Annotated in this window: 49 protein-coding genes (2 of these 49 only partly in view); 15 read left to right on the forward strand and 34 right to left on the reverse strand. The window is 58.1% G+C overall.

What is annotated here, in order from left to right:
* From HX824_RS02835 to mtnA, 22 genes are all read right to left on the reverse strand, one after another.
* Positions 1-1,396: the 5' portion of a heparinase II/III-family protein gene (locus tag HX824_RS02835; protein WP_371136004.1), read on the reverse strand. 149 nt of this gene lie to the left of the window's left edge; only the first 1,396 of its 1,545 coding nucleotides appear in the window; it begins with the start codon at positions 1,394-1,396; its stop codon lies beyond the left edge, outside the window.
* Between the two features lie 281 nt (positions 1,397-1,677).
* Entirely contained in the window at positions 1,678-3,822 is a 2,145-nt protein-coding gene (locus HX824_RS02840) for a bi-domain-containing oxidoreductase (RefSeq protein WP_032899671.1), read from the reverse strand.
* A gap of 99 nt (positions 3,823-3,921) precedes the next feature.
* Complete coding sequence (gene asnB / locus HX824_RS02845) at positions 3,922-5,850, reverse strand: asparagine synthase (glutamine-hydrolyzing) (protein WP_008437710.1); 1,929 nt, start codon at positions 5,848-5,850, stop codon at positions 3,922-3,924.
* A 10-nt stretch (positions 5,851-5,860) separates the two neighbouring features.
* On the reverse strand, positions 5,861-7,192 hold the full coding sequence (locus tag HX824_RS02850) for an O-antigen polymerase (RefSeq protein WP_177028743.1): 1,332 nt from the start codon (positions 7,190-7,192) through the stop codon (positions 5,861-5,863).
* Entirely contained in the window at positions 7,189-8,436 is a 1,248-nt protein-coding gene (locus HX824_RS02855) for a hypothetical protein (protein ID WP_177019488.1), read from the reverse strand. Before HX824_RS02855 ends, HX824_RS02850 begins: the two co-directional genes overlap by 4 nt.
* Positions 8,437-8,483: 47 nt before the next feature.
* Positions 8,484-9,464, reverse strand: coding sequence for a glycosyltransferase (locus tag HX824_RS32475; RefSeq protein ID WP_250884715.1), 981 nt, complete (start codon positions 9,462-9,464; stop codon positions 8,484-8,486).
* A gap of 81 nt (positions 9,465-9,545) precedes the next feature.
* A complete protein-coding gene (locus HX824_RS02865; protein WP_008437699.1) occupies positions 9,546-10,460 on the reverse strand; it encodes a GDP-mannose 4,6-dehydratase in 915 nt (304 codons plus the stop codon).
* Positions 10,444-11,481, reverse strand: a complete 1,038-nt coding sequence (gene gmd / locus HX824_RS02870; protein WP_008437698.1) for a GDP-mannose 4,6-dehydratase — start codon at positions 11,479-11,481, stop codon at positions 10,444-10,446. Before gmd ends, HX824_RS02865 begins: the two co-directional genes overlap by 17 nt.
* A gap of 26 nt (positions 11,482-11,507) precedes the next feature.
* Positions 11,508-12,956, reverse strand: a complete 1,449-nt coding sequence (locus HX824_RS02875) for a mannose-1-phosphate guanylyltransferase/mannose-6-phosphate isomerase (protein WP_008437697.1) — start codon at positions 12,954-12,956, stop codon at positions 11,508-11,510.
* On the reverse strand, positions 12,953-14,218 hold the full coding sequence (wecC, locus tag HX824_RS02880; RefSeq protein ID WP_008437696.1) for a UDP-N-acetyl-D-mannosamine dehydrogenase: 1,266 nt from the start codon (positions 14,216-14,218) through the stop codon (positions 12,953-12,955). The genes HX824_RS02875 and wecC overlap by 4 nt, the downstream gene beginning before the upstream one ends.
* Positions 14,219-14,227: 9 nt before the next feature.
* Positions 14,228-15,358, reverse strand: a complete 1,131-nt coding sequence (gene wecB, locus HX824_RS02885) for a non-hydrolyzing UDP-N-acetylglucosamine 2-epimerase (protein WP_177054113.1) — start codon at positions 15,356-15,358, stop codon at positions 14,228-14,230.
* Positions 15,359-16,145: 787 nt separating this feature from the next.
* Positions 16,146-17,516: a Wzz/FepE/Etk N-terminal domain-containing protein gene (locus tag HX824_RS02890; RefSeq protein WP_177008095.1), complete on the reverse strand. Its 1,371-nt coding sequence runs from the start codon at positions 17,514-17,516 to the stop codon at positions 16,146-16,148.
* A 387-nt stretch (positions 17,517-17,903) separates the two neighbouring features.
* Positions 17,904-18,149, reverse strand: coding sequence for a lipopolysaccharide assembly protein LapA domain-containing protein (locus HX824_RS02895; protein ID WP_008437692.1), 246 nt, complete (start codon positions 18,147-18,149; stop codon positions 17,904-17,906).
* 24 nt (positions 18,150-18,173) lie between these two features.
* Complete coding sequence (gene ihfB, locus HX824_RS02900; protein ID WP_008437689.1) at positions 18,174-18,470, reverse strand: integration host factor subunit beta; 297 nt, start codon at positions 18,468-18,470, stop codon at positions 18,174-18,176.
* Between the two features lie 339 nt (positions 18,471-18,809).
* The gene (rpsA, locus tag HX824_RS02905; protein ID WP_003218806.1) at positions 18,810-20,504 is read right to left on the reverse strand and encodes a 30S ribosomal protein S1; all 1,695 of its coding nucleotides are present in this window, start codon (positions 20,502-20,504) and stop codon (positions 18,810-18,812) included.
* 119 nt (positions 20,505-20,623) lie between these two features.
* Positions 20,624-21,313, reverse strand: a complete 690-nt coding sequence (gene cmk, locus HX824_RS02910; RefSeq protein ID WP_003172653.1) for a (d)CMP kinase — start codon at positions 21,311-21,313, stop codon at positions 20,624-20,626.
* Positions 21,310-23,520: a bifunctional prephenate dehydrogenase/3-phosphoshikimate 1-carboxyvinyltransferase gene (locus HX824_RS02915; RefSeq protein ID WP_256344545.1), complete on the reverse strand. Its 2,211-nt coding sequence runs from the start codon at positions 23,518-23,520 to the stop codon at positions 21,310-21,312. The genes cmk and HX824_RS02915 overlap by 4 nt, the downstream gene beginning before the upstream one ends.
* Positions 23,521-23,548: 28 nt before the next feature.
* Positions 23,549-24,661, reverse strand: a complete 1,113-nt coding sequence (gene hisC, locus HX824_RS02920; protein ID WP_177046055.1) for a histidinol-phosphate transaminase — start codon at positions 24,659-24,661, stop codon at positions 23,549-23,551.
* A 9-nt stretch (positions 24,662-24,670) separates the two neighbouring features.
* The gene (pheA, locus tag HX824_RS02925; RefSeq protein ID WP_177054115.1) at positions 24,671-25,765 is read right to left on the reverse strand and encodes a prephenate dehydratase; all 1,095 of its coding nucleotides are present in this window, start codon (positions 25,763-25,765) and stop codon (positions 24,671-24,673) included.
* Positions 25,765-26,850 (reverse strand): 3-phosphoserine/phosphohydroxythreonine transaminase, encoded by a 1,086-nt coding sequence (gene serC / locus HX824_RS02930; RefSeq protein ID WP_003218814.1) that lies wholly within the window; start codon positions 26,848-26,850, stop codon positions 25,765-25,767. The genes pheA and serC overlap by 1 nt, the downstream gene beginning before the upstream one ends.
* A 218-nt stretch (positions 26,851-27,068) precedes the next feature.
* Positions 27,069-29,732, reverse strand: coding sequence for a DNA gyrase subunit A (gene gyrA / locus HX824_RS02935; protein ID WP_003218817.1), 2,664 nt, complete (start codon positions 29,730-29,732; stop codon positions 27,069-27,071).
* Between the two features lie 302 nt (positions 29,733-30,034).
* Positions 30,035-31,111 (reverse strand): S-methyl-5-thioribose-1-phosphate isomerase, encoded by a 1,077-nt coding sequence (mtnA, locus tag HX824_RS02940; RefSeq protein ID WP_177054116.1) that lies wholly within the window; start codon positions 31,109-31,111, stop codon positions 30,035-30,037.
* A 108-nt stretch (positions 31,112-31,219) separates the two neighbouring features.
* Here mtnA and HX824_RS02945 point away from each other — a divergent pair, with 108 nt between their 5' ends.
* From HX824_RS02945 to HX824_RS02960, 4 genes are all read left to right on the forward strand, one after another.
* Positions 31,220-32,551 (forward strand): TRZ/ATZ family hydrolase, encoded by a 1,332-nt coding sequence (locus HX824_RS02945; protein ID WP_003218823.1) that lies wholly within the window; start codon positions 31,220-31,222, stop codon positions 32,549-32,551.
* Positions 32,552-32,614: 63 nt separating this feature from the next.
* Positions 32,615-33,313, forward strand: a complete 699-nt coding sequence (ubiG, locus tag HX824_RS02950; RefSeq protein ID WP_003218825.1) for a bifunctional 2-polyprenyl-6-hydroxyphenol methylase/3-demethylubiquinol 3-O-methyltransferase UbiG — start codon at positions 32,615-32,617, stop codon at positions 33,311-33,313.
* Positions 33,314-33,317: 4 nt separating this feature from the next.
* The gene (gene mupP, locus HX824_RS02955) at positions 33,318-33,989 is read left to right on the forward strand and encodes an N-acetylmuramic acid 6-phosphate phosphatase MupP (RefSeq protein ID WP_003218827.1); all 672 of its coding nucleotides are present in this window, start codon (positions 33,318-33,320) and stop codon (positions 33,987-33,989) included.
* 189 nt (positions 33,990-34,178) lie between these two features.
* Positions 34,179-34,919 carry a YciK family oxidoreductase gene (locus HX824_RS02960; protein ID WP_003218829.1) on the forward strand — a complete coding sequence of 247 codons (741 nt, stop codon included), beginning with the start codon at positions 34,179-34,181 and terminating at the stop codon, positions 34,917-34,919.
* Between the two features lie 140 nt (positions 34,920-35,059).
* Here the strand turns inward: HX824_RS02960 and HX824_RS02965 are convergent, their stop codons facing one another.
* Genes HX824_RS02965 through HX824_RS02990 form a run of 6 tightly spaced genes read right to left on the reverse strand, consistent with a single transcriptional unit; the run spans position 35,060 to position 41,239 of the window.
* The gene (locus HX824_RS02965) at positions 35,060-36,574 is read right to left on the reverse strand and encodes an ABC transporter substrate-binding protein (RefSeq protein ID WP_003218831.1); all 1,515 of its coding nucleotides are present in this window, start codon (positions 36,572-36,574) and stop codon (positions 35,060-35,062) included.
* 51 nt (positions 36,575-36,625) lie between these two features.
* Entirely contained in the window at positions 36,626-37,597 is a 972-nt protein-coding gene (locus tag HX824_RS02970) for an ABC transporter ATP-binding protein (RefSeq protein WP_177050898.1), read from the reverse strand.
* Positions 37,594-38,550 carry an ABC transporter ATP-binding protein gene (locus HX824_RS02975; protein ID WP_102368420.1) on the reverse strand — a complete coding sequence of 319 codons (957 nt, stop codon included), beginning with the start codon at positions 38,548-38,550 and terminating at the stop codon, positions 37,594-37,596. Before HX824_RS02975 ends, HX824_RS02970 begins: the two co-directional genes overlap by 4 nt.
* On the reverse strand, positions 38,547-39,404 hold the full coding sequence (locus tag HX824_RS02980; protein ID WP_177050895.1) for an ABC transporter permease: 858 nt from the start codon (positions 39,402-39,404) through the stop codon (positions 38,547-38,549). Before HX824_RS02980 ends, HX824_RS02975 begins: the two co-directional genes overlap by 4 nt.
* Positions 39,401-40,348, reverse strand: coding sequence for an ABC transporter permease (locus HX824_RS02985; RefSeq protein WP_177050893.1), 948 nt, complete (start codon positions 40,346-40,348; stop codon positions 39,401-39,403). The genes HX824_RS02980 and HX824_RS02985 overlap by 4 nt, the downstream gene beginning before the upstream one ends.
* Before the next feature lie 3 nt (positions 40,349-40,351).
* Positions 40,352-41,239 (reverse strand): proline iminopeptidase-family hydrolase, encoded by an 888-nt coding sequence (locus tag HX824_RS02990; protein WP_003218840.1) that lies wholly within the window; start codon positions 41,237-41,239, stop codon positions 40,352-40,354.
* A gap of 182 nt (positions 41,240-41,421) precedes the next feature.
* Here HX824_RS02990 and HX824_RS02995 point away from each other — a divergent pair, with 182 nt between their 5' ends.
* Together HX824_RS02995 and HX824_RS03000 are read left to right on the forward strand one after the other, a co-directional pair.
* Entirely contained in the window at positions 41,422-42,186 is a 765-nt protein-coding gene (locus tag HX824_RS02995; RefSeq protein ID WP_008437673.1) for a LuxR family transcriptional regulator, read from the forward strand.
* Positions 42,187-42,280: 94 nt separating this feature from the next.
* Complete coding sequence (locus tag HX824_RS03000) at positions 42,281-43,213, forward strand: proline iminopeptidase-family hydrolase (RefSeq protein ID WP_177050890.1); 933 nt, start codon at positions 42,281-42,283, stop codon at positions 43,211-43,213.
* A 116-nt stretch (positions 43,214-43,329) separates the two neighbouring features.
* Here HX824_RS03000 and HX824_RS03005 read toward each other — a convergent pair whose 3' ends face one another.
* On the reverse strand, positions 43,330-44,841 hold the full coding sequence (locus HX824_RS03005) for a nucleobase:cation symporter-2 family protein (protein ID WP_003218845.1): 1,512 nt from the start codon (positions 44,839-44,841) through the stop codon (positions 43,330-43,332).
* Positions 44,842-45,013: 172 nt separating this feature from the next.
* Between HX824_RS03005 and HX824_RS03010 the strand changes: the two genes are divergently transcribed.
* Positions 45,014-45,964, forward strand: a complete 951-nt coding sequence (locus tag HX824_RS03010; RefSeq protein WP_177040078.1) for a LysR family transcriptional regulator — start codon at positions 45,014-45,016, stop codon at positions 45,962-45,964.
* Between the two features lie 144 nt (positions 45,965-46,108).
* The gene (locus tag HX824_RS03015) at positions 46,109-46,942 is read left to right on the forward strand and encodes a nucleoside-binding protein (protein WP_177050888.1); all 834 of its coding nucleotides are present in this window, start codon (positions 46,109-46,111) and stop codon (positions 46,940-46,942) included.
* Here the strand turns inward: HX824_RS03015 and punC are convergent.
* Complete coding sequence (gene punC / locus HX824_RS03020) at positions 46,939-48,132, reverse strand: purine nucleoside transporter PunC (RefSeq protein WP_102368415.1); 1,194 nt, start codon at positions 48,130-48,132, stop codon at positions 46,939-46,941. The two genes, HX824_RS03015 and punC, sit on opposite strands and share 4 nt — an antisense overlap.
* A 122-nt stretch (positions 48,133-48,254) precedes the next feature.
* On the opposite strand from punC, the gene punR reads away from it, so the two are divergent.
* Complete coding sequence (punR, locus tag HX824_RS03025) at positions 48,255-49,187, forward strand: DNA-binding transcriptional activator PunR (protein WP_003218855.1); 933 nt, start codon at positions 48,255-48,257, stop codon at positions 49,185-49,187.
* A 65-nt stretch (positions 49,188-49,252) separates the two neighbouring features.
* Here punR and HX824_RS03030 read toward each other — a convergent pair whose 3' ends face one another.
* The gene (locus tag HX824_RS03030) at positions 49,253-50,422 is read right to left on the reverse strand and encodes an aspartate aminotransferase family protein (protein WP_177054117.1); all 1,170 of its coding nucleotides are present in this window, start codon (positions 50,420-50,422) and stop codon (positions 49,253-49,255) included.
* Between the two features lie 103 nt (positions 50,423-50,525).
* Between HX824_RS03030 and HX824_RS03035 the strand changes: the two genes are divergently transcribed.
* A complete protein-coding gene (locus HX824_RS03035) occupies positions 50,526-51,431 on the forward strand; it encodes a LysR family transcriptional regulator (protein ID WP_102368413.1) in 906 nt (301 codons plus the stop codon).
* Here HX824_RS03035 and HX824_RS03040 read toward each other — a convergent pair.
* Both HX824_RS03040 and fabV read right to left on the reverse strand, forming a co-directional pair.
* Entirely contained in the window at positions 51,428-52,051 is a 624-nt protein-coding gene (locus tag HX824_RS03040; RefSeq protein WP_177054118.1) for an HAD family phosphatase, read from the reverse strand. The genes HX824_RS03035 and HX824_RS03040 overlap by 4 nt on opposite strands.
* A 100-nt stretch (positions 52,052-52,151) precedes the next feature.
* On the reverse strand, positions 52,152-53,345 hold the full coding sequence (gene fabV / locus HX824_RS03045; protein WP_003218863.1) for an enoyl-ACP reductase FabV: 1,194 nt from the start codon (positions 53,343-53,345) through the stop codon (positions 52,152-52,154).
* Positions 53,346-53,729: 384 nt separating this feature from the next.
* Here fabV and HX824_RS03050 point away from each other — a divergent pair, with 384 nt between their 5' ends.
* Positions 53,730-54,554: an aspartyl/asparaginyl beta-hydroxylase domain-containing protein gene (locus HX824_RS03050; protein WP_102368412.1), complete on the forward strand. Its 825-nt coding sequence runs from the start codon at positions 53,730-53,732 to the stop codon at positions 54,552-54,554.
* 147 nt (positions 54,555-54,701) lie between these two features.
* Complete coding sequence (ppnN, locus tag HX824_RS03055) at positions 54,702-56,075, forward strand: nucleotide 5'-monophosphate nucleosidase PpnN (protein WP_088424477.1); 1,374 nt, start codon at positions 54,702-54,704, stop codon at positions 56,073-56,075.
* A gap of 1 nt (position 56,076) precedes the next feature.
* Here the strand turns inward: ppnN and HX824_RS03060 are convergent, their stop codons facing one another.
* Positions 56,077-56,469: a RidA family protein gene (locus tag HX824_RS03060; protein WP_003218870.1), complete on the reverse strand. Its 393-nt coding sequence runs from the start codon at positions 56,467-56,469 to the stop codon at positions 56,077-56,079.
* A 98-nt stretch (positions 56,470-56,567) separates the two neighbouring features.
* Here HX824_RS03060 and HX824_RS03065 point away from each other — a divergent pair, with 98 nt between their 5' ends.
* The 3 genes from HX824_RS03065 to HX824_RS03075 form a co-directional block, all read left to right on the forward strand.
* On the forward strand, positions 56,568-56,882 hold the full coding sequence (locus HX824_RS03065; protein WP_003218872.1) for an AbrB/MazE/SpoVT family DNA-binding domain-containing protein: 315 nt from the start codon (positions 56,568-56,570) through the stop codon (positions 56,880-56,882).
* Positions 56,879-57,274, forward strand: a complete 396-nt coding sequence (locus HX824_RS03070) for a PIN domain-containing protein (protein WP_003218874.1) — start codon at positions 56,879-56,881, stop codon at positions 57,272-57,274. The genes HX824_RS03065 and HX824_RS03070 overlap by 4 nt, the downstream gene beginning before the upstream one ends.
* A 74-nt stretch (positions 57,275-57,348) precedes the next feature.
* Positions 57,349-57,671, forward strand: the 5' portion of a protein-coding gene (locus HX824_RS03075) for a hypothetical protein (protein WP_032899669.1). The gene runs 52 nt beyond the window's last position; only the first 323 of its 375 coding nucleotides appear in the window; its start codon is at positions 57,349-57,351; its stop codon lies beyond the right edge, outside the window.

Consider the following 57,671-nt stretch of genomic DNA (forward strand, 5'->3'; position numbering starts at 1 on the left):
GATGGGAGCCGTTGGTCAGGACGTCGCCCTCAAGCCGCCAGTCCCCCGGCTGCAAACGCCAGCGTAGAACTGCACGATCCTTGAATCCGCTAAATTCATCCCTGACCAGCATGCCGGTGTCGCTCAGGCTCACATGCCGCTTATGACGGACGCCGTTACCGTCGATATACGTGGCGCCGCAGGCGCTTGTTCCAGCCTGCTCAACCAGGCTTTCGACCTGGCGCGTACGCAACCACTCCCCGAACAGAAACCGGCTGAGCCTCGGCATCTGGTCTCGCCCATCAAATTGAAGGGTGTTGTGGCTGGCGGTACCCGGAAAATAACTCAGCCACTGGGCAGAGGTGTTGTAACTGAAGGTACCTGCATCCCGGAGCAGGTTAATGCCTGCACGCCATAGATCCACATGCAGGGCATCGGCCTGGCTGGGGCGAAACCGGAAGCGCGGGTAGCGCAATACAGCGAAGGTTTGTTCACGCCGTAACAATGCATAACCACCCTGATCAAACAGCTGGCTACCTGGACGCTCCGCTACCGCCGATGGGCCGGGCAGCAGCAGCCATTGCAGTGGCAAATCCCATTCACCTGCCGCCTCATAGGCTCTCTTTCCGGCAAACAACGCCATGGACAACTGGACCGAAGGCCTGAAGTCGCGATAGTCCGTATCCGTCAGTGGCAGCAGCCGGGCACCATCATTTGCGCCAATGTTCGGAGCATCTCCAGTGTGCTCGTCGACCAACGAAAATAACCAATGCGCCGCTGTGCGAGCCCTGAGTTGGAACGTGGCGGAGAACGCCGGGAGCCCCAGCTTGTTTCTCCAGATTTCAACCATGGAAAATGTGTCGAGCATCACCCGATGATAATTGACGGAGTACTGGCTGAAACTGCCATCTTGCTCGATCAGCCGAGCGGCCCGGTTTTCAAGCCATTTGCGCCCCAATCGCTGCCAGCGTTCGCCCTCGGGGCAACCGCTTGAGGTCAACCAACTGCCGCCGACAAAAAGTGCAGCCGCCTCGGAAGTCCCGTGGTTATTGTCCTGAGCCATCGCATAGCTCAGCGTCGGCTCGATACGCTTGAGGTGCAGTCGGACCAGATCCACAAGCCCCGGCAACGGGTTGGCAAACTGTTCGACAATGACCGAACTCATCGCCAGGTGCAGGACACGAATGGACGCCTCCTGACCGCACTTCCAGTTCGGACCGCAATAGGGAGGATTGTTGACACACCAATCCGTCAACCAACCGTTTAACTGCGCCGTCCCTGAAGACCCGCCAACACAGGACTTCTGGGCAAAGACCAACGTCCAGTCAAATCGCGAAGCTTCCCAGATATTCTTGATATCACCGACAGCGGCATCAAAATCAGGAATCCGCCACCATTCCCGGCCGGGATCAGGCACTCGAACTCCATTCAGCGGATTCAAATGCCAGTCAGGGGGTGCGTCCGATACCGGGCACTCCCAGAACCCGAAATACCGGACCTGGGAATCCCATTGGGACGCACATGGCAACGAGCCGGCCTGCCTCGCACTTTCCGCAAAAAACGGGCCTTGAGGAATTTCAGCCCGAAGGCGTCGGACCGGGTTCAAGCCAGTCTTGACCCCGAGCCGATACGTCAATGCACGCGCCAGATTGCCAAAACCGAGAGCTATCGCAGTTTTGGCTTTAACAAGAAGAAGGCTCATTGCTCGCGCAGAATCCGGGCAACTTCAATGCTCACGCGCGCCACTTCGAAAATCTCATCGGAAGTGATCGGCGTGACCGCCCCGTTTTGCACCGCTGCCAGGAAAGCTGCAGCGCACTCGCTTTGCCCCTTGTTCTGTTTCCAGAGATTCAGCTTGCTGAAGCCCGGCCAGCCGAACCCCTTCAACTTGCGGAAGTTATCCAGTTGCAGGACGCGTCCGGCAGCGAAAACTTCAACTCGCTCTTTTGGAAAGCTTGAAGCGCCATTGGCCAGATAGAGGATGGTGCCGAAAGAGCCATCCTCAAACCCCAGGGTGATCGCCGCTTTGTCTTCCGTAATGGCAACAGCAGGCGTATCGCCCATTCTGCGGGCCTGGATCGAAACAATCTTGCTGCCCGCGAGAAAACGCATCAGGTCGATGAAATGACACGCTTCGCCAATAATGCGCCCGCCGCCGACTGACGGGTCCTGGGTCCAGTGATTTGCGGGAATCGCTCCGGCATTCATCGTCATGATGAAAGACTTGGGCTCTTTTACAGCCGAGAGCAACGCCTTCATCTTTTGCACCTGCGGCGAAAAGCGTCGATTGAACCCCACCATCAAATGTGGCTTGAGCCCTTGTTCGACAGCCTTTCGATAGGCCTCTTCAACCGTTGCCAGATCCTGGGCTTCAATTGCCAATGGCTTTTCGACGAACACATGTTTACCCGCCTCCAGCGCTTGCGCGACAAAACGGGCATGGCTGTCGTGCCGGGTGACAATTGCAACAGTGTTGATCGTGCTCTCGCCAAGCATCGCACTGATATCAGTCGAGGCTTGTGCAAATCCGGCCTTGCTGCCGTGTATTACACCGTTGATGCCACCGGCAGTCACAATCGTATGGAACTGAGCCCCTGCGGCCTTGAATGCCGGTATCAGCATTCTTGATGCATAGTTTCCTGCACCGATGAAGCCCACCACGGGTTTGACCGGGTCGAAACTGGCTACCGCACCAGGTGCCAGCACCACTTCCTTGATGTTTCGCTCGGTCTCTTCCGAGGTGTACTGAAGAATGATGCCCAGCGCCGAATTATCCGTCGTAAGCGTCTGATAGGCATCCGCGGCGTCTTCGAATGCAACCCGATGGGAGATCAACGAGTTGACCTCCAATTGGCCGCTGGCGAGCATGTCCAGGACGGCTTCGAAGTTGCGCTGCTCAGTCCAGCGAACGAAACCTATCGGGAAGTCGTTGCCTTGATCTTCGTAACTCGGATCGTAGCGCCCGGGCCCGTAAGAACATGAAACCTGGAATGTCAGTTCCTTCTCATAGAAGTCGGCTCGACTCAACTCAAGCCCGGTTACCCCTACCAGAACAATGCGCCCACGTTTACGGCACATGTGTGCCGCCTGGGTGACCGGGTCGGACGACTTGGTCGACGCCGTAATGATGACGCCATCCACCCCTCTTCCGCGGCTGAATGTCATTCCCGCCGAAACAACATCTTCGCCCTTGCCGGGGTTGCAGGTTTCGGCGCCATAACTGCGAGCCAATGCCAGCTTTTGCTCATCGAAGTCAACGGCAAGTACCCGGCAGCCTTGAGCCCGCAGGAGCTGGACCGTCATCAGTCCGATCAGGCCTACGCCGGTGACTACAAAGGTTTCACCCAATGTCGGCTGAGCCAGACGAATGCCCTGCAAGCCGATGCTGGCAAGCACGGTAAACGAAGCGGCTTCGTCGCTGACCGAGTCCGGAATCAAGGCACACAGATTCTTGGGAACAACAACGATATCGGCATGAGGACCATTGGAAACCACACGGTCGCCCGGCTTGAACCCGGACACATCATTGCCCACGGCACCCACAACACCCACGTTGCAGTATCCAAGCGGCAACGGCTGCGCAAGCTTCGAGCGAACGGCTTCCACCGTTGTCGCCAAGCCATCGGTCTGGACCTTTTGCAGAACCATGCGGACCTTGTCAGGTTGCTGGCGAGCTTTTTCCAACCAGTTAGCACGGCCAAACCCTACCAGCATGCGTTCCGTGCCAGCAGAAATCAGCGTATTGGTTGTATGGATCTTTAGCGTGCCACTACGAACGGCGGGAGCGGGTGCATTAACCAATGACGTCTCACCGCTAGCCATGTTCTGAACAACCTGCTTCATGCATTCACACCAATAAAGTTAAAAATTCACTCATCACTGAGAAACTTGTATAGAGCTATGTATCCTACCATCGGATAAGGCCGTGGCGTCGCCGCCCACTCAACCGTCGAGGGCGAAATCGCCGTCCAGATACTGTTTGCACCAGAGTTCCATGCAAACGATGCCGAACAACGTATAAGCAGCGTCTATCCGGCCTGAACGATCTGCTTCGATCAGATGCGCCACCGCCTTGGGATCGAATATCCCCCTTTTCAGCAGGGATGCAGGAGAAAGCACCTCATCGACCAAAGGCTTCAGGCGTCCTTGCAACCAGTTGCGAAGCGGTACGCCGAAGCCCGTCTTGGGCCGGTAGATGACGTCGTGAGGCAGATAGGGTTCCATGGCCTTCTTGAAAATCCATTTCCCTTCCCGGCCTTTTTGCTTGATATCCGATGGCAGTGAGCCAGCCAGGCGGACCAGGTCAAGATCCAGCAGCGGCACACGCACTTCAACGCCCGTCGCCATACCCATCTTGTCGGTGTAGTTGAGATTGTGATCGGTGAGAAAATGCTTGCACTCCAGGGTGAGCATTTTATCAAGGGGCGTGGCATCCGAAGGCAGCCGCGAAAGTGTTTCTCGCATCGGCGCAAACAGATCATCAGCCGCCAGCTGGCGTCGCAAGTCTGGCGCCAACAGGCCATACGCCTGTTCAGGTTCAAGCCAGAGGAAATAACTGATCAAGCGATCATCAGCAGGCAAGTCCGCATAGCGAAAAGCCTTCCCGAGACGACGAGACAGCGGAGAGGATGCAGGAAGCAGGTTTGAACTGCTGGCCAAAACCGAACGCAGCGGTCGAGGCATTCCGCCCCACCAACGCTCTTGCGCCAACGCGAAATGACGACGATAGCCCGTGAAAATGTCATCTCCCCCGGCACCCGACAGCAGAACCTTGATGCCGTTCTGGCTTGCCAGTTCCGAGATGAACAACGCATTCAGCGCCGCCGGATCCGGCGTAGGTTCATCGAGCAGATAAACCATTTCAGGCAGACGATCCATCATCTCATCGCCGACGCCTACGACATGCAGGTCGACATCCAGATGCTTGGCAACGCGCTGTGCGTACGGAAGGTCATCGGCGAACCCCTCGTTCGCAGTGGAGCCGTTGTCTACTCGGATACTGAAGCACTGCAACCGCCCCTTATCACGCATTTCCTGCGCTGCAAACGCGACGATGGCACTGGAGTCCAAGCCGCCTGACAAGAATGAGCCCAAGGGTACGTCGGACACCAACTGACGCTGGACGGCAGTCCTGACGGCATCGGCGACATCAACAGCGACATCAGCAACCGTTTTTGTCAGGGGTTTCTCGGAAATCGGCAGTTCGTAGTAAAACCAGCTCTTCTCGATACGCCCATTACGGACGCATAACGCTTGGCCAGGTAAAACCTTTTTGATATCCCGCACGATCGTCCGATCACCCGGCGACCAGAGAAAACCAAGGTGCGCGAGTACGGCTTGCGGGTCGATTTCAGTTTTACTGAAGCCGCCTCGGATCAAGCCCTTCATTTCACTTGAAAATGCAAAACAACCATCACTGGAATGGATATAGAGGGGTTTGACGCCCATCTGATCTCGAGCCACCCAAAGCGTTTCGGTGTCGCGTTCCCAGAATACGACCGCGAAAATCCCGTTCAAACGGTTTAAACACTCAATCCCATAACGACAGAACAGTGCGAGCAATACTTCGGAGTCGGACTGGCTGGAAAAATGATCCCCCGCCGCTTCGAGATGAGCCCTTAACTCCCGAAAGTTATAGATTTCACCGTTAAACACCATGACCACTCGCCCATCGGCAGAGACCATGGGTTGGTGACCGGCGGAAGTGGTATCGAGAATGGAAAGGCGCACCTGGCCCAACCATACACCAACGTCGGTATCGGCCCAGACGCCTTGATCATCAGGCCCACGACGTCGAATAAACGAAAGCGCTGAAGAGAAGTCAATAGATTCCCGCGTTCCGTTGTGAATGTAGCCCAAAATTCCGCACATATCAGTTTCTCTAGATTGGGTTATTGACTGGCTCTTCGCGCTTTGAGCTCAAGAATAAAAAAGGAAGCCATATAGACGCTATGAGAAGAGCGACCGACGCCAATTCCCCTCGAAAAAGGTGAAGCAGGGAGGCGATCGCCAATGCATAAAGACCTAACGCTCGGTCGCTTTGAGGGTTATAGACAACTGCGCCATAAAGCCGCCCACCTATAACGCCAAGAAGAAAACCGCCGAATAGTACGCCCAGCGTGCCAAAGTTCATATAAAGCTCACCAAAAATACCTGGCGGCAATGTCGTACCTTCCATGAGCCATTTATCTGGCCAAAAGGCACCTGTAAACACCCCGGCTGCGGTAAGTGGCTTATTCGGGAAAAGACCCGAAGGTATTAAAATCAATACAACCATCAGCAGCGTCGTGCCATTCTGCCATTCCAGCCTCTCGGGCATAGCATCTATGAGCACAGTCATGGTCTGCAACTGCATTAGATTACCCGTAAACTGAGTCGCCAAAAAATGAATGAACGACAGGAAAACACCTTGATCTTCGTTAATGAAAAAGAATCTACCTGTCGCGAGAAACTCCTGCTTAAACAGGTGATAGGTCATCAGCGAAACAAACATCACCACCCCAAGCACCGCTCCTTTTACAAGACTGACACGCTTAACGCGGTAATGCCGAACTATAATCAGCGACAATACGATAATAAAAATTGTCGATTTCTGACCCTGGAGAGCGCAAATAAACAAACCGCCCAAAAAATATAACCAGAAGCAAAACCGCTCGGAAAGTGACTTCTTCCCGGCACGGGTCAACCGTATATACCAGGCCAGCGAGACAGAGAGCAGCAAGTTCTCCAAGAGGAACAAGCCGTTCAAACCTGCAAACGCCCTTATCCTGTCACTGGCACCTTGAAGCAACCCCGAGACCCCGCCTAGGATTACAAGAATAGTTGTAAACGCCAGCAGCGCCACTAACGAAAAACCTAAGGCTCGTTGCGAAAAAATCCTTGGACTTACTATGTAGCGTATCCCGACGGGAAAATTAAAATGCGTTTTCCGTCCTAACCAACACCCCATCAAAACAAAAATCAAAGCCCCGGCATACAGCAAAATGGCATAGTCAATAGAACTCTGCTTATCGAAAAAGGCAAACTCCCAAAACTGACTAAACCCATCAAACCCCATGATAAAGGGATATAATGGGACAATAACGCCTGCAAACCAGATCACCAAAAAGAAAAAGCCAACGCCAAAACAATCAAACGCTTTTTTTTCAAGCGGGACTCGCAAGTGCTCAGGCCCTAAATATTTTTCTTCCAAGGTATCAACCTCTTGGGTCATAAATCAGCGAGGCGGACTCTCACCGCAATCAGAAGCAGCACGGCGGACAAAACAGCACCAACCACATACCCCAAAACGCCAGCCCAAGCATCCAAAACAGGGATACCGACGTATAGAATTAAAAGAACAAGCAAGCCCTCTACAATATTGGTTTTAAGGCTTAAACTAAAAACACGCAATGCGACCAGTATTGTACCGCAAGCAAGAGCCATAGCCTTCAGGGGCAAAGTCAACGCCAACACAATGATATACATGGCCGTCTGCTTATAAACACCGCCCACACACACCAACCATATACAAGAGCAAAGGATCAACAGCAAAGCAACCGTGGATGAGATCTTTAACATGCTTTTTGAGAATGCATGATACCTTTCGCGCAACTCGCTTTTATCATGGATGACCTCGACCAACTCAGGAAGGGCCCTTTGTGCAATGATTGCCAATGGCAGCAAGCCAAGAATAAGGCTCAATATAGCAATACCAAAAAAACCGATCTCGTCGGTTTTCACATGATAAGCAGTCAACATCAGGACAGGCAGACTATCCACCAACAGACGAACAAACAGGCTGGCATTGACAATGACACCGGACTTGGCCGTTGTCATTAATTCGCGCCCGTTCACCTGGCGAAAATCAAGCGCCAGAAAGATATGCGCTCGCAGTTTCCACCAAACGGCAGCGAGACAAAAGAACTCACCAAGATAACGAGCGGCCATCCAGCCCTGGATACCATACAACTTCGTCAATACAACATGCAGAATAACGCCCGCCCCGGTAACCAGCATCAGAACGAAGTAGATCTCGCGTATCGCCTTCGCCCCCTGAGCAAAGCCAGTCGTTACACGAAGCAAATTAGTCAACAGCACCAAGCCACAGGTTGTAAAAACATAAGAACTAATCGCAGAGGTCAGCACAAACTCATGCGCGACGTATATACCAGCAATCACGACACCTGAAGCGATCCCGACCAACAAAAACACTTGCCGAAGCACTTCACTTTGACGAGAAGTACCATGACTCGCCGCCGTATCGCGAATCGCGATGCTTTGCATGCCCAAACTTCCTGCCAGTACGACAAGAGCAATAATTGTTTCCAGCGAGCGCACCACACCGACGACCGACGGATCAACCCAAGGCGTGATCAAAAACTGACTTATTATTACCCCACCTTGAATACAGGCAGTAATAACAATCAGCTGTAACAGCTTCGAACTTTCAAACATGCTGATCAGACGATTCAACACACGCTACCACCATGAATCTTTATAAACACTATCAACGAAGCTCTCCTTTATTTCACCAGCGACAAGGAATCCAGGACATTTTTAAGCGCCACACGACGAGCTGCGATGGAATAATTGGAAGAAATCCACTGATGCCTGGCTTTGGCATCTTCAGCGCAAGTCGGCGTGGCGACAACCGTCTCCATGGCCGCAGCAATTTCTTCCTGGCTATCTGGTTGAACCCAGTAAGCGAAGTTACCCGCGACCTCAGGCACCGCGCCCCGAGGCGACGTGATCACTCGCGCGCCACACGCCAGCGCTTCGCCGATCGCATGCCCGAAACCTTCATAGAGCGTTGGTTGAACATAGGCCAGGCAATTGCGGTAGTGGTGCAGCTTTTCTTCATCGGAAATCATCCCGACAAACTCCACCTTGTCTGCCACACCCAGGCGCTGCGCCAGGTCTTTTAGTTCCTGCAGGTAGTCACCATGTTTGCCAGCAACAACCAGGCGAAGATGACTTGCGTTAGCCGAAACCTTTGCAAACGCCTCAATCGTCGGAATCAGCCCTTTACGAATGGCGTTCGTACGACTGGTCCAGGTCACCGTAAAAAAGTAATTCGATCCAACCGCCGGAAGCTCGCCAGGAGAATAGTAATCTGTATCAATCGCCAGCGTTGCGTACACGGGGTTTCTCACCGGCAGGTTGGTTGTGACTTCCTCACACTCCGATCTTGAGATGAACAGGTTTCGATCGGCTAATAACAGCGAGGTACGCAGCACTGCCTTCTGCCATAGCGGACGGTCCAGATAACACAGACCCGGGATTTCTTTCCGGCAGGTGGAGTAGTCAAAGGCCCCAGTTACAATTACCGGCCGACGACGGAGTTTTCCGGCGAGCAACGGAAGCGGCGAATGCCCCCACCACCAACAAAAATAGAGATCCGCTTTCCAATCTAATGTGCCCGGCGTCCCGGACAGAACGACTTCGTGTCCGAGCTCCTTGAGAATTCGAATATCAACCCGATAAAACTCAACTTTATCAAACATCTCGCGCCAATTAGCGTGAGCGGACATATTAGCAAAAAAACATATACGCACAGTGCACCAACCCGTTACTTGCCAACCGTATTAAACACGTGCCTTCTGCTGATACATTGACAGCAATGTATCGTGCAAACTAGGCACATTAATTTCACCTACCACATCAAAGAGCTTGGCCGGACTACCATAAAGCTCTTTAACTTCATCTTCCCTGACAAAGGCAGGATCAACTGTTATCGTTGGCCGATAACCTGCAATCTGTTCCATTTCATCAATCACGCTCAGTAAGGAAATGCTGCGCCCCGAGCAGATATTTATAAACTCACCACGTTGATTGGACGTCAACAGCCTTGAATAGGCCTCCACCACAAAACCGACATCAGACAAGTCGCGGGATACATCCAGATTGCCCAATCTGAGCTCCTTTTCTCCACGGGCAAATGCGCCCACGATCTTGGAGAAAACGAATGACTCCGACTGGCCGGGTCCAGTGTAATTGAATGGCCGTACCACCAATATAGGCATACGAGAAAACCACTTGCGGACAAGGGCCTCCATCGTCAGCTTGCTCAGTGCGTAATGATTAACGGGCTGCGGTTCACTGCTTTCTGAAATGGGCGATGAAATAGCGTTCCCGTAAATGTTTGCACTGCTCGCAATGATGATTTTTTCAACGACCACCTCAGCCTCCTTAATCGCATTAAGAAGGCTTTCTGTACCCAATACATTGACTCGGTAATATGACAAGGCATCGCTGCTGGTGACATGCGCCAGCGCGGCCAAGTGAATAACATGGGTGGGCTGAACCTGCTTTATCCAACCACTGAGTCGCGCCGTGTCATTCAGGTCCGCATCCAAGTGGTCAAACTCACAGGCCAGGCGCTCCCCACCAAGGCCGGCAACCCGCCAGCCGGCCTTGGTGAGGCTTTGCGCCAAATGCTTTCCAGTAAAACCCGAGAGCCCTGTAATCAGTACTGTGCGATCTTTACTTTGAAGTGCCATTGCGAACCCTTCTCAAGTCAGCTTCAACCATCAGCTGGCACAGTTGCTCCAGCGTCGTTTCTGGTTTCCAGCCTAACCGCTCTTTTGCAAACGAAGCGTCGCCAATCAACAACTCGACTTCCGCGGGTCGATAGAAGCGTGGGTTAACTTTTACCCGGGTGATGCCGGTACGACGGTCAACGCCGAATTCGTTCTCGCCACTTCCAGACCAATCGATATCAACCCCTACGGCCTTGAAGCTCATGGCAACAAAATCACGAACGGTTTCAGTACGGTTGGTAGCAAGCACAAATGTTTCCGGTGTGTCGATCTGCAACATCCGGTGCATGCCATCTACATACTCTTTAGCGAAACCCCAGTCTCGCTTGGCATCCATGTTTCCGAGTTCCAGCACTTGCTGCTCGCCCATTTCGATACTGGCGACAGCATCGGTAATTTTACGAGTAACGAACTCTTTTCCTCGCAGAGGAGACTCATGATTGAACAGAATGCCGCTGGTGGCAAAAATATCATATGATTCGCGATAGTTGATGGTTGTCCAATGCGCAAACAACTTCGCAACACCGTAAGGGCTGCGTGGGTAGAAAGGCGTGCTTTCAGATTGAGGAACAGCCTGTACCAGCCCAAACATTTCAGATGTCGAAGCTTGATAGAAACGAATCTTCGGATTTACTATTCGGATCGCTTCGAGCAAATTAAGCGCACCGACTCCGGTAATCTGCGCGGTTGTAATTGGCTGATCGAAGGAAACGCCTACGAAGCTTTGAGCCGCCAGGTTATAAACCTCGTCCGGGGCGCAATTCTGAATTAAACGAATAGTTCCGGAGAGATCAGTCAAATCAAATTCGACAAGATGAAGATCATCATGCCCAAAAACACCAAGTTCCTCTAATCGCCAGAAACTTACAGAACTTGTGCGGCGATAGGCGCCATAGACCTTATAACCCTTGGACAGCAGCAGTTCGACAAGGTAAGCCCCATCCTGACCTGTAACACCAGTAACCAGCGCATGCTTCTGCATCTGTACAACTCCTAAAAATTTAAGCCTTAAACACGTCCATAGGTATCGTCAAATCGAACAATATCATCCTCACCCAAGTACGTTCCCGACTGCACCTCTATGATCTCAAGAGGAATGGTGCCAGGATTGGAAAGGCGATGAACATGGCCAATAGGGATATAAGTACTCTGGTTTTCGTTCAGCTGAAAAACACGATCTTCACAGGTGACTTCAGCGGTGCCAGACACAACAATCCAATGCTCCGCCCGATGGTAATGCTTCTGCAAACTCAAGGTTGCTTTCGGCTTCACCAATATCCGCTTCACCTGAAAGCGCGAGCCCGAATCTATGCTGTCGTACCAGCCCCATGGGCGATGAACACGACGATGAAGCTTTGATTCTGGCCTGGCCTTGATATTCAACGCTTCGACAATAGCCTTCACACCCTGGCTACGATCTTTATCCGCAACCAATACGGCATCAGGCGTCTCGACGATAACAATATTTTCAAGCCCCACGGCCGTTACCAAACGGTGAGAGGCGTAAACCAATGTATTGGAGCTGGAGTCTATTATTACGTCGCCATGGGTAGCGTTTTGTTTTTCGTCCTTTTCACTCGAACGCCAAACAGCATCCCATGCTCCAAGGTCAGACCAACCGGCATCCATCGTGAGCATTTTCAACGTCAGGCCAGCTGAAGGCGTTTTCGCGCAATGCTCGATCACGGCATAGTCAATCGACTCAGGCGGTATCAGGGAAAACGCGTCAAGTTGTGGTCGAATAAACCCATTATCTTCAACTCGGCCCTTCCACGCGGCCTCAGTGGCATCGAAGATGTCACTTCTGAACGCGCCCAGTGCTTTCAACCAGACTGACGCGCGCAGCACAAAAATACCGCTATTCCAGAAATAGCTTCCATCTTCCAGGTATTTTTCTGCGGTTGTCCGCTCAGGCTTTTCAACAAACGCATCCACCCTCTTGACGGTAGAGGGATCTGCCGAGTGGATATAACCATAACCCGTCTCAGGGCGATCAGGCGTAATCCCCAAGATCACAATGCTGCCGTCTTTCGCAACATCGACCGCTTTACTGACCGTGTCAGTAAAAGCTTGAATATCGAGAATCATCTGGTCGGCCGGGACAACGACCAGAACCGGGTCAATCTCCTCTCCCACCTCATCGCGCGCATAAAGCGCCGCCAACGTAAGCGCAGGGGCCGTATTGCGTCCTACCGGTTCAAGAATGACAACAGCTTTAGAAACGTTCATTTCCCGGATCTGGTCGAGACACAGGAAACGATGCTCATCGTTGGCAACGATGCATGGAGCCAATAAATCCGAGCCTTGACCGTCAATCTTCAACAGTCGGGCAATCGCCTGCTGAAACAACGTCTCCCGCCCCGAAATTGCCAGAAACTGCTTCGGGTAAAGAGTTCTGCTAAGCGGCCAGAGTCTCGTTCCCGAGCCTCCAGACATAATAACCGGAAGAATTTTCATACAAGCCAGATTCCCCGGGTATCAACAATCCGGCGACCCTCGAGAAGTGAAGAAGAAACACTTTTGAATGGCTTGTGATCCACCAGTAACAACAAGACATCCGCGCGCTCAAACGCTTCTTCTATTGTGCACAACTCAGCGTTCGGCAACGTCGCAGGCAGAGAATCAATATTAGGTTCTACGACAATAACCTTCCCGGCGTGCCGGCTTGAGATATTTTTCGTAATTTCCAGAGATGGACTTTCCCGCAGGTCGTCAATATCAGGTTTGAATGCCAGGCCGAAGCACGCGATAACAATGTCTTTTTCCGACTTCCCGGGGTGACTCGACAGATGATCGGCCACAGCAGCATCAACTTTCTCCATAACCCACGACGGTTTTGAGTCATTGACTTCACGTGCAGTTTGGATCAGTTTCGCCTGGCCTTCAGCCTGACTCACGATGAACCAAGGGTCGACGGCGATGCAATGCCCACCCACGCCAGGTCCTGGTTGGAGGATATTGACGCGAGGGTGCCGGTTGGCGAGCTTGATAAGCTCCCACACATCGACATCGAACTTATCGCATATCATCGACAATTCGTTCGCGAAGGCAATATTCACATCGCGAAAGCTGTTCTCGGTCAACTTGCACATTTCTGCTGTTCGGGCGTTGGTGATAATGCACTCGCCCTCTACAAACAATTTATACAGACGTGTGGCGGCTTCTGAGCACTTGGGGGTCATCCCGCCGATGACGCGATCATTCTGTACCAACTCGCGCAACACGTGACCGGGAAGCACGCGCTCAGGGCAGTGAGCCACGCGAATGTCCGACGCCTCGCCATGGGTCTGCGGGAACGTCAGGTCAGGGCGTGCTTCAGCCAGCCATGCCGACATCTTTTCAGTCGCACCCACGGGAGAAGTGGACTCGAGGATGACCAGATCACCCTTTTTCAATACTGGTGCAATGGATTTGCTTGCGGACTCAATGTAAGAAAGGTCCGGAGCATGACCGTCCTTGAAAGGAGTGGGCACCGCAATCAAGAAGGCGTCCGCCGGCTCAGGTCGTGTACTGGCGCGCAGATACCCCTCGGTCACGGCCGCGTGCACGACTATGTCCAAATCAGGCTCAACGATATGAATCTGTCCGCCGTTGATCGTATCGACGGCCTTTTGATTAACGTCGACACCAATGACCTTTAACTTTCGCGCAGCAAAAACGGCTGCGGTTGGCAAACCGATATAGCCCAAACCAATTACAGAAATAGTGGAAAAATCCATGACCAAACCTTAATTTTTGAAAGTGGCTAGAGCATTAACAATACGCATGCAGGCGTGACCGTCACCATAAGGATTATGAGCAACGCTCATCTCCTCGTAAGCCTTTTGATCAAGTAAAAGCTCACGCAAGTGGTGAACTATCTTGTCCTTCTCTGTACCGACCAATCTGACGGTACCCGCCTCAATCGCCTCAGGCCGCTCGGTAGTGTCCCGCATGACCAGCACGGGCTTGCCCAAAGAAGGTGCCTCTTCCTGCACACCACCGGAGTCCGTCAGAATCAAGTACGACCGATTCATCAAATAGACAAAAGGTAGATAATCCAATGGTTCGATGAGGTGAATATTTTTTATACCAGCCAACAAACGGTTGACCGGTTCACGGACATTTGGATTCAAATGAACGGGGTACACGATCTCCACATCATCAAACTCATGGGCAATCGAAGCCAACGAACTGCAGATCCTTTCGAATCCATCGCCGAAGCTTTCACGCCGATGCCCTGTCACAAGGATGACGCGGCGTTGAGCAGGTAAAAATGCGAACTGCTCGGAGAACTTCTGTTTTAAATGGTCATTGGTCTCGAGCTTCTGTACGACCTCAAGCAGAGCGTCGATTACAGTATTCCCAGTCACATGAATCGCGTCAGGTGACACCCCTTCACGCAGTAAATTCTGTTGCGATCGTTCAGTAGGAGCGAAGTGAAGAAGCGCGAGTGCTCCCGTCAACTTTCGATTGGCCTCTTCCGGCCAGGGAGAATATAAATTTCCGGTGCGAAGCCCAGCTTCGATATGAGCCACAGGAATTTGCTGATAGTACGCCGCCAATGTAGTTGCAAAGGTCGTAGCGGTATCACCATGCACCAAGACAATATCCGGCCGATAAGTCCGGAAGACCTCTTTCATTCCCTGAAGAATACCAGTTGTCACGTCGGTAAGGTCTTGACCCGACTTCATGATATTAAGATCAAAGTCAGGTTCAAGTTTAAATAACTCTAACACTTGATCCAGCATTTCACGGTGTTGACCCGTGACGCAGATTTTGGCCTCAAAACGCTCATCTGCATTCAACGCTAAAGCTAATGGAGCCATTTTTATAGCTTCCGGTCGCGTACCGAAAACACTCAAGATCTTTAAAGTCATTAGATTACCAACGATTCCATATCATTATTTAGTCAGAGAATCAGTCTGGAAACCAGCAACGCTGCCATGCCCCTGCCTGACCTACCGATTACGCGCAAGCGAGTTTTCGCCGCTCCAACTGCAACCGCCTCTGCTTTGCAGCGCAGCATATCATCAACAAGCGTGCCAACATAACGCCTGGCTGGCTCAACCACACGCCCCATGAGACCCCATCATCCCCCACTCAGTTCAGGACAGGACAACGTTTTACCGCACCATTGCGGTGAGTCGCTTCACCGCAATGGTGCGTCGCAACCTCTCATTGAAATTGGGCTTTTGGTTATTGCCCCACAGGAACCCGACCTATCCGAGATCGCAATTGGGCCCACGCCCGACTGTGCCATGCAGCTCGTTGCTAATCGCCGGCGCACTCTGCACGACCGACCTGGCCGAACGGGACGCCCTTATCAAATTCCGAACCAATACTAGCCATAAGCCATTAACCTGGAGACCGCACATAAAAAATCCACATCAAACCGTATTAGGCGGTGCACCATCAACTATTAAACCAACAATACAAACCTGTGCAGGACGCTTGACGCCCGCACAAGTAAACAAAGATCAAATGCCGAAACGCCATGAAGACTCGACGCAAAGTCTTAGTAACTTTTGATAGCCGAGAAACCACCCAGGAATGCCCCTCGGCGGTTCACAGTTGCGCAAGCACGTAATGCAGGTTCCGTATGAAAGCAAGAAATACGGCCCCGAGGGGAAAACGCGTGAAGCCAAAAGCTTCACGGCCTTGGAGTTATTTTCGGTTTAACTTATTGCCAGGCTCTTGTTGCCGATCCAACTGAGCGACCGAATGGAGAAGTGAGCCTGCCGGCTCGTGCCCATCGCGCTCTGCATTGTCGCGAGCAGCACGTAACGCCTGCCTGACCAACGCAATACCAATCGCGACAATCGCCCCCAGGAGCAGGCCAAGAAAAATGATCAATGGACGATTCGGGCTCGACGGAACCAACGGCTCAAGGGCCTGCTGGTCAATACTCACCAGCCGCAGCTTCGCCAGGTCGATATTCAGGCTACTCAAACGGAAAATCTCTGTTCTCAACGGTTGAACGCCGGCAAGAAAGATATCTTCATTTTTTCGAGCATCCAGGACCTCAATCTCTCGGTTGGATGCGAGCAACTGAAGCTCCCTGGCGATTTGAGCGATGCGCGACTCGGTAAAATCATCCGACTTGCGTGACTGCAATGCAGCAAGCTCAGCCTTAAGCGCATCTACCCCCATAAAATAAAGTGGGATCTGCTGGTTGTTCACCTCAGTACGCATCACGCTACCAGCGTTCGTCACGGCCGACTCACCAAGTGAAGAAGGCGTAGCCGGCTTTTGAATGCCCAGGGAACGGGCAATCCCTATAGCCTCATTCAGCTGAGCAATACGGTCGCTACGCAAGGTTTTCAACTGCGAACGCAGCGCCTTCAACTCATCCTGCAATTGCGCGCGTTTCAACGAGTCAGCTTCTCGCAATGACGCTATTTTGGCTTCTTTTTCAATATCGTAGTTTGAACGAGCCGAATCGAGCTTGCCTTTAAGCTCCCTCAAACGGTTTTTAACGATCACATTCAAATCAGCCGTGACGCGTTCGCGCTCACTTTCGATAGCGTAGTCGACAAAGCCATTAAGAATAGAGACGCCGTCGACGCCTTTCGGATACATCATCTCGAGCTTGATGTAGGAACTCAGCGAATTTTTCTTATCTGCATCAGGAAGAATCAAACGAATAGAGTCATGATTGAACTCCTGAAAACTCTGCTCCAGAGTCTGCCCAGGACGAACAAATTTCTCGAAAAGCTTCTGGTTTTTCTTGAAATAGCTCAGGCGCGTATCATAAGAGTCGAGCGCTGCGCCCACTTTGAGGAGCGCGTCAGCCGGAGGAAGCTGATATATCTCTGATCGATTTAGCGCATCCAAATCATTAATCGCCGCAGGCCGCAAAACCGTGCTGACCTTATATACAGGGGAAGCTAAAAATGCGTAGGACGCCGCAATCAATCCCGCCCCGAGAGTGACGAAAAGCAGAAGTTTTTTTTGTTGCCAGACAGACGCGAAAAGTCGCACAAAATCAATTTCGTCGGACGATCGAACCGGGGGAGCACGGAAGCTACTACTCACAACAAAAACCTGCCTTCAAAGAGAAACTGCGGGCTCGTTATGCAGACAAGATTGTGTATTTTTATTTTAGTTATATGGCCGAAAAAACCCAGCGTCGCTGCCGGACTTTAGCGCACAAAATGCCTGTTATCGAGAACAGATTCCATTTTGCCATCTCACTGACATATTACAAGTCTTGACATATCTGTAGGAGTCTTCCTATACAGATAGGGGCAACCCTTATATAGGCCGTCCGAGAAGGACAGAAAAGCAAATTTCGTAGCCGCGAGACAATAGTCAGTGGTACCGCCGGACTTACCACATGCCGTTCACTCGACGTAACTGATGCGCACCACACCAGAAAAATCCGACGAACGGCTCGCGAGTGACACAATAACCATGGAAGCTCTACCCACGCCTTGCGGGCATGGACTTTTGACGTCGGCCCCACCCAACGATGACACTAAACAGCGGTCCCAGCAGCATTCCAATTATCAAGGCCACGACCACAAACACCGACACCGGCATCTGCCCGGTCACCCAGCCCAGGAATGAAAGAGACGCGCCCTGCTGGTTTTCCAGCACGAACCCCAACACTGCCAGCACGACAATTAGCATAGCCAGCACCAGAACAACGCGCTTAACCCCACGCATAACCTTCTCCTACCCCAAAAACACTCAGACGCTTTCTTCTTCGTCTTCGTTCACCCGATCGCGCAATTCCTTGCCCGGCTTGAAATGAGGCACGAACTTGCCGTCAAGGCTGACGGACTGCCCGGTTTTTGGGTTGCGACCCACACGAGGCGCACGATAGTGCAGCGAGAAGCTACCAAACCCACGAATTTCAATCCGATCGCCGGTAGCCAGACATTGGGACATCTGCTCAAGCATGGTCTTGATGGCCAGCTCCACATCCTTGGATGAGAGCAGCCCTTGATGGGTGACAATTCGTTCGATCAACTCCGACTTCGTCATATTTTTCCCTTCTTTTTCAAGCAGCTAGGAAAAGCGCTTCGAAGGTTTTAGCATGACCGGAGGAATTTGAACAGCCCAAGTATTGACTTATATTCAAAGAGTTGGGGCGTAACTCGATGAGAGTTGGCATTGCGCCGCACGGCCGCCAACCGCCGCTCAGCTTCACTGAAGCCACTCCACGGCGATCACTGCCAGATAGAGCCTGCAGGAGCCGATGCGCTGCCAGCGTGACCACAGCGCTCCACCTGCAGAACACCAAGGCGACGTTGCGCACAACACTAAATCCCAGGCACAAAAAAGGGCGACCGAAGTCGCCCTTTTTCTATGGTCTGACAGAACTTAGTTCTGCTTTTCCATTTGTGCACGCAGCAGGTCGCCCAGAGTGGTAGGACCAGCAGAAGGCTCAGAGGTAGCTGGCTTGTCGCGCAGGCTCTGGATGGCTTCTTTCTCTTCAGCATCGTCTTTCGACTTGATGGAGAGCTGGATTACGCGGCTCTTGCGGTCAACGCTGATGATCTTGGCTTCTACTTCTTCGCCTTCTTTCAGAACGTTGCGCGCGTCTTCAACGCGGTCACGGCTGATTTCGGAGGCTTTCAGAGTCGCTTCGATATCGTCGGCCAGAGTGATGATGGCGCCTTTAGCGTCAACTTCCTTCACGATGCCTTTAACGATTGCGCCTTTGTCGTTCTCTTGAACGTACTCGGAGAACGGATCGCTTTCCAGTTGCTTGATACCCAGGGAGATGCGCTCGCGCTCTGGGTCAACCGACAGGATAACGGTGTCCAGCTCGTCGCCCTTCTTGAAACGACGAACAGCTTCTTCGCCAACTTCGTTCCAGGAGATGTCGGACAGGTGAACCAGACCGTCGATGCCGCCGTCCAGACCAATGAAGATACCGAAATCGGTGATCGACTTGATGGTGCCGGAGATTTTATCGCCCTTGTTGAACTGGCCAGAGAAATCTTCCCATGGGTTAGATTTGCACTGCTTGATGCCGAGGGAGATACGACGACGCTCTTCGTCGATGTCCAGAACCATAACTTCCACTTCGTCGCCGACTTGTACGACTTTCGAAGGGTGGATGTTCTTGTTGGTCCAGTCCATTTCGGAAACGTGTACCAGGCCTTCCACGCCTTCTTCCAGCTCTGCGAAGCAGCCGTAGTCGGTCAGGTTGGTAACACGCGCGGTGACGCGAGTGCTTTCTGGGTAACGAGCCTTGATAGCGACCCATGGATCTTCGCCCAGCTGCTTCAAGCCCAGGGAGACACGGTTGCGCTCACGATCGTACTTCAGAACCTTGACATCGATCTCGTCGCCAACGTTGACGATTTCCGATGGATGCTTGATACGCTTCCAAGCCATGTCGGTAATGTGCAGCAGGCCATCGACGCCACCCAGATCGACGAATGCGCCGTAATCGGTGAGGTTCTTGACGATACCTTTGACTTGTTGGCCTTCCTGCAGGGATTCCAGCAGAGCTTCACGCTCGGCGGAGTTCTCTGCTTCCAGGACGCTGCGACGGGAAACGACAACGTTGTTGCGCTTCTGGTCGAGCTTGATGACCTTGAATTCGAGTTCCTTGCCTTCCAGGTGCGTGGTGTCGCGCACAGGACGAACGTCGACCAAAGAACCTGGCAGGAACGCACGGATGCCGTTAACGTCGACAGTGAAGCCGCCTTTAACCTTACCGTTGATAACGCCCTTGACCACTTCTTCAGCTGCGAAGGCTGCTTCGAGAACAATCCAGCATTCAGCGCGCTTGGCTTTTTCACGGGACAGCTTGGTTTCACCGAAACCGTCTTCAACCGAGTCCAGAGCAACGTGAACTTCGTCACCGACATTGATAGTCAGGTCACCAGCATCGTTGTAGAACTGTTCCAGCGGGATCAGAGCTTCAGACTTCAGACCAGCGTGAACGGTTACCCAGCGAGCTTGGTAATCGATATCAACGATAACACCGGTGATGATGGAGCCTGCCTGAAGGTTCAGGGTTTTTAGGCTTTCTTCAAAGAGTTCCGCAAAGCTTTCGCTCATTTTAATTCCTGTTGATAAGGGCGAAGAATACGCCCATCTCCACACCCCAGACGGTGTGGGTCAGTTTCAATTAAAAGAAGCACCACAGGACTATGACTGGTCCCCTGCGGCCTTCTTGGTCACCCGGCGATATCGCGAATGGCGATCTCACTCAAGATGCGTTCCAGCACCTGCTCGATGGACAACTCCGTGGAATCCAGCTGTATGGCGTCAGCCGCCGGCTTGAGCGGGGCTACCGCACGCTGGGTATCACGCTCATCGCGTGCACGGATCTCATCTAGCAGACTCGACAGACTAACACCATCGACTTTGCCCTTCAACTGCAAGTAACGGCGACGGGCCCGCTCCTCGGCGCTGGCCGTGAGGAAAATCTTCAGCGGCGCCTCGGGAAAGACCACCGTGCCCATGTCGCGGCCATCGGCCACCAGACCCGGCGGTTCCTGGAAAGCCCGCTGGCGCTGCAGCAAAGCATCGCGCACCGCCGGCAATGCGGCGACCTGGGAAGCCCAGGAGCCGACCTGCTCGTTGCGCAGGTCGTCGGTCACATCGTCCCCTTCCAGGATGATGCGCTGGGGATGACCTTCGGTCGCCCCGACGAACTGCACGTCAAGATGCGCAGCCAGCAGCTTCAGCGATTCTTCGTTGGTCAGGTCGACGCCATGGTTGCGGGCGGCAAAGGCCAGCAAGCGGTACAGCGCCCCGGAATCCAGCAGGCACCAGCCCAGGCGCTTGGCCAGGATGCCGGCGATCGTGCCCTTGCCCGAGCCACTTGGCCCGTCGATGGTAATCACCGGTGCTTTGATATTCACAATTGAGCCTCTTGGGCAACACGGATGCCGACTTGGGCACACAGTGTAAGAAAATTCGGAAAAGACGTAGCCACGTTGGCACAGTCATGGATACGAATCGGCGCAGCCGCTCGCAGGGAAGCCACGCTGAAGGCCATGGCAATCCGGTGATCGCCATGGGCGTGGACTTCACCACCGCCGATCACGCCACCATCGATAATAATCCCATCAGGTGTCGGTTCACACTTCACGCCCAGCGCAAGCAGACCGTCGGCCATGACCTGGATCCGGTCGGACTCCTTGACCCGCAGCTCCTCTGCCCCACGCAATACCGTCCGGCCTTCGGCGCACGCCGCAGCCACGAACAACACCGGGAACTCATCGATAGCCAGCGGGACCAGGGCTTCAGGAATCTCGATCCCCTTCAACGGCGCCGCACGAACACGCAAATCAGCAACCGGCTCACCACCCACTTCCCGTTGGTTTTCCAAGGTGATGTCCGCGCCCATCAGTCGCAGGATATCGATCACGCCGGTACGGGTCGGATTGATACCCACATGTTCAAGCAACAGCTCGGAGCCTTCGGCAATCGACGCCGCCACCAGGAAGAACGCCGAAGAGGAAATATCCCCAGGCACCTCAATATGGGTCGCGGTCAACGCATGGCCCGACTCGACCGCAGCCGTAGCGCCCGCCACTTCCACCGGATACCCAAAACCGCGCAACATCCGCTCGGTATGGTCGCGGGTCGGCGCCGGTTCGGTAATCGAGGTTTTACCCTCGGCATACAACCCGGCTAACAACAGGCAGGACTTGACCTGAGCGCTGGCCATCGGCAATGCGTAGGTCAGCCCCTTGAGTGCCTGGCCGCCACGAATGGTCAGCGGCGGGCGCCCTTCCGGCCCGGTCTCGATCACCGCACCCATTGCGCGCAATGGCTTGGCCACGCGATTCATCGGGCGCTTGGACAGCGAGGCGTCACCCGTCAACACACTGTCGAAGCGCTGGGCCGCCAGCAAACCGGACAACAACCGCATGGAGGTGCCGGAGTTACCCAGATAGATCGGACCTGGCGCCGGCTTCAAGCCATGCAGGCCAACCCCGTGGATGGTGACGCGCCCATGGTGCGGGCCTTCAATCACCACGCCCATGTCGCGGAACGCCTGCAAGGTCGCCAGGGCGTCCTCACCCTCCAGAAAACCTTCGACCTCAGTGACACCGTCCGCCAGAGAACCGAGCATGATCGAGCGATGGGAGATCGACTTATCCCCAGGCACGCGGATCTGCCCGCTCAAGCGGCCACCGGGACTGGCGAGAAACACCAGGTCATCCGCGTTTACTGCAGCATCCATATAGGCCCGACGCGCCAGAATCTTGCTGAAATGCTCCCGTGCCACCCGCGCACGGGTGAACACGCCCAACAACTGGTGCCCGTCGCCAGCATCGACCGCGTCGCGCAAGGCGTCGAGGTCGCTGCGGAACGTGTCCAGGGTGCGCAACACCGCATCGCGGTTGGCAAGGAAGATGTCGTGCCACATCACCGGATCACTACCGGCGATCCGGGTAAAGTCGCGGAAACCACCGGCGGCGTAGCGGAAAATCTCGAGGTTCTCGTTGCGCTTGGCCAACGAATCCACCAGGCCAAATGCGAGCAAATGCGGCAGATGGCTGGTCGCTGCCAGCACTTCATCGTGGCGCTCGACCTGCATATGCTCGACATCCGCCCCCAGCTCGCGCCAGAGCCGATCCACCACGGCCAGTGCCGCAGGATCGGTTTCATCCAGTGGTGTCAGAATCACTTTATGGCGACGGAACAGCTGCGCATTGGACGCCTCCACCCCGCTCTGCTCGGACCCGGCAATCGGATGCCCGGGCACAAACCGCGCAGGCATGCCACCAAAGGCCAGCCGCGCCGCACGCACCACATTGCCCTTGGCACTGCCGACATCGGTCAGGATTGCCTGGCCCAGATCCATGCCGGCCAACAGCGCCAGCAACTTCTCCATGGCCAGGATCGGCACCGCCAGCTGAATGACATCCGCGCCCTGGCAGGCTACAGCGAGCTCAGCCTCGCAACGGTCCACCACACCCAACTCCACCGCCAACTTGCGCGATTGCGGGTCCAGGTCCACACCGACCACTTCGCCACACAGGCCGCTTTCCCGCAGGCCCTTCGCAAAGGAGCCGCCGATCAATCCCAGACCGACCACCACCAGGCGACCGATCATAGGTACAGCAGGTTGCAATGCAGTGACATCAACCACGAGCCAGAACCTTGGCCAGCGCTTCGAGGAAGCGGCTGTTTTCAGCAGGCAGACCGATGGTGATGCGCAGGTGGTTCGGCATGCCGTAGTTGGCCACCGGACGCACGATCACACCCTCGCGCAGCAAGCCCTGGAACACAGGAGCCGCCACTTGGCCGAGGTCGACGCAGATGAAGTTGCCCTTGGACGGAATCCAGCCCAGGCCCAGCTCACGGAAGCCTTCCTGCAATTGCAGCATGCCGCTTTCGTTGAGGCGACGGCCTTCTTCCAGGTACTCGGCGTCCTGCACCGCAGCGCAAGCCGCCGCCAGTGCGAGGCTGTTGACGTTGAATGGCTGGCGCACACGGTTCAACACATCGGCTACCACCGCAGTGGACAAGCCGTAACCGACCCGCAGCGACGCCAGGCCATAAGCCTTGGAGAAGGTGCGCGAGACCAGCAGGTTCGGATAAGCCGCGAGGAAGTCCAGGCCGTCCGGCAAGTCGCTGCCTTCGGCGTACTCGATGTATGCCTCGTCCAGCACCACCAGTACATGCTCCGGCACGTCCTGCAGGAAGTTATCCAGCACCTCGGCGCTGAACCAGGTGCCGGTCGGGTTGTTCGGGTTGGCGATAAACACAACACGAGTATTGTCATCGATGGCCGCCAGCATGGCTGGCAGGTCATGACCCCAGTCTTTCGCAGGAATCACACGCGCCTCGGCGCCAACGGCCTGAGTGACGATCGGATAGACCGCAAACGCGTGCTCGCTGAATACCGCGTTCAGGCCCGGCGCCAGATAGGCACGGCCGACCAGCTCCAGAATATCGTTGGAGCCGTTACCCAGGGTCACCTGGTTGATATCAACGCGGCAGTTTTTCGCCAGCAGGGACTTGAGCTCAAAGCCGTTACCATCGGGATAACGGGTCAGTTCGGCCAGCGCCTCACGAATCGCAGCCAGTACCTTGGGGCTTGGGCCCATCGGGTTTTCGTTACTGGCCAGCTTTACGATCTTCGACGGATCCAGGTTCAACTCGCGCGCCAACTCGTCCACAGGCTTGCCCGGAACGTAAGGCGACAGTTGTTGCACGCCCGGCTGCGCCAGGGCGAGGAAGTTGCCACTCATGTTAAAGCCTCACAAAACCGCTTTCGGGTAGGAGCCCAGCACCTTGAGTGCCACGGCTTCCTGACTGATTTTCTCGAGCACACCCTTGACCAGAGGGTCGCGGTGATGGCCGACGAAGTCGATAAAGAACACATAAGTCCATTTACCGCTGCGCGAAGGACGAGTCTCGATTCGCGTCAGGTCAATCCCGTTATCGTGGAACGGCACCAGCAGCTCATGCAGCGCGCCGGGCTTGTTGCTCATGGAGACGATGATCGACGTCTTGTCGTCGCCGGTCGGCGGCACTTCCTGGCTGCCGATCATCAGGAAGCGCGTGGAGTTATCCGGGCGATCCTCGATTTTCTCGGCCAGGCGCGTCAGCCCATACAGGCCGGCAGCCATGTCGCCGGCAATCGCCGCCGAGTTCCACTCACCCTTGACCCGCTTCGCCGCTTCGGCGTTGCTGGACACCGCCACGCGCTCCACATTCGGGTAGTGCGCGTCCAGCCACTTGCGGCACTGGGCCAGGGACTGGGCGTGGGAGTAGATGCGGCTGATGCTGTCGGTCTTGGTGTTTTCGCCCACCAGCAAGTGGTGGTGAATACGCAACTCGACTTCGCCGCAGATCACCATGTCGTGCTCAAGGAAGCTGTCGAGGGTGTGGTTGACGGCACCTTCGGTGGAGTTTTCCACCGGCACCACGCCAAAATTCACCGCCCCGGCGGCCACTTCACGGAACACTTCGTCGATCGCAGCCATCGGCTTGCTGATCACCGCGTGACCGAAGTGCTTCATGGCCGCGGCTTGAGTGAAGGTGCCTTCCGGACCCAGGTAAGCCACTTTCAGCGGCTGCTCCAGCGCCAGGCACGAAGACATGATTTCACGGAACAACCGCGCCATCTCTTCGTTGCCCAACGGGCCCTTGTTGCGTTCCATCACGCGCTTGAGCACCTGGGCTTCACGCTCCGGACGGTAGAATACCGGCACTTCGCCTTCAGCCAGGGAAGCCATCTTCACCCGTGCAACTTCCTGGGCGCACCGCGCGCGCTCACTGACCAGTTCCAGGACTTTCTCGTCCAGGCTGTCAATGCGTACGCGCAGGGCCTTGAGTTCTTGCTCAGACATTAGCCGTGTTCCTTTTCGAACTCTGCCATGTAAGCCACCAGCGCCTTGACGGCGTGGATATCGACAGCGTTATAGATGGAGGCGCGCATGCCACCTACCGAACGGTGGCCCTTGAGGTTCAACAGGCCGCGCTCGTCGGCGCCGGCGAGGAAAGGCTTGTCCAGGCGGTCATCCGCCAGGCGGAACGGCACGTTCATCCACGAACGGTCGGTCAGGTTGATCGGGTTGCTGTACAGGCCGCTGGCGTCGATGAAGTCGTACAGGGTACGTTTCTTCTCTTCGTTGAGCTTGCCCATGGCAGCCACGCCGCCCTGCTCTTTCAGCCATTCGAACACCAGGCCCGACAGGTACCAGGCGAAGGCCGGCGGGGTGTTGTACATCGAGCCGTTATCGGCCGCGACCTTGTAGTTGAGCATGGTCGGGCACAGCGAACGCGCACGACCCAACAGGTCTTCACGGACGATGTTGACCAGGATGCCGCTCGGGCCGATGTTCTTCTGTGCACCGGCGTAGATCATGCCGTACTTGGACACATCGATCGGGCGCGAGAGGATGTCCGAGGACATGTCGCAGACCAGCGGGACATCACCCACTTCCGGCACCCAGTCGAACTCCAGGCCGCCGATGGTTTCGTTCGCCACGTAGTGAACGTAGGCCGCGTCTTTCGACAGTTTCCACTCGTTCTGACCGGGGATGGCGAAGTAGTCGTAGGGCTTGGCCGTGCCTGCCACATTGACGTGACCGTAACGGGAGGCCTCTTCAATGGCCTTCTGCCCCCAGATACCGGTGTCGATATAGTCCGCAGTGCCGTCTTCCGGCAGCAGGTTCAGCGGGATCTGGGCGAACTGCTGGCTCGCACCACCCTGCAGGAACAGCACTTTGTAATCGGACGGGATGTCCAGCAAGTCGCGCATATCCTGCTCGGCCTTGGTGGCAATGGACACGAACTCATCGCTGCGATGGCTCATTTCCATCACGGAGAGGCCTTTTCCATGCCAGTCGAGGAGTTCACCCTGCGCGCGCTGCAGGACTGCTTCAGGAAGCGCCGCGGGACCGGCACAGAAGTTATAGGCTCTCTTGCTCACATCCAATCTCTCTGATCTGGTGGGACTGCAATCAACATCCCGCAACGCGGAACCCTGTAGGAGCTGGCTTGCCAGCGATGCAAACGACTCGGCGCTTCACTTGAATCGAGTTGATGCCATCGCCGGCAAGCCGGCTCCTACAAGAGCGGCGCGGCGTCGTATTTCAAACGGGACAAACAACAAGGGGGCGAATCTTCATCCGCCCCCTGTGTGTCCGCTTATTCCTGCGGTTCTTCTTCGTCTGCGGCAGCGTCGAGTGTTGGCTCGTCGACGCCGTCATCGGCATCGCCGATCACTTGCCCCTCGAGTGCAATCCCCTCTTCACCTTCCAGCTCCTCGCCTTCGACTTCCGATGGCTCCTGGACACGCTCCAGGCCAACCAACGTTTCGTCGCTGGCCAGCTTGATCAAGGTCACGCCCTGGGTGTTACGCCCCAGGCTCGACACTTCATCAACCCGGGTACGTACCAGGGTGCCCTGGTCGGAAATCAGCATGATTTCCTCACCATCCAGCACCTGGACCGCGCCGACCAGGCGGCCGTTGCGATCGTTGCTGACCATGGCGATAACGCCCTGGCCGCCACGCTTGTACTCGGGGAACTCGCTGATGGCCGTACGCTTGCCGTAGCCGCGGGCCGATGCAGTGAGGATCTCGCTGCCTTCTTCCGGGATCAGCATCGAAATCAGCTTCTGCCCTTCCGGCAGGCGCATGCCGCGCACACCGCGGGCGGTACGGCCCATGGCACGAACGTCGGACTCCTTGAAGCGCGTAACCTTGCCGCCGTCGGAGAACAGCATGACTTCACGCTCGCCGTCGGTGATGGCCGCGCTGATCAATACGTCGCCTTCGTCCAGTTCGAGGGCGATCAGGCCCACGCTGCGTTGACGGCTGAAGGATTCCAGCGGGGTCTTCTTCACGGTGCCTTTCGCAGTGGCCATGAAGATGAAATGACCTTCGGTGTACTCGTCTACCGGCAGCATGGTGGTGATGTATTCATCACTGTCCAGCGGCAGCAGGTTGACCAGCGGACGACCACGGGCAGCGCGGGACGCTTCCGGGATTTCGTAGGTTTTCAGCCAGTACACCTTGCCCTTGCTGGAGAACAGCAGCAGCGTGGTGTGGCTGTTGGCAACCAGCAGGTGAGCGATGTAGTCCTCATCCTTGACGCCGGTAGCCGATTTGCCTTTACCGCCACGACGCTGGGCCTGGTACGCAGCCAGAGGCTGGGTCTTGGCATAGCCACCGTGGGAAATGGTCACGACGCGATCTTCTTCCGGGATCATGTCACCCAGGGTCAGGTCGAGACGGGCGTCGAGAATCTCGGTGCGGCGCACATCGCCGTATTCGGCGCGGATCACTTCCAGTTCTTCGCGGATCACTTCCATCAGGCGCACGGCGCTGTTGAGGATGCGGATCAGCTCGCCGATCTGGTTGAGGATCTCCTGGTACTCGGCCAGCAGTTTCTCGTGTTCCAGGCCAGTCAGACGGTGCAGACGCAGTTCCAGAATGGCCTGGGCCTGTTCCGGGGACAGGAAATACTTGCCGTCGCGCAGGCCGTATTGTGGGTCCAGGGTCTCCGGACGGCACGAATCGGCACCGGCACGTTCCACCATCGCTACTACGGCGCTGGATTCCCACGGCATCTTGATCAGCGCTTCCTTGGCTTCCGACGGCGTCGGCGAAGCCTTGATCAGGGCGATGACCGGGTCGATGTTCGACAGCGCAACAGCCTGGCCTTCCAGGATGTGGCCGCGTTCACGGGCCTTGCGCAGTTCGAATACGGTACGGCGGGTTACCACTTCGCGGCGGTGACGCACGAAGGCTTCCAGCAGATCCTTGAGGTTCAGGATGCGCGGGCGGCCGTCGATCAGCGCTACCACGTTGATACCGAATACGCTTTGCAGCTGGGTCTGGGCGTAGAGGTTGTTGAGGATCACCTCAGGCACTTCGCCACGACGCAGCTCGATCACCACGCGCATACCGTCCTTGTCAGACTCGTCGCGCAGCTCGGTGATGCCTTCCAGCTTCTTCTCTTTAACCAGCTCGGCGATCTTCTCGATCAGACGCGCCTTGTTCAACTGGTAAGGGAGTTCGGTGATGACGATCTGCTGGCGGCCACCGACCTTGTCAATGTCTTCGATGATCGAGCGGGCACGCATGTAAATGCGGCCGCGACCGGTACGGTAGGCTTCGATGATGCCGGCGCGACCGTTGATGATCGCGGCGGTCGGGAAGTCCGGACCCGGGATGTACTGCATCAGCTCATCGACGGTCAGCTCGGGGTTGTCGATGAGGGCCAGGCAACCGTCGATGACTTCACCGAGGTTGTGTGGCGGGATGTTGGTGGCCATGCCCACGGCGATACCGCTGGAGCCGTTGACCAACAGGTTGGGAATACGGGTCGGCATGACCGCCGGGATCATTTCGGTGCCGTCGTAGTTCGGCACCCAGTCCACGGTTTCCTTGTGCAGGTCAGCCAGCAGCTCGTGCGCCAGCTTGGTCATGCGCACTTCGGTGTATCGCATGGCCGCAGCGTTGTCGCCGTCGACCGAACCGAAGTTGCCCTGGCCGTCTACCAGCAGGTAGCGCAGGGAAAACGGCTGGGCCATCCGAACGATGGTGTCGTACACCGCAGTGTCGCCGTGAGGGTGATACTTACCGATCACGTCACCGACAACACGGGCAGATTTCTTGTACGGCTTGTTCCAGTCGTTACCCAGCTCGCTCATCGCGAACAGCACACGCCTGTGCACGGGCTTCAAGCCATCGCGCGCATCAGGCAGTGCCCGACCGACAATTACGCTCATCGCGTAGTCGAGGTAGGACTGTTTCAGCTCGTCTTCGATATTGACCGGGAGGATTTCTTTGGCCAGTTCGCCCATGAGAAGCCTGATTCCTTTTTCGGGTGAAACCTCGTCACATCCTATGGGACGAACGAAGCTCGCCGCTGCCGGCATGATGCCTGGCAACGACTTACGACAAATCAACGAGTTATGACACGGATCTGCGCATTAAAGGTTACCCCTTGGGGTGACCCTGGAAACCGCCGGATGTTATCACAATCGCCGCCACGCACCTATCCCCCTGATGCGCATGGAGCATAGTAAGTTGACGGATGACAGGCTTGACGGCGACGAGAGGGCCTTAGAGCTGGATCCAAGGGGATTTTTGCGGGCAAATTGCCTCAATGCAGGCGTTTACGACACATCAGTTGCGCCAACTTCGCCGTGTCGGGGCGTTCGACGATGCCCTTTTCAGTGACGATCACATCAATCAGGTCCGCCGGCGTCACGTCGAACACCGGGTTGAAGGCGTCTACATCAGCGGCTACGCGGGTGCCGCCGACTTCCAGCAGTTCACGGGCGTCGCGCTCTTCAAGCGGCACGTCATCACCGCTGGTCGCCATCAGGTCGATGGTGGAGCTGGGCGCTACCACCATGAAACGCACGCCGTGATGCATGGCGCACACCGCCAACTGATAGGTACCGATCTTGCTGACCACGTCACCGTTGGCCGCAATGCAGTCGGCACCGACGATCACCCAGGTCACGCCCTTGGTCTTGAGAATATGCGCGCCAGCCGAATCGGCATTCACGGTGACCGGAATGCCTTCATTGGCCAATTCCCAGGCCGTCAGCCGCGAACCTTGCAGCCAGGGCCGGGTTTCGTTGGCGTAGACCCGTTCCACCATGCCTTCCAGGAACGCCCCGCGAATCACCCCGAGCGCGGTACCGACGCCGCCGGTAGCCAACGCACCCGCATTGCCATGGGTCAGGATCGCCTGAACATTGCCCTGGTGCTTGCGGATCAGCTCAACACCCAGCTGCGCCATGGTCAGGTTGGCTTCACGATCACTTTGGTGAATCGCCACCGCCTCGGCCTCCAGCACCTTCAACGGATCGGCGTGTTTCTTGAGGCGGTCGAGGCAATCGCGCATGCGCTTCATGGCCCAGAAAAGATTCGACGCGGTCGGGCGGGTATCCGCCAGCAGCGCGTAGTCCTCTTCCCAGGCGGCCTGCCAGTCATCGCCCTCGGCGATGTGGGCACGAGCGGCCAGCACCAGGCCATACGCCGCACTGATGCCAATGGCCGGCGCACCGCGCACCACCATTGTGCGAATGGCCTCGGCCACCTCGGCAGCACTGGTGCAGGCGACCCAGGTTTCTGCAGACGGCAAAATACGCTGATCGAGCAGGTACAGTGCGCCATCACGCCAGTCGATGGCCTTCACTTTCTCCGCAGCCAACAGTCGATCGCGCATCCCTCACCCCGCACTCATGAACAAAAGCCGCCGATTATAGCGATCCGCCAGCCAGGACGCTCGGGTATACTTCGCCGTTCTTTATAGATGCCTGGGAAACTGCCCTCGATGACACCGACTGCCGCCCCGCTCGACTTATTGCTGCTGCCCACCTGGCTGGTACCTGTCGAGCCTGCCGGCGTAGTGCTCAAGGAGCACGCCCTGGGCATTCGTGACGGGTGCATTGCGTTTATCGGCCCACGCGCCGCGGCCTTGAAGCTCGCAGCGAGCGAAGTGCGTGAACTGCCGGGCATGCTCCTCAGCCCTGGCCTGATCAACGCCCACGGCCACGCGGCCATGACGCTGTTTCGCGGCCTGGCCGACGACCTGCCGCTGATGACCTGGCTGGAAAACCACATCTGGCCCGCCGAGGCCAAGTGGGTCGACGAAGCCTTCGTCCGCGACGGCACTGACCTGGCCATCGCCGAGCAGATCAAGGGCGGCATCACGTGTTTCTCGGACATGTACTTCTTCCCGAAAGTCGCCAGCGAACGGGTGCACAACAGCGGCATGCGTGCGCAAATCGCCATCCCGATCCTGGATTTCCCGATTCCCGGCGCTGCTGACGCCGACGAGGCGATTCGCCAGGGCGTTGAGCTGTTCGGCGACCTCAAGCATCACCCACGGATCAAAATCACCTTCGGCCCGCACGCGCCGTACACCGTCTGCGATGAAAACCTGGAAAAAATCCGGGTGATCGCCGAGGAACTGGACGCCTCGATCCACATGCACGTGCATGAAACCGCCTTCGAAGTGCAGCAGTCCGTTGAACAGCGTGGTGAACGCCCGTTGGCACGGCTTGGCCGCCTGGGTTTGCTGGGGCCGCGCTTCCAGGCCGTTCACATGACCCAAATCAGCGATGACGACCTGACTTTGCTGGTAGAAAGCAACACCAGCGTGATTCATTGCCCGGAGTCCAACCTGAAACTGGCCAGCGGCTTCTGCCCGGTGGAACGCCTGTGGCAAGCCGGCGTCAATGTGGCAGTAGGCACCGACGGCGCGGCCAGTAACAATGACCTCGACCTGCTGGGCGAGACCCGCACCGCCGCGCTGCTGGCCAAGGCCGTCGCCGGCTCGGCCACCGCCCTGGATGCCCACCGCGCCCTGCGCATGGCCACCCTCAACGGCGCCCGAGCCATGGGCCTGGAAAGTCAAATCGGCTCGCTGGAAGTCGGCAAGGCCGCTGACATCGTGGCCTTCGACCTGTCGGGCCTGGCGCAACAACCGATCTACGATCCGGTCTCACAGCTTATATATGCCACCGGACGCGATTGTGTGAAACACCTTTGGGTCGGCGGCAAGCAATTGCTCGACGACCGGCAACTGACCCGCCTGGATGAACAACAGTTGTGCGCCACGGCCATCGCCTGGGGCCAGCGCATCAGCGGACACAGCGAATAACACCCGCCCTGGCAACGCATGCCAGGGCCGGCAAAACGTTTTATCAGATTTAGAGGATTCCCCATGAGCAACGTCGACCACGCTGAAATCGCCAAATTCGAAGCCCTCGCCCATCGCTGGTGGGACCGCGAAAGCGAGTTCAAACCCCTGCACGACATCAACCCGCTGCGGGTCAACTGGATTGACGAGCGCGTCAACCTGGCCGGCAAGAAGGTACTGGATGTGGGTTGCGGCGGCGGGATCCTCAGTGAATCCATGGCTCAGCGCGGCGCCACCGTGATGGGTATCGACATGGGCGAAGCGCCATTGGCCGTGGCCCAGTTGCACCAACTGGAGTCCGGCGTGAACGTCGAATACCGGCAGATCACCGCCGAAGAGCTGGCCGAAGAGATGCCCGGGCAGTTCGACGTGGTCACTTGCCTGGAAATGCTCGAGCACGTGCCGGACCCGTCCTCGGTGATCCGCGCCTGCTTCCGCATGGTCAAGCCCGGTGGCCAGGTGTTCTTCTCCACCATCAACCGCAATCCGAAGGCGTACCTGTTCGCGATCATCGGTGCCGAATACATCATGAAGCTGCTGCCCCGCGGCACCCATGACTTCAAGAAATTCATCCGCCCTTCCGAGCTGGGCGCCTGGAGCCGTCAGGCCGGGCTGACCGTCAAGGACATCATCGGCTTGACCTACAACCCGCTGACCAAGCACTACAAGCTGGCCAGCGACGTTGACGTCAACTACATGATCCAGACCCTGCGCGAGGAGTAAGCCTGTGAAGTTGCGAGCGGTTCTTTTCGACATGGACGGTACCCTGCTGGACACCGCGCCAGACTTTATCGCCATCTGCCAGGCCATGCGCGCTGACCGCGGCCTGGCACCGATCAACGACCAGCACATCCGCGATGAAATCTCCGGCGGCGCCCGGGCGATGGTCGCCGTGACCTTTTCCATGGACCCCGAGTCCCCGGGCTTTGAAGAGCTGCGCCAGGAATTCCTCGAGCGTTACCTCAAGGGCTGCGCGATCCACAGCAAGCTGTTCGAGGGCATGGAAGAGCTGCTGGTGGATATCGAGAAATCCAGGCTGATCTGGGGCGTGGTCACCAACAAGCCACTGCGCTTTGCCGAACCGATCATGCAGCAGCTGGGCCTGGCCGAGCGCTCCGCGCTGCTGATCTGCCCGGACCACGTGAAGAACAGCAAGCCAGACCCGGAACCGTTGATCCTGGCGTGCAAGATGCTCGACCTGGACCCGGCCAGCGTGCTGTTCGTGGGGGATGACCTGCGGGACATCGAGTCGGGCCGCGACGCCGGCACTCGTACCGCGGCGGTCACCTACGGCTATATCCACCCGGACGACAACCCGCGCAACTGGGGTGCCGATGTGGTGGTGGATCACCCGCTGGAATTGCGCAAAGTGCTGGACAGCGCGCTGTGCAGCTGCTGATCGGGACTGCCTGAGGTTGCTGCAACTTTGTGGCGAGGGAGCTTGCTCCCGTTCGACTGCGCAGCAGTCGCGAAAAGCTGGGGCTGCTTCGCAACCCAACGGGAGCAAGCTCCCTCGCCACAGAAGCCTTGGCCAGCCTTAGCCGCAATCAATCACATGGATTTTCTGTGAACTTTGTCGAGGTTGTTTATGTTTGATTACTCCGCACGTCCAGAACTGCTCAAGGGCCGGGTCATCCTGGTCACCGGCGCCGGTCGCGGGATTGGCGCAGCGGCGGCCAAAACCTATGCTGCCCACGGCGCCACCGTGCTGCTGCTGGGCAAGACCGAAGCCAACCTGGCCCAGGTCTACGACGAAATCGAAGCCGCCGGCCAACCGCAGCCGGTGGTGATCCCGTTCAACCTGGAGACCGCCCTGCCCCATCAATACGATGAGCTGGCAGCGATGATCGAAAAGGAGTTCGGCCACCTCGACGGCCTGCTGCACAACGCCTCGATCATCGGCCCGCGCACACCGATCGAGCAGTTGTCCGGCGAGAACTTCATGCGGGTGATGCATGTGAACGTCAACGCGATGTTCATGCTGACCAGCACGCTGTTGCCGCTGCTCAAGCTGTCCCAGGATGCGTCGGTGGTGTTCACCTCAAGCAGCGTGGGCCGCAAGGGCCGTGCCTATTGGGGGGCGTACGGGGTGTCGAAGTTTGCCACCGAAGGCCTGATGCAAACCCTGGCGGACGAGCTGGATAATGTCGCACCGGTGCGCGCCAACAGCATCAACCCAGGCGCCACCCGCACCAGCATGCGGGCCCAGGCGTATCCAGGGGAGAACCCGACCGATAACCCGACACCGGAGGAAATCATGCCGGTGTACCTGTACCTGATGGGGCCGGACAGTACCGGCATCAATGGGCAGGCGTTTGACGCGCAATAACTATCTGGAACACAGTACAACCTAATGTGGGAGCGGGCTTGCTCGCGAAGGCGGAGTGTCAGTCAACAGAGATATCGACTGATCCACCGCCTTCGCGAGCAAGCCCGCTCCCACATTTGTATTGCGGTGATCTCTAGAACTTAGTTCTTCACCACTTCCTCAAGCGTGAAGCGCCCCAACGGGTTTTGCAGGAAGTTGCTCACGTTCTTGCGTGAGATGTTGATGTACGGGCTGTAGTACAAGTCGATCCAGTTCACATCCTGTTTCGCCATTTTCTGCAGGTCGACGTACATCTGCTCACGCTTGACCGGATCCGCCTCGATCCGCGCGGCCGCCACCAGGTCCTTCACTTTGTCGTTCTTGTAGCGGGTCATGTAGTTCTGGTTGGTGTCGTGGCCCAGCACGAAGGTGGTCTTCTGGTCCGGGTCGAGGATGTCATTGGTCCAGTACATCACCGAAATATCGTAATCACCGTCCACCAGCATCTGCCAGCTTTGGGTCGGGTCGACCTTTTGCAGGTTGGCCGTCACACCGACCTTGGCCAGTTGATCCTTGATCATCACCGCAATCTGCTCGTCGGCTTCGTTGCCGGCGTTGACCACGTAGTTGAGCTTCAAGTCCTGGGCGCCGGCAGCCGCCAGCAGCTTCTTGGCTTCGGTCGGGTCATACGGGCGTTGCAGGTTGTTGGCGTAGTGGTACAGCGAGCCTTTTGGGATGTAGGAATAGGCCACGGTGCCCTGGCCGAAGGTGGCGGTTTTCACCAGCGATTGTTTATCGATGGCCATGTCCAGCGCCTGGCGCACTTCCGGCTTGGCCAGCAGGCCGTGGGCGTGGTTGATCAACAAGTGATCTTCACGGGTAGACGGGTCGGAGTGCACCACCACGTTCTTGTCTTTTTTCAGCTCTTCAACCCGGGAAAACGGGACGAAGATCGCCGTGTCCAGCTCGTTGTTCTGCACCATGCGCATGCGGGTGTTGTCGTCGGTGACGGAGACCCACTCCACGCCATCCAGGCTCACGTTGCTGGCCTGCCAGAAGTTCGGGTTCTTCTTCAGGATCACCCGATCGCCCTTGCGCCACTCGTCCACGGTAAATGCGCCGGAGGTCACCGGGTTTTCCGAGTAGGCGTCTTCGCCCATCTTGGTCATGGCTTTTTCCGACAGGATCGACACCGTCGGCGAAGCCAGTTGCGAGAGGAAGGCCACCGCCGGGGTTTTCAAGGTCACTACCAGGGTTTGCGGGTCGCTGGCCTTGGCGGTGTTGATCAGGCTGAACGGGTCGCTCCACAGCGAGGCCTTGTTGTCGCGGATGCGCAACAGGCTGAAGGCAGCGTCGTCGGCGGTGATCGGCGAGCCATCCGAGAACTTCGCGGCACGCAGCTTGAAGGTGTACGTCAGGCCGTCCTTGGAAATGTCCCAGCTTTCTGCCAGCCCTGGTTCCATCCTGGTGCCCAGGTTGTCCACGCGTACCAGGGTGTCGTAGACGTTGGCGAACACCCAGGTATCGCGGTTCTGCGCGCTTTTGATCGGGTCAAACGTGGTGCTGTCTTCGCGGCAGCCGATGGTCAGCACACCTGCGGCGTGGGCAATACCGGCGGTCAGCGACCAGGCGGTGAGTGTGGCGGCGGCGAGCAACTTCAAGTGACGGGATTGCATGTCATAACTCCTTGTCTATAACGGCGGTTGTTCATGATCGGCAGGAAGGGTTCAAAGCAAAGGTTCTTCAAGCACGCAACTGTACCGATGCGTTTGCACAACGTGAGTCGGCGGCAATACCTCGGCACACACGGCGCGTGCATGTCGGCAACGCGGGTGAAAAGCGCAACCACTGGGCAGTTTCAACGGGCTCGGCGGCTCGCCCGGCAACGGTTCGCTGGGCAACGGGCGGTAAGGATCAATCTCCGGGATCGCCTGGATCAACGCTGCTGTGTAGGGATGGCGCGGCGTGGTGAACACCGCCTCCACCGGGCCTTCCTCAACGATTTTCCCCAGGTACATCACCGCCACCCGGTCGCACAGGCGGCGGACGATGGCCAGGTCGTGGGCGATAAACAGGATCGCCAGGTTCATGCGCTGTTGCAGTTCCAGCAGCAGGTTGATGATCTGGCCCTGGATCGACACATCCAGGGCAGCCACGCATTCGTCGGCGATGATCAGCCGCGGCTCCACCGCCAGCGCCCGGGCAATGCCGACGCGCTGGCACTGGCCGCCGCTCAGGGAGCCGGGCTTGCGGCTGGCAAGCTCGGGGCGCAGGCCTACCAGATCGAGTAATTCGTCGACCCGGCGTGGGATGTTTTCCGACGCCACCTTGCGCTGCACCCGCAGGACTTCGGCAATGGTTTCGCCGATGGTCAGCCGCGGGTTCAGGGCCGCGTAGGGATCCTGGAAGATCATCGCCGTCTCGTGCCGCAAACGGGCGATATCGACCGGCCCGGCGTGGGCCATGTCGATGCCGTCAAACACCACCTGCCCGGCGCTGATGGGGTTGAGGTGCAGGATCGCCCTCCCCAATGTGCTTTTGCCGCTGCCGGACTCGCCCACCAAACCCAGTGTTTCACCGGCGGCCAGGGTCAACGACACCCCGTTGACCGCCCTCACCCACTGTTTATTCAGGCCGAACAGGCCGCTGCCGGCGGCGGCAAAACGCACCTCAAGGTCATTCACCTGCAACAACGTCATGGGCGAACTCCCAGGGGATAGTGACAGGCCACCCGCGCGCCTTCCGGCAGCAGCTCGGTGCACAAGCTGCCGACTTGCGGGCAGCGCGGGTTGAACCGGCAGCCCTTGGGCAATGCGTCGAGCAATGGCGGTTGGCCGGCGATGGTGCGCAACAGGGCGTGGCCGCTGCTGGTGGCGGGCTGGCACTCGATCAGGCCGGCGGTGTAAGGGTGTTGCGGGTGTGCCAGCAGCTCGTATTTGCTGCCGTGTTCGCACAGGCGCCCGGCGTACATCACGGCGATGGAGTCGCAGGTTTGCGCCACCACGCCCAGGTCGTGAGTGATCATGATGATCGACAGGCCACGCTGGTCCCGCAGGTCCAGCAACAGCCGCAAAATCTGGGCTTGCACGGTCACGTCGAGGGCGGTGGTCGGTTCGTCGGCAATCAGCACCTTGGGATTGCAGCCAAGGGCCACCGCGATCATTGCCCGCTGGCGCATGCCGCCGGAAAACTCGTGGGGGTAATTGTCGATCCGCGCCTGGGGATCGGGAATGCCGACCTGGCGCAGCACTTCGATAGCCTGCAAGCGCGCCTCCTTTTTCGACGCGCCCTGGTGCAGTCGGATGCCTTCGGCGATCTGCTCGCCGATGCGCATCAACGGGTCGAGGTGGCTGCTGGGGTTCTGGAAAATCATCCCAAGTTGCCCACCGCGTACCGCGCGCATGCCGGCGTCATCCAGCTGCAGAAGGTCCTGGCCCGCCAGGCGCACCGAACCGCCCTGCACCCGCAGGCTCGGGGACGGCAGCAAGCGCATCAGCCCGCGACAGGCCATGGTCTTGCCCGAACCGCTTTCGCCCACCAGGCCGAGGATTTCACCTTCGGCCAGGTCGAACGACACCCGGTCCACCAACGTTACGTCGCGCCCGGTGTTATTGGCGATGACGCTCAGGTCCTGCACCTGCAACAGGCTCATGAGCGATCCCCCAGCACTTGCGCCACACCATCGGCCAGCAGGCTGAAGCCCATGGCCAGGGTCACGATGGCCAGGCCCGGGAAGGTGCAAATCCACCAGGCGGTGGTGATGAACGCCTGGCCTTCGGCAACCATGGTGCCCCACTCGGCGGTCGGCGGTTGTACGCCCAGGCCGAGGTAGCTGACCGCTGCGCCGTTGAGCAGCACCAGCACTGCGTCAGACATCGAGAACACAATCGAACCGAACATCGCGTTGGGCAACAAATGCCGGAACAGAATGCGCCCATGGCCAAAGCCCAGGCTTTTGGCGGCCAGAGCGAAGTCGCTTTCCTTGAGCACCAGGATCTGCGAGCGGATCAGCCGCGCGTAGGACACCCAGCCCACCAGCGCCATGGCGATGTAAAAGCTTTTCAAACCCGGACCGAGAATGGCCATGATCGCCAGCATCAGCACCAGGAAAGGGAACGCGAGGATCACGTCGATCACCCGCATGCAGAAGCTGTCGAAACGCCCGCCGATGTAGCCGGACACCGCACCGACGAAGGTGCCGATCAGGAACGGAAAGATTACCCCGACCACCGCCAGTTGCAGGTCGATGCGTGCGCCCCAGATCACCCTCGAAAGGATGTCTCGCCCGTAGTTGTCCGTGCCAAATGGATGGACCTGGCTGGGACCCAGCAAACTGATGTCGGTGTTTTGCGCAATCGGGTCAAAGGGTGCGATCCAGGGGGCGAACACGGCCAGCGCCAGCCATGTCAGCAGAATCAACAGGCCCCAGGCCGCCGTCAGCCGGCCATTGCGAAAACCGAAGCGCAGGCGCAGGCGCCACGGGGCGATCAATGGGCGGCTGCTCATTGCATCTTCACTCGCGGGTCCAGCGTGACCGTCACCACATCGGCAACAAAGTTGACCAGCACGGTGGCACAGGCCAGCACCATCGCCACGCCCTGCACCACCATGTAGTCGCGGGTGAAGATGCCGCGCACCAGCAATTGGCCGATGCCGGGAATCGCAAACAGGCTTTCGATCACCACCGTGCCGCTGATCAGCCAGCCAATGTTCACCGCCAGCAGGTTCACCGCCGGCACCAGGGAATTGGGCAGCACATGACGACGAAACACCGCCGCCTCCGACAACCCGCGCGCCCGGGCGGCGGTAACGTGGTCAGCCTGCAACTCCATCAACATGCTCGCCCGCAGGTTGCGCACCAGCACCGCCGACAGCGCCAGGGCGATGGTCAGGCACGGCAGAACCATGTGGTGCGCCTTGTCCAGCCAGGTGCGCCCATACCCGGAGACCGGGAACAGGCCCCATTGCACGCTGAGCAACAGGATCAGCATCAACCCCAGCCAGAACGCCGGCATGCCCAGGCCCACCGTAGTGAACAGCCGGATCAGGTTATCCGCCCAGCCACCTTTATTACGCGCGGCCACGGTGGCCAGCGGCACGGCGATCAACAGCGCCAGCAGCACACTGCCGAGCACCAGGAACAGGGTCGGCTCGATGCGGGTGACGATCAGTTTCAGCGCGTCGACCTTGTACAGCAGTGACTGGCCGAGGTCGCCCTTGAGCAGGTTTTTCAGGAAGTAGAAATATTGCAGCCACAGCGGCTGGTCGAGGCCGTACTGGGCGCGGATATTCAGCAAGGCGTCCGGGGTGCTGCGCGAACCCAGCAGGGCCCGCGCCGGGTCGCCGGGAATCGAGCGCACCAGCACAAAGGTGATCAGGCTGATGCCAAACAGCACCGGCAGCAATTGCAGCGGCCGGGACAGCACAAAACGGTAACGCGCCAGGTTCATCCGTCAGCCTCGATGACGAGCGAGGAAGTCCAGCAGCACCGGGAAGTATGCCTGGGGCTCTTCGTAAAACGGCATATGGCTGCTGTTGGGGAACACGTGCAGCTCGGCGTGCCGGGCCGCGCTTTTCATGCGCATGGCGCAGGCCGGGGTCAGTTCGTCGTGCTGGCCGGTGGTGATCAGTATCGGCATCTTGAAATCGGCCATCTCGGGGATGCGGTTCCAGTCCTTGAGGTTGCCGATGTAGAGAAATTCGTTGGGACCCTGCATGGTTTCGTAGGGGCCCATGTTCCAGTCGCCGAGGGAACGCTGGACCGGCGCCGGCCATTCGTCCAGGCGGCAGACGTGGCGGTAGTTGAGCAAGGTGATGGCGGCCTGGTACTGCGGGTGATCGAGGGTGCCCATGGCTTCATGGCGTTGCATCATCGCCACGGTTTCGCTACCGAGTGCGCCGCGCAGGCGTTCCAGCTCGAGGGACAGGTGCGGAATGTCGCCGACGGTGTTTTCCAGAATCAGGCTTTTCAGCGCATCGGGGTAGTGAATGGCGTACTCGATGCCCAACCATCCGCCCCAGGAATGCCCCAGCAAGTGCACGCGGCCAAGGCCAAGGGCCTGGCGCACGGTTTCGACTTCTTCGACATAACGGCTGATTTCCCACAGCGAAACATCGGTCGGTCTGGCTGAAGCGCCCGTGCCAAGCTGGTCGAATGCAACCACTCGCAGGCCGTTGTCCTTGAGCCAGCCATGGGCGTCGCGCAAGTAGTCGCAAGGCAGCCCGGGGCCGCCATTGAGGCACAGCAACACCTCATCGCCTTCGCCAAAGCTATAGGCCACGAGGTTGTGGCCATCGACCTGCACGTTGTACCGCTGGTCGGGGGCAATTTCACGCCACATGCATACATTCCTTGTTGTGTGTCGGCCCTGTGGAGAGTGGCCGTTTAGAGGCCAACACTACCGAGGATGCCGCGTGTCCATAACCTGGTAATTCTTATAGGTTTGGTCTGGCAGTCCTTCGCCGGGGCGTGGCATTCTACTTGCAGCAAGACGAGATTCAAATGAAATCGGGAGCAGAACGGATGCTGGCCAGGCTAACTGCGTTTAATGACCGTCTCATCCCCGGCAGGAGCCTGGATGAACAGATGGATAACACCCTCGTATTGGCCCAGGACCTGGGTTTTGATGCGTTGGTCTACGACTACACCCCCGTGCCCATTGACCATAATGGTGCACTGATCACCCCTTCTGTGCTGCAACTGCGCAATACCCCGCCCGACTGGTACAACCTGTGGTGCAGTTCCGGCTTTTATCAGATCGATCCGGTGCAACACCTCGCACTGTCGACGGTTTCACCGTTTGTGTGGTCCTACGAGGCCAAGGCCGATACCGCGCTGCAAAAAATCATCGACCCCTGCCACGCCCCGGTTTCCAGCTACCTGCACGACCGCCAGATGACCTGCGGCGTCAGCGTGCCGATCCATTTGCCCCGTGGCGGCTTCGCCTCGCTGACCGGCCTGCGCACCGGCAAGGCCAGCGCCGTGTTGCAGGACGCCCGCCAGACGCTGTCGGAATTCAGCCTGATTACCCACGCCTTGCAGGAAGCGGCCTACCCGCTTTTCAGCAAGGAACTGCGCTCCTACCCGCATATCCGCCTGACCAAGCGTGAGCGCGAATGCCTGAAATGGGCCGCCGACGGCCTGACCGCCGCCGAAATCGCCACGCAATTGAGCCGCTCCCTGGCAGTGGTTACCCTGCACCTGGCGTCGGCCATGCACAAACTGGGGGCCAAGAACCGGGTGCAAGCGGTGGTAAGGGCCACTCATTACCGGCTGCTGGAAGACTGATCCGAAGGAAAAACCTAGCTGTTTTGCTAGTTACTTAAACTTTCTGTGCCGACTATCGTGTACCTGATCACTTTTTCTCAGGGCAGGGCACGAAATGGAATTCATCGAAACAATCCGCGAAGGCTATGCGGCCTTTCGCGACTACCAGACCTGGTATCGGGTAACCGGCAACCTGGACAGCGGCCTCACGCCGCTGGTCATCCTCCATGGTGGCCCGGGTTGTACCCATGATTATGTCGATGCCTACAAGGACGTAGCCGCCAGTGGCCACGCGGTCATTCACTACGACCAACTGGGCAACGGCCGCTCCACCCACCTGCCTGACAAAGACCCTTCATTCTGGACCGTCGGCTTGTTCCTCGAAGAACTGGACAACCTGCTGGACCACCTGCAGATCAGCAACAACTACGCGATCCTGGGTCAATCCTGGGGCGGCATGCTCGGCAGCGAACACGCCATCCTGCAACCCAAGGGCCTGCGTGCATTTATTCCGGCCAACTCGCCGACCTGCATGCGTACCTGGGTTGCCGAAGCCAACCGCCTGCGCAAGCTACTGCCTGAAGGCGTGCACGAGACCTTGCTCAAGCATGAACAGGCCGGCACCTACCAGGACCCTGAGTACCTGGCCGCCTCGCGGATTTTCTATGACCAGCACGTGTGCCGGGTCAATCCGTGGCCGGAAGAAGTCGCCCGCACATTCGCCCAGGTGGATTCGGACCCGACGGTCTATCACGCCATGAGCGGGCCGACGGAATTCCATGTGATTGGCAGCTTGAAAGACTGGAACGTGATCGGCCGGCTGTCGAGGGTCAATGTGCCGACCCTGGTGATTTCCGGTCGCCATGACGAGGCCACGCCGCTGGTGGTCAAGCCGTTCCTGGATGAGATCGCCGATGTGCGCTGGGCGCTGTTTGAAGACTCCAGCCACATGCCGCATGTTGAAGAGCGGCAGGCGTGCATGGGGACGGTGGTGCAGTTTTTGGATGAGGCTTGTTCGGTGCCCCACAGAACGCTCAAGACTGGCTGAGATCAAAATGTGGGAGCGGGCTTGCTCGCGAAGGCGGTGGATCAGTCAGCATATTTAGCGACTGACACACCGCCTTCGCGAGCAAGCCCGCTCCCACATTGGACTCTTTGTGGCTGTTACACCTCGCTGGTCTGTGCCCTGCCGTGCACAGCCGCTTTCTTCGGCACTTCCTCCAGCAACGGAATTTCCTTGCCCTCGGCATCAAACAGCTTGCCGCCGCTGAAGTAATCCCCGTCCCGCAACGCCGCCACATCCTGGAAGCACAGGCTGCGTTCCGTCCCGGCGACAAACACCGACTGCTGGTCCGAGTTGCCCGTGGTGAAGTGGTTGAACGCCAAGTTCAACAGGATCGCCATGATCGCCGACGAACTGATCCCCGAATGGAAAATGGTCGCGAACCAGCTCGGGAAGTGATCGTAGAAACTCGGGGCCGCAATCGGGATCATGCCAAAACCGATGGAAGTGGCGACGATGATCAGGTTCATGTTGTTGCGGTAATCAACCTTGGACAAGGTCCGAATACCACTGGCAGCCACGGTGCCGAACAGCACGATCCCGGCCCCGCCCAGCACCGAAGTCGGCACTGCCGCAATCACCCGCCCCATGAACGGCAGCAGGCCGAGGATCACCAGGAATATCCCACCGGTGGCGACCACATAACGGCTCTTGACCCCGGTAACCGCCACCAGTCCGACGTTTTGTGCAAACGCGCTCTGGGTGAACGAGCCGAAGATCGGCGCAAACATGCTCGACAGCATATCCGCACGCAGGCCATTGCCGAGGCGCTTGGAGTCGACCTTGGTGTCGATGATTTCACCCACTGCAAGAATGTCCGCCGAGGTTTCCACCAGCGTCACCATCACCACGATGCACATGGAAATGATCGCCGCGAGATGGAAGGTTGGCATGCCGAAATGGAAGGGTGTGGGAAAGCCGAACATCGGGCCCTGGGTCACGCTGGAGAAGTCAGCCATGCCGAGGAACACCGCGATAACCGTGCCGATCACCATCGCCAGCAGGATCGACAGTCGCGAGATGGTCGCGCTACCGATCTTGCTCAGCAGCAATACCAGTACCAGGGTCAGCGCCGCCAGGCCGATGTTCGGCATGCTGCCGAAATCTGCGGCGCGGCTGTTGCCGCCCATGGCCCAGCGGGCGGCGACGGGCATCAACGTCAGGCCGATGGTAGTGATCACAATCCCGGTGACCAGCGGCGGGAAGAATTTGGTGATTCGCGAGAACACCGGGGTGATCAGCAGGCCTATCAGGGAGGCGGCCATCACCGCCCCGAGAATCGCCGGGATGCCACCCGCACCGTCGCTGCCAACAATCGCCACCATGGTCGCCACCCCGGCAAAGGACACCCCTTGCACCAGCGGCAACTGGCAGCCGAAAAACGGCAGGCCCAGGGTTTGCAACAGCGTAGCCAGGCCTCCGGCAAACAGCGAGGCAGCGATCAGCAGGCCAATATCGGCCGGCGACAACCCGGCCGCCTGGCCGACGATCAACGGTACAGCCACGATGCCGCCGTACATGGTGAGCACATGCTGCAGGCCGTAAGCCATGTTGGCCGCAACGCCGAGATTCTCATCTTCTGGCCGCTGCGGTGACGCCTTCGGGATAGTCATGGTGAGGGGTTCTCTGTTTTTGTTGTGCACTCACTGTATGCAATAGAAAGATTGGATGTCCATAGAGTTGTATACAATCATTTTCACAAGAATACCCTGAACGCCGTTACAAAAATCCATTCAGCCGCCCGGCCCCGTGGCTCGAAGCGCTGCGCACAAGGACTTGAAAAAAATGCTCAACCGCAAGCTGCGCATCCACGCCCCGGCGATTTACTACTTCGACATGGTTCGCCGCTGCCACTCGATCCGCGAAGCCGCGCGCCGCCTGAACGTGGCGTCTTCGGCGGTGAACCGGCAGATCCTCAAGCTGGAAGACGAGGTGGGCGCGGCGCTGTTCGAGCGCCTGCCCGGCGGCCTGCGCCTGACGGCGGCCGGGGAAATCCTGACCCGCCACGTGAGTTTCCTGTTGCAGGACGTGGAGCGCGTGCGCGGTGAACTGGATGGTTTGAACGGTGTACAGACCGGCCACGTGGAAATCGCCACGGTGGAAGGCGCCACTGTGGAGCTGCTGCCCGCCGCCCTCAAGCGCATGCGTGAGCGTTATCCGAAAGTGACCATTGGCGTCACGGTACAAGGTTCGCAATCGATTCCCGGTGCGGTGGTCAACGGCCAGGCTGACCTGGGGTTGGCCTTTGCCTTACCGCGTAGCAGCGAAACCATCCAGGTGTGTGTCGGCCATTTCCGCCTGGGGGCGTTGATGGCACCGGGGCATCCGTTGGCCGGTGAAAGCAGCGTGAGTTACGCGCGCTGCTGTGAACACGGGGTGATCCAGGCCAAGAGCGAGCTCTCGGTTCACCACCTGATCGCACCGCTGCACAAGCGTTCGGCGGCGACGAACAAGCCATTGCTGCACAGCAACTCGATGGAGCTGGCCCGGCAACTGGCGCGCCAGCAACTGGGCATCGCGTTCCAGACGCGCATTGGCGTGGAGGTGGATTTAGCCCGCGGCGAACTGCTGCACATTCCGCTCAGCGACCAGGGCGGGATCTTCAGCGACCTGGGCTTGTACGCCCGCAAAGACCGGGACTTGCCGATGGCGGTGCAAGCCATGGCCCATCTGCTCAGTGAAGAAATCAGTTTGCGCGAACATCAGGAAACACCCTGGGCGCCGCGTATTTCCTGACTCTCAGGCCAGTTTCAGTGCTGCCGTTTTGGCATCGGCCCAGGCGAGATTCTGTTCTTTGGAACCTACAACGGATGTGCCGATACTGCGCCCGGCGACCCTTGCGCGGTCGCCATGAGCCAAAACGCCAAAGGAATTAAAACAATGAAAAAGGCACTGCACGGCGCAACCGTATTACTCACATTGTTCGGCGGCGGGGAGGCTGTCGCGCTGGAATGGATGAACAACAGCCTGGGATTTCGCTACGGCCAGCAGTTCACCAACCCGAACAACCCGGATGAATTCAGCAAGCGCATCTACAGCTTCACCCACGCCAGCGGCTACCAGTACGGCAGCAACTACCTGAACCTCGATGTGTTCCTATCCGACAGCCGCGACCCGCGCAAGGGCACCGACCACGGCGGCAGCGAAGTGTATGCCGTGTACCGGCATCAGCTGTATGCCTCACGGGTATTCGATGTACCGCTCGGCACCGGGGTGATCAAGGATTACGCCCTCACCTTCGGCTTTGACGCCAACCGCAACAACAACCTGGCCTCGGCGAAAAAACGCGCACTGGTGATTGGCCCGACCTTGAAGTTCAACACCGCCGGCGTGCTGGACCTGAGCCTGATGTACTACAAGGAAAGAAACCATTCCGGCATCCCTGGCGCGAAAGAACCCGATCACACCTTCGACGATACCTACATGCTCAACCTGACCTGGATGCGGCCTTTCGAGATCGGCAACCACGGGGCGAAGTTTCAGGGGTTTATCAATCACGTCGGGGAAAAGGGCGAGGACTTCCATGGCCGCGATACGGCGCCGGAAACCCTGATGCGCACCGCGCTGATGGTGGCGGTGCGTCCGGGCAAAGGCGTCAAGCCCAATCTCTACCTGGGCGTCGGCTATGAGTATTGGCATAACAAGTTCGGCGTGGACGGCGGCCGGGGTAGCCGCACGTCAACGCCGACGGTGAACATGGAAGTGACGTTCTAGCGGGCGCGCACCAGGTCGGCATCGCCATCGTCGACCTTCGGTCGCGCCAGCCAGTAGCCCAACACGGCCAATGGCGCGGTCGCCAGCATCACGATCGCAGTGATCAACAGCGGCTGGTCGATCATCGACGACACGATCAGGCTCGCCAGGAAGCACAACCCCAACTGCAAGGTGTTCTGCAATGCCGCCGCCTTGCCGGAATTTTCCGCAAACGGCATCAGTGCATTCGCCACCACGATCGGGTAGCTGGCGCCATTGACTAGGGCCATCAGGCAGAACGGAATCAGCAAGGTGGCGAGCGTCGGCACGGTCAAGGTCGCGACGAGGTACAGCGCGACCATGCTGATGCAGTACGCCAGCAGCAGCCACGGCAACAAAGTCTTGCCCTGGAACCGCTGCAACGCACTGCGGCAACTGTAGCCACCGATCAGGAACGACAGCGTTGGCAATACGTAGCTCAAGCCGATGTCATTCGGGCTGTAGCCCATCCCGCCAAGGATGAACGGCGAGGCGGTAAGCCAGGCGAAGAAACTGGCCGAGCATGCGGCAAAGATCATCACGTTGCCGGTGAACACCCGCGACTTGAGCAATTGCCCATAGCCGATTCGGGACGGTTCGCCGTCGGTTGTCAGGCGTTTCGGCAGCGGCCTGAGAAACAACGTAGGCAGCAGCAGGAGCAGCGAAACCACCAACAACACACCGAAAATCGCCTGCCAGCCCCAGTGATTCAGCATCAGCGCTCCCAGCAATGGCGCCAGGGCCGGAGACAGTGACATCAGCGGCATAATGCCGGCGAACACCCGATGGGCCTTGTCCGCCGGGTAGCGGTCGATCACCAGCGCCTGCCAACTGACGGCGGCGGAACACACGCCAATCGCCTGGACAAAACGCAAGGCCAACAGCTGCGGTGCGGTCTCGACCCAGAACATCCCCAGGCAGCCGAGCACAAACAGGGAAAGGCCCGTAAGCAGCACCGGCTTGCGTCCCAACCGGTCGGATAGCGGCCCCCACAGCAACTGCCCGACGGCAAAGCCGGCGAGGAAAATGCTCAGGCTCGCGCCCACCGCGCCGGGGGAAATCTGCAGTTGCTCGCCCATGGCGCCAAACGCCGGCAAGTACATATCCATGGCCAGATAGCCGAGCATGCTCAGCCCCGCCAGGTACCAGGTGAATCCAAAAGAATTTTTCATTGAAGCCTTGTATAACCTGCCATCAAACTATTTGCTGACTGGCGCCTATTATGAAGCTGAGCAAATCCCTGTGAAGCGATAATAATTGGACACTCTTATCAATAATTTTGAAGGCAAACCCCATGTGGTCTGAATATTCCCTGGATGTGGTGGATGCAGTGGCCCGCCACGGCAGCTTCAGCGCCGCCGCCCAGGAACTGCACCGCGTGCCGTCAGCCATCAGCTACACCGTGCGGCAACTCGAAGAATGGCTGGCGGTGCCGCTGTTCGTCCGACGGCATCGGGATGTGGAGCTGACACCCGCGGGTAAATTGTTCATCGACGAAGCCCGCGGCGTCATGAAAAAAATGCTCGGCACCCGCCGGCTGTGCCAGCAAGTGGCAAATGGCTGGAGTGGCCAGTTGAAAGTCGCGGTGGACTCCATCGTTAAACAGCAGCGCTGCCGGCAGTTGGTACTGGATTTCTATCGGCAGTTCCCGGAGGTGGAATTGCTGTTGGATTACGAGGTGTACAACGGGGTGTGGGATGCCCTGGCCGATGACCGCACCGATATCGTGATCGGCGCCACCAGCGCGGTGCCGGTGGCCAGTCAATTCACATTTCGTGACATGGGCCTGCTGAACTGGCTGTGCGTGGTCAGCAGCCGGCATCCGCTGGCAGCGGTCGAAGGCCTGCTCAGCGATGACCAACTGCGGCCCTTCGCCTCCCTGTGCATGACCGACACCTCGCGCAACCTGCCCAAGCGCGACACCTGGACCCTGGATAACCAGCGTCGTTTGGTGGTGCCGCACTGGGCTTCGGCGATTGATTGCCTGCGGGATGGCCTGTGCGTCGGCATGGCACCGGCGCACCTGGTGCAGCCGTGGATCGAGCGCGGCGAGCTGAGCGCCCTGCAACTGTCCCGGCCCTTCCCTGCCAGCCCGTCGTGCGTGGCCTGGGCACAGAACAAACTGTCGCCGGCCATGGCCTGGTTGCTGGATTACCTGGGGGATACCGAGACCCTGAATCAGGAATGGCTGAACGGGGTACAGGTGGGCTCCGGCTACCCCGTTTGACTGATCGTTCCCACGCTCTGCGTGGGAATGCAGCCAGTGACGCTCCGCGTCAGCCTCATCCGTGTTTAGTCCAGAAGCCGGGAAAGTGCGCGCACGATCATCTCCACTTCCTTGGCATCGATGGTCAGCGGCGGCAGGAGGCGAATGATCTTGCCCCGCGTGACGTTGATCAGCAGGCCATGCTCTTGCGCCGCGCGCTGGGCCAGGTCGCGCTGAGGTGTTGCCAGTTCGATGCCGATCATCAGCCCCTGCCCGCGAATCGCCAGCACCTGGGGATGCTCGTTCAATTCCACCCGCAGGCGCGCCAGTAGCCGCTCACCCTGTTGCGCCGCGTTGTCCAGCAGGCCTTGTTCTTCGATGATCTCCAGCACCGTACAACCGACACGGCAGGCCAGCGGGTTGCCGCCGAAGGTGCTGCCGTGGCTGCCGGGGGTAAACAGTTGCGCAACAGCGGCCCGGGCCAGGCACGCGCCAATCGGCACACCGTTGCCGAGGCCTTTGGCCAAAGTCATCACGTCCGGCACGATGCCTTCATGCTGGAAGGCAAACCAGCGACCTGTACGGCCGATCCCGGTCTGGATCTCATCGAGCATCAACAACCAGCCTTGCCGGGTGCAGTGCTCGCGCAAGGCTTTCAGATAGCCCGGCGGCGCGACTTGCACGCCGCTTTCGCCCTGGATCGGCTCAAGCAGCACCGCAACAATGCGCGGGCCAAACTCCCGGGTCACGGCCTCCAGTGCCTTCAAGTCACCGAAGCCGACCTTGATAAAGTCCCCCGGCAGTTTTTGAAATCCCAACCGCACGGAAGGCCCGTCGCTGGCGGACAGGGTGCCCAGGGTGCGCCCGTGAAAGGCATTCTCCATCACCACCACCAGCGGCTGTTCGATACCCTTTTTCCAGCCATGCAGCCGGGCCAGCTTCAGCGCCGTTTCGTTGGCTTCGGCACCGGAGTTGTTGAAGAACGCCTGGTCCAGCCCGGAGAGCCGGGTGAGGCGCTGGGCCAGGCGCTGCTGCCAGTCGATGCTGTAGAGGTTGGAGGTGTGCAGCAGCAAACCGGCCTGCTCACTGATGGCCGCTACCAGCCGCGGGTGGGAATGACCGACGTTGGTCACCGCCACACCTGCCACCGCATCCAGGTATTCACGGCCCTGCTGGTCCCACAGGCGCGTGCCAAGGCCACGGGTAAAGCTCAGGGGCGACGGTTGATAAGTGGTCATCAGGCAGGCGGCGGTCATGGCATCAGGCTCCAGTGCATCGTAGTGATGGCACCAGTATCGTTAGCCACCCGAGCTGGATAAACTGCACAACACTGCGATCACTTTAAACCAGGGCTTGATAATGGATCTGTTCCAGGCGATGACGGTGTACGTAAAAGTAGTGGAAGCCGGCAGCATGACGGCGGCGGCGCAGGCGTGCGGCATGTCCACCACCATGGTCGGCAATCACCTGCGCGCGCTGGAACAACGCCTGGGCGTCAGCCTGCTCAAGCGCACCACGCGCAAGCAAAGCCTGACCGAGTTTGGCGGGATTTATTACCAACGTTGCCTGGAGGTGCTGGGCCTGGTGGCCGACTCCGAGCAGATGGCCGAACAAGCCAACAGTGACGTGCCCAAGGGGCTGCTGCGGATCACCGCACCACCGGCCTTTGGCACCGAACGCCTGGCACCGGCGCTCAGCGAATTTTCCCAGCGCTACCCACAGATCAAGCTGTACGTGGTGCTGAGCAACCAGCGGATGGACATGGTCGACAGCGGCTTCGACGTGGCCATCCGCTTGGGCGACCTGGACGCGCCAAGCCTGATTGCCCGCCCCATGCAGGATTACACCATCACCCTCTGCGCCTCTGCGGAGTACCTGGCGCGCCGTGGCACACCTCAACGCCCCGATGATCTGCAGCAACATGACTGCCTGGCGTTCGCTTACCCGGCGACCGACGATTGGCGCAACGCCGACAAGTTGTGGCGAATGCGCGGCGCAGAGGGCGAAGTGGAAATTCCGGTTTCCGGCTCATTGACCATCAACAGTTCGCAGGCCTTGCGCCAGGCTGCCCTGGAAGGCATGGGCATCGTGATGCTGCCTGACGCCCTGGTCGAGCCAGACCTGCGGGCCGGTAAACTGGTGGCATTACTGACGGACTACCAACTGCCCAGCCGGCCCATGCATTTGCTGTACGCCCAGGACCGCTATCGCCTGCCCAAGCTGCGGGCGTTCGTGGACTTCGTCATGGAGAAATGGGCGCGCTAGAGGCTCACCCCCAGCTCGATCAAGCGCTCACGGGTCTGCGCGGCAGACACGTGGTGAATCCCCTGCCAACCCAGCGCAGTGGCCGCCTCGATATTGCCGGCTACATCGTCAATAAACACCACTTCACCCGGCTGGATATCCGGCAAATGGGCGCGCACCTGCGCCAGGCTGGCGTGGTAAATCGCAGGATCGGGCTTGATCAGCTTGATTTCGCCGGACACCACGATGTCGCGAAAATACTGCAGGAAGGGATAGTGGGCGCGGGCATAGGGAAAGGTCTCGGCGGACCAGTTGGTCAGGCCGAACAGCGGCATCTTCGCCTCATGCAACGCGTCGAGTATCGCCACGCCCTCCGGCAATGCGCCACGCAGCATCTCGTGCCAGCGGTCGTAGTACGCCTGAATCAAAGGCTCGTGCTGCGGATGTTCGGCGATCAGCGCGCGGGTGCCCTCAGCCAGACTGCGCCCGGCGTCCTGCTCGGTGTTCCAGGCCTGGGTGCAGACGGTGTCCAGGAACCGTTGCCGCTCCCGGTCGTCGGTAATCAGCTGGCGGTAGAGATGGTGCGGGTTCCAGTCGAACAGGACACCGCCGAAATCAAAAACGACTGCACGAATCGTCATGTAGATCCTCCGTTAGCGTGGGTGTGATAACGGCCGCAGTCTGGCATGACGCGCACAAAAAAGCGGCCCCTGGAGGCCGCTTCTTCGTTACCGCAAGCGCTTAAGCCTGAATCAGGCCCTTGATCTTCACGGTCGGATTCACGTCAGCGTCGTAGTCCACGCCATCGATCTCGAAACCGAACAGGCGCAGGAATTCCGCCTTGTAGCCGGCAAAATCGCTGATCTCGTTGACGTTGTCATCGGAGACCTGATTCCACAGGGCCGCTACCGCGTCCTGAACCTTAGGCTCAAGTTCCGCGAGGTCGGCGCGCAGGCGGCCGTCGGCGTCGAGCTTGGGCTCTTTGCCATACAGGCTGTCCTTGAACAGGCCGTAGACCTGCTCGATGCAACCTTCGTGGGTGCCCTGCTCTTTCATCACTTTAAACAGCAACGACAGGTACAGCGGCATGATCGGGATCGCCGAGCTGGCCTGGGTCACTACTGCCTTGAGTACCGACACACGGGCGTCGCCTTTCAGTGCCGCGAGGTTTTCGCGCAGGGTCAGGACTTTCTTGTCCAGGTCTTTCTTGGCTTCGCCGATGGAGCCGTTCCAGTAGATATCCTGGGTCAGTTTTTCGCCGAGGTAGGTGAATGCGGTGGTCTTGGCGCCTTCGGCCAACACGTCGGCGTCACGCAGGGCGTCGATCCACAGCTGCCAGTCTTCGCCGCCCATGACTTTCACGGTGCCGTCGATTTCTTCCTGGGTGGCCGGTTCGAGGGTGGTGTCGACCACGACGCCCTTGTCGGTGTTGATGCCGCGCAGGGTCACAGCCTTGCCGATCGGCTTCAGGGTGGAGTTGTGCACCACGCCTTGCGGGTCGGTACGGCGTGGCGCGGCCAGGCTGTAGACCACCAGGTCGATCTTGCCGAGGTCTTTCTTGATGGTTTCGATGGTCAGGCGCTTGATCTCGTCAGAGAACGCATCGCCGTTGATGCTCTTGGCGTACAGGCCTTTTTCCAGCGCAAACTTCTCGAAGGCGGCGCTGTTGTACCAGCCGGCAGAGCTGAGCTTGCCTTCTTCGCCTTCTTTCTCAAAAAACACGCCCAGGGTGTCGGCGCCGCAGCCAAAGGCAGCGCTGATGCGCGCGGCCAGGCCGTAGCCGGTGGAAGCCCCGAGGACCAGCACCTTTTTCGGGCCGCCTTCAATGGCACCGTGTTCGGTCACGTAGTCGATCTGCTCTTTGACATTCGCTTCACAGCCAACCGGGTGAGCGGTCACACAGATAAAGCCACGAACCCGCGGTTTGATGATCATAAAATTTCTGCCTCTTCCAAGGTGCCGAAGGCCAATGGTGGCCATTACAGCGTCAATCGTACGGGTCTATGACGCCCGGAAAACCGAAGCGTCACGATAGTCGCAAATCTTCTGTTCACAAAATGCTATCCGCAACACCGCCAACCTGGCCATCCGCCGAGGCGTTTTAGGGGGACAGCGGTAAAAATCTGTGCAGTGACTTCACAAATTTCCAGCATTTAAAACGCCACGTGAGGGCGATAACACCCTATCATGACCATATTATTTCGATATGTTTCGGCTCGGGCATGATGCCCACGGGTTGACTAACGCCTTTGCCTGGCCTGCCAGTCAACCGCGGACGGTTTTGAAGCAATCGAAAACCGTCTGATGGAGCCCAGTTTCATGAGTAAGAGTGTCATCCGCAAACGCCTGGCGTCCGCCGCCTGGGTCCTTGGCGTCTTGCTGTTCATTTATTGCTTCCCCAAGACCACCCTGGTGTTTCTGCTGCTGGTGGTGTTCTGCGGCCTGTACGATTTCCTGCGCAATGGCCTGTACGACGGCGCGACCATCAAGAAGTATTTCATCGGCAACGGCCGCAATACCTGGTTGCTGGCGCCGTTCAACACGCTGTTTGACCTGTTGAGCCAGCGCAATCGCCACGTTTATAAAATGAACGACCTGCCGCCCGCCTGGCGCGAAGACCTGCAAAAGGTGATCGACGACGCCATGGCCAACAAAGACGAGATCATTCAGTACCTGGACGAGCGCATGGCCGAGAAAAAACGCGGCATGCTGTTTTTCCAATGGTACGGCCGCCCGATCGAGACCACCCTGGATATCCCGCAACTGCGGGAAAAACTGCCCTACGTGAAAACCATCGGCGTGTCGGTATTCAACGAAAACCGTTCCACCTCGTTTCACTTCGGCCCGCTGCGCATGATGTTCCGCGTGCTCTACAACATGGCACCGGCGCCCCATCACGATGGCGTCTACATCCAGGTCGGCAAGCACAAACACTACTGGCACGATGATCCGCTGTTTATCTTCGATGACACGCTGATGCACGCCTCCTTCAACAAGAACGACGCCAAGCGCTACTGCCTGTTCATCGACATCGTGCGGCCAACCCTGGTGCCGTCGGTGCTCAACGGCCTGATCGCGGGCTTTGCCGGAGCAGTCTTTACCCTGCGTCGGTTTTTCTACAAAAACTGGAAGCTGATTCAGTAACTTCTGCGGCATGATGGTGCGCGACGGTGTTTGCGCTCGGCTCCAGTGCCGGGGAAAATGCCAGTCCAATGCGACCGAAAACGGCGCGCACTATCCTCAAGCCACTGGCCATGCATGGTCCGGTGGCTGTGCTTTCAGGGAATCAGAATGCCCCAAAGACAAGTCATCAATGCCTCCGTAAGCCCTAAAGGCAGCCTTGAAACGCTGTCGCAACGTGAAGTCCAGCAACTGAGCGAAGCCGGTACCGGCAGCATCTACACCCTCTTCCGTCAATGCGCCCTGGCCATCCTCAACACCGGCGCGCACATCGACAACGCCAAGACCATCCTCGACGCCTATAAAGATTTCGAAGTGCGCATCCACCAGCAGGACCGTGGCGTGCGCCTGGAACTGTTGAATGCCCCGGCTGACGCGTTCGTCGATGGTGAAATGATCGCCAGTACCCGGGAGATGCTGTTCAGCGCCCTGCGTGACATCGTCTACACCGAAAACGAACTGGACAGCCAGCGCATCGACCTGAGCAGCTCCCAGGGCATCACCGACTACGTGTTCCACCTGCTGCGCAACGCCCGCACCCTGCGCCCGGGCGTCGAACCGAAGATCGTGGTGTGCTGGGGCGGGCACTCGATCAATACCGAAGAATACAAATACACCAAGAAAGTCGGCCACGAACTCGGCCTGCGCAGCCTCGACGTGTGCACCGGCTGCGGCCCCGGCGTGATGAAAGGCCCGATGAAGGGCGCAACCATTTCCCACGCCAAGCAACGCATTACCGGCGGGCGCTACCTGGGCCTGACCGAACCGGGGATCATCGCCGCCGAGGCGCCGAACCCGATCGTCAATGAGCTGGTGATTTTGCCGGACATCGAAAAGCGCCTGGAAGCCTTCGTGCGCGTCGGCCACGGCATCATCATCTTCCCGGGCGGCGCCGGCACCGCCGAAGAGTTCCTGTACCTGCTGGGCATCCTGATGCACCCGGACAACCGCGACGTGCCGTTCCCGGTGATCCTCACCGGGCCGAAACACGCCGCGCCGTACCTGCAACAGCTGCACGCGTTTGTCGGCGCGACCCTGGGCGAAGCGGCGCAGGCTCATTACCAGATCATCATTGACGACCCGGCTGAAGTGGCCCGGCAGATGACCGCCGGCTTGAAAGCGGTCAAACAGTTCCGCCGCGAGCGCAATGACGCGTTCCACTTCAACTGGCTGCTGAAGATCGACGAGGGCTTCCAGCGCCCGTTCGACCCGACCCACGCCAACATGGCCAGCCTGCAACTGAGCCACGCGCTGCCGCCCCATGAACTGGCGGCCAACCTGCGCCGGGCGTTCTCGGGGATTGTGGCGGGCAACGTCAAGGACAAGGGCATCCGCCTGATCGAGCAGAACGGGCCGTATGAGATTCATGGCGACCCGGCGATCATGAAACCGCTGGATGAGTTGCTGAAGGCGTTCGTAGAGCAGCACCGGATGAAACTGCCAGGCGGCGCCGCCTACGTGCCGTGCTACCGCGTGGTGCAGTGAGTCAGCGCTGAACCGCTACGCACTTGATCTCCAGCAGCAAGCCCGGGTTGGCCAGTTCTGATACGCCAATGACCGTCCAGGCGCACAACCCGCGAGGGAACAGGCGGTTTTTCACTTCACGGAAAACCGCCATGTGCTCGCTCATGTTCACGTGGTAGGTGGTCATGTCGACCACGTCTTCAAACGTACAGCCCCCCTCCTCCAATACCAGGCGCAGGCTCTCCCAGGCGGCGACGAACTGTGCCTCGGGATCGGTGATGACTTCCAGGTGTTCCGTGCGGCCGACCTGCCCTGCGCAGTACAGGGTCTTGCCGACTTTTACCGCCGGGACGTAGCCGGCGCGCTCGACGATGGGGTGCATGGAGGTGGGGATGATGAGGTGGCGGTCGGTCATATGTTGTATCTCTTAAGGCTGGTTTCAGGCGTGTCGACGGGAAACGTTCGGACTATCGTTTTACCTGTTCCGACCCACCCACGCCAGATGAGTAACCTATGGACCAATGGATCTTGCCCTCCACTATTCCTTACCCTAAGGTAAGGAGTATCACGAGAGAGGCTTTCAACATGGCTACCGCCACACTCACTTCAAAAGGCCAAATAACCATTCCCGTTCAAGTCAGGGCCGCACTTGGGCTGAACACTGGCGACCGGGTCGAATTCGTCGAAATGGAAGAGGGCAAGTTTGCGATCATCGCGGCCAGCAAGACTGTGTTGGACCTCAAAGGGCTGATCCGCAAACCCGCCAAGCCCGTCAGCATCGAAGAAATGAACCTGGCCATCGCTGCACAGGGAGCCAAAGCACGATGATTGGACTGGATACCAATGTGCTGGTGCGTTACGTCACCCAGGATGATCCCGTCCAATCGCCAAAGGCATCCAGACTGATCGAGTCGCTCACCACTGCCTCGCCGGGTTTTGTCAGCCTGGTTTCAGTGGTGGAACTGGTGTGGGTCCTGCAGTCCAGTTACCAGTCAGCCAAGAGTGAAGTGGTTGCGGTCCTGGAGACGCTGCTGCGTACCCGCGAACTGACCGTAGAGCACGCCGACGTTATCTGGCAGGCACTCCGGCGATTTACAAGCACCAGGGCCGATTTCGCCGACTGCCTGATTGAACGCTGCGCCCACGCAGCAGGCTGTGAATATACGGCGACATTTGATGTCAGCGCGGCCAAGGCTACAGGCATGCGGCGGCTGACCTGAGGCGTCGCGTTGCAGAAGCGTCAAGGCTTTGGTAGAAAATGCCCTTACTGACTTTATCCAGAGACAAGACCAACGTGCGCACGCTTTTTCTCGCCGGCCTGGCATTAACGTCCCCATTGACCCTCGCCGAAGCCATCGCCTGGCCCGACCTGCCCGACACCTGCTTCGTCAGCGGTCGCTCCGCTACCAGTCAGGATGTGGACACCGGTTGTGCGGCGTTTCTGATCAATGTGAAGGGCAAGGCGGCAGGCACGCCGATCAAGCTGGATATCCCGCAGTACGCCATGCATGTCGACGAAGGCACCGGCAAGGAAACACCGGTGATCCTCATCCAGGCGGAAGAGAATGGCGATGTTAAAGCTGTAGGTTACAAGGAGCTTGGCACCGGCCAGTTGGG

The sequence above is a fragment of the Pseudomonas sp. D4002 genome, assembly GCF_013385665.1.
In the GTDB taxonomy this organism is placed as follows: Bacteria; Pseudomonadota; Gammaproteobacteria; order Pseudomonadales; family Pseudomonadaceae; genus Aquipseudomonas.

Excerpts from the sequence above, each read along its gene's own strand:
- HX824_RS02840 (WP_032899671.1), bottom strand. The coding sequence starts at position 3,822 with ATGAAGCAGGTTGTTCAGAACATGGCTAGCGGTGAGACGTCATTGGTT.
- asnB (WP_008437710.1), bottom strand. The coding sequence starts at position 5,850 with ATGTGCGGAATTTTGGGCTACATTCACAACGGAACGCGGGAATCTATT.
- HX824_RS02850 (WP_177028743.1), bottom strand. The coding sequence starts at position 7,192 with ATGACCCAAGAGGTTGATACCTTGGAAGAAAAATATTTAGGGCCTGAG.
- HX824_RS32475 (WP_250884715.1), bottom strand. The coding sequence starts at position 9,464 with ATGTTTGATAAAGTTGAGTTTTATCGGGTTGATATTCGAATTCTCAAG.
- HX824_RS02865 (WP_008437699.1), bottom strand. The coding sequence starts at position 10,460 with ATGGCACTTCAAAGTAAAGATCGCACAGTACTGATTACAGGGCTCTCG.
- gmd (WP_008437698.1), bottom strand. The coding sequence starts at position 11,481 with ATGCAGAAGCATGCGCTGGTTACTGGTGTTACAGGTCAGGATGGGGCT.
- HX824_RS02875 (WP_008437697.1), bottom strand. The coding sequence starts at position 12,956 with ATGAAAATTCTTCCGGTTATTATGTCTGGAGGCTCGGGAACGAGACTC.
- wecC (WP_008437696.1), bottom strand. The coding sequence starts at position 14,218 with ATGGATTTTTCCACTATTTCTGTAATTGGTTTGGGCTATATCGGTTTG.
- wecB (WP_177054113.1), bottom strand. The coding sequence starts at position 15,358 with ATGACTTTAAAGATCTTGAGTGTTTTCGGTACGCGACCGGAAGCTATA.
- HX824_RS02895 (WP_008437692.1), bottom strand. The coding sequence starts at position 18,149 with ATGCGTGGGGTTAAGCGCGTTGTTCTGGTGCTGGCTATGCTAATTGTC.
- ihfB (WP_008437689.1), bottom strand. The coding sequence starts at position 18,470 with ATGACGAAGTCGGAGTTGATCGAACGAATTGTCACCCATCAAGGGCTG.
- rpsA (WP_003218806.1), bottom strand. The coding sequence starts at position 20,504 with ATGAGCGAAAGCTTTGCGGAACTCTTTGAAGAAAGCCTAAAAACCCTG.
- HX824_RS02915 (WP_256344545.1), bottom strand. The coding sequence starts at position 23,520 with ATGATCGGTCGCCTGGTGGTGGTCGGTCTGGGATTGATCGGCGGCTCC.
- hisC (WP_177046055.1), bottom strand. The coding sequence starts at position 24,661 with ATGAGTGGCAACTTCCTCGCCCTGGCGCAGCCGGGCGTGCAACAACTG.
- pheA (WP_177054115.1), bottom strand. The coding sequence starts at position 25,765 with ATGTCTGAGCAAGAACTCAAGGCCCTGCGCGTACGCATTGACAGCCTG.
- gyrA (WP_003218817.1), bottom strand. The coding sequence starts at position 29,732 with ATGGGCGAACTGGCCAAAGAAATCCTCCCGGTCAATATCGAAGACGAG.
- mtnA (WP_177054116.1), bottom strand. The coding sequence starts at position 31,111 with ATGCGCGATCGACTGTTGGCTGCGGAGAAAGTGAAGGCCATCGACTGG.
- HX824_RS02945 (WP_003218823.1), top strand. The coding sequence starts at position 31,220 with ATGACACCGACTGCCGCCCCGCTCGACTTATTGCTGCTGCCCACCTGG.
- ubiG (WP_003218825.1), top strand. The coding sequence starts at position 32,615 with ATGAGCAACGTCGACCACGCTGAAATCGCCAAATTCGAAGCCCTCGCC.
- HX824_RS02960 (WP_003218829.1), top strand. The coding sequence starts at position 34,179 with ATGTTTGATTACTCCGCACGTCCAGAACTGCTCAAGGGCCGGGTCATC.
- HX824_RS02965 (WP_003218831.1), bottom strand. The coding sequence starts at position 36,574 with ATGCAATCCCGTCACTTGAAGTTGCTCGCCGCCGCCACACTCACCGCC.
- HX824_RS02970 (WP_177050898.1), bottom strand. The coding sequence starts at position 37,597 with ATGACGTTGTTGCAGGTGAATGACCTTGAGGTGCGTTTTGCCGCCGCC.
- HX824_RS02975 (WP_102368420.1), bottom strand. The coding sequence starts at position 38,550 with ATGAGCCTGTTGCAGGTGCAGGACCTGAGCGTCATCGCCAATAACACC.
- HX824_RS02980 (WP_177050895.1), bottom strand. The coding sequence starts at position 39,404 with ATGAGCAGCCGCCCATTGATCGCCCCGTGGCGCCTGCGCCTGCGCTTC.
- HX824_RS02985 (WP_177050893.1), bottom strand. The coding sequence starts at position 40,348 with ATGAACCTGGCGCGTTACCGTTTTGTGCTGTCCCGGCCGCTGCAATTG.
- HX824_RS02990 (WP_003218840.1), bottom strand. The coding sequence starts at position 41,239 with ATGTGGCGTGAAATTGCCCCCGACCAGCGGTACAACGTGCAGGTCGAT.
- HX824_RS02995 (WP_008437673.1), top strand. The coding sequence starts at position 41,422 with ATGCTGGCCAGGCTAACTGCGTTTAATGACCGTCTCATCCCCGGCAGG.
- HX824_RS03000 (WP_177050890.1), top strand. The coding sequence starts at position 42,281 with ATGGAATTCATCGAAACAATCCGCGAAGGCTATGCGGCCTTTCGCGAC.
- HX824_RS03005 (WP_003218845.1), bottom strand. The coding sequence starts at position 44,841 with ATGACTATCCCGAAGGCGTCACCGCAGCGGCCAGAAGATGAGAATCTC.
- HX824_RS03010 (WP_177040078.1), top strand. The coding sequence starts at position 45,014 with ATGCTCAACCGCAAGCTGCGCATCCACGCCCCGGCGATTTACTACTTC.
- HX824_RS03015 (WP_177050888.1), top strand. The coding sequence starts at position 46,109 with ATGAAAAAGGCACTGCACGGCGCAACCGTATTACTCACATTGTTCGGC.
- punC (WP_102368415.1), bottom strand. The coding sequence starts at position 48,132 with ATGAAAAATTCTTTTGGATTCACCTGGTACCTGGCGGGGCTGAGCATG.
- punR (WP_003218855.1), top strand. The coding sequence starts at position 48,255 with ATGTGGTCTGAATATTCCCTGGATGTGGTGGATGCAGTGGCCCGCCAC.
- HX824_RS03030 (WP_177054117.1), bottom strand. The coding sequence starts at position 50,422 with ATGACCGCCGCCTGCCTGATGACCACTTATCAACCGTCGCCCCTGAGC.
- HX824_RS03035 (WP_102368413.1), top strand. The coding sequence starts at position 50,526 with ATGGATCTGTTCCAGGCGATGACGGTGTACGTAAAAGTAGTGGAAGCC.
- HX824_RS03040 (WP_177054118.1), bottom strand. The coding sequence starts at position 52,051 with ATGACGATTCGTGCAGTCGTTTTTGATTTCGGCGGTGTCCTGTTCGAC.
- fabV (WP_003218863.1), bottom strand. The coding sequence starts at position 53,345 with ATGATCATCAAACCGCGGGTTCGTGGCTTTATCTGTGTGACCGCTCAC.
- HX824_RS03050 (WP_102368412.1), top strand. The coding sequence starts at position 53,730 with ATGAGTAAGAGTGTCATCCGCAAACGCCTGGCGTCCGCCGCCTGGGTC.
- ppnN (WP_088424477.1), top strand. The coding sequence starts at position 54,702 with ATGCCCCAAAGACAAGTCATCAATGCCTCCGTAAGCCCTAAAGGCAGC.
- HX824_RS03060 (WP_003218870.1), bottom strand. The coding sequence starts at position 56,469 with ATGACCGACCGCCACCTCATCATCCCCACCTCCATGCACCCCATCGTC.
- HX824_RS03065 (WP_003218872.1), top strand. The coding sequence starts at position 56,568 with ATGGACCAATGGATCTTGCCCTCCACTATTCCTTACCCTAAGGTAAGG.
- HX824_RS03070 (WP_003218874.1), top strand. The coding sequence starts at position 56,879 with ATGATTGGACTGGATACCAATGTGCTGGTGCGTTACGTCACCCAGGAT.